Below are 57,671 nucleotides of genomic sequence, written 5' to 3'. Positions count from 1 at the left end.
AAGCGGTTGTTGAAGCATACGGTTTCACACCGGAAAATGTTGTAAAAACCTATCTATCTTTGAATAGTTAATATAAATAAAAACCAGTAAAAAAAATTTTTAAAACTCCCTTTCGATAAGTTTAGCCGAAAGGGAGTTTTCGTAATGTCAAAGAATGGACATTATTGATATATTCATGAAAATACGTTTATAGGTTTATTTTTTCTGATTAATTGTGTAAACTAGTGCAGTGAGCAGTTTTATGGAATCGTATAAAACGAGCGACAGATTTTTTTTAGAAGTTAAGTGAGGGAAGGAGTGAAAAGACATGGAGACATGGTTAGCAATAGTATTGATTATAGTGGCATTAGTTGGTGGTCTTGTTGGAGGCTTCTTTATTGCTAGAAAGTATATGATGGATTACTTTGAAAAAAATCCACCTATAGATGAGAATATGCTGCGCATGATGATGATGCAGATGGGACAAAAACCATCTGAGAGAAAAATCAATCAAATGATGAGCCAAATGAAAACTCAGCAAAAAACAAAAAGCGCGAAAAAGAAAAAGAAATAATAAAACTAGACGGACAGTATCGCTGTCCGTTTGATTTAAACGTAATATGACATATTGTCATATTTGAGAAAATGTTGAATGTGGGAGATTAGAACTATGGATATATTTAAACGCTTAGGATGGTTTTTCAAACAGGAAAAGAAATCCTATTTATTAGGAGTGGCAGGACTTTTGATTGTTGCCGTTCTCCAGTTGATTCCACCCCGCATTATTGGGATCGTCGTGGATGAAATCGAGACAGACGTATTAACCCGGCAGTCACTGTTCCAATGGATCATTATTTTAACTGCTACCGCTGTTTTACAATATATATTAAGGTACATCTGGCGTGTGAATATCTGGGGGAATGCTGCCAAACTTGAACAAATCGTTAGAAAACAGCTGTATGAGCATTTTACAAATATGGATAACACTTTTTTCCAAAAATATAGAGCGGGAGATTTGATGGCGCATGCAACGAACGATCTGCGCGGACTTAGAATGGTTGCTGGCGGAGGGGTCTTAACTATGGCTGATGCCATCAGTGTAGGTCTAACCACTCTTTTAGCCATGCTGTTTGTAGTAGACTGGCGTTTAACGCTGATTGCTGTTATCCCTCTGCCTTTTTTAGCCTTGACGTCAAGAGTATTGGGTCAGAAACTGCATGTACGCTTTAGAGATGCACAGGCTGCTTTCTCTCATTTGAATGATAAAGTACAAGAAAGTATTCAAGGTATAAAAGTAATGAAGACATTTGGACAGGAAAAAGAGGATGTTGAAAAGTTCGAGCAACAAACGGATAATGTTGTTTCAAAAAATAAAGCTGTTTATAAGATCGACTCTCTTTTTGACCCGGCAATCACTTTAATAATGGGAATTTCATACCTTCTTACTATTCTAGTAGGCGGTTTTCTTATTATGGGGGATGAGATCTCCATCGGTGACTTCGTGACGTTTATCAACTATATAGGCATGCTTGTCTGGCCCATGTTCGCTATTGGGCGTTTATTCAATATCATTGAACGCGGATCAGCAAGTTACGATCGTATTGAAAATCTATTGAGGGAAGATAGTGCTATAGAAGAACGTCAAGGAGCTTTTGATGAACCTATATCTGGGACGTTATCCTTTGATATTAAAACATTCCGTTATCCCGATGATGAAGCGGTCGCTCTCCATCACGTAGCATTCACTATGGAACAAGGAAAAACATTAGGTATCGTAGGAAAAACAGGTTCAGGCAAAACCACTATTATGAAGTTGTTACTTCGAGAGTATGACAATTATAAAGGAACGATTCGGTATGATGGGTACGATATCAAAGACTATACATTGGATGCTCTTTTAAAACAAATTGGCTATGTCCCGCAGGATAACTATCTTTTTTCAACAACCATAAGAGAAAATATACGTTTTGCGGATCCGTCACTTTCTCAAGAAGCTGTTGAAGCAGCTGCAAAACTGGCAAATATTCACGAAGATATCATGGAATTACCAGAAGGTTACGATACTGAAGTAGGGGAACGCGGTGTTTCACTTTCAGGTGGTCAGAAACAGCGTATTTCCATTGCCCGTGCCATTTTAATAAATCCTGAATTGATGATTTTAGACGATTCCCTGTCAGCAGTGGATGCTAAGACCGAAGAAACCATATTGACTGGTTTGAAAAATGTTCGTGAAGGTCAGACAACTATCATAGCGGCTCATAGAATCAGTTCAGTTATGCATGCAGAAGAAATCATTGTCATAGAAGAAGGTACGATCGTTGAGCGGGGCACACACAGCGAGCTCCTTGATCAAGACGGATGGTATAATGATATGTACGCGCAGCAGCAACTTGAACGTAAATTGGAAGGAGGGGGGCGTTCATGATGGAGCAGAAAGAATTATCGGTAAGAAGAGCCATCCCTTTCAAAGAACAAATGCATGTTTTGAAACGGATCATGTCATTTGGGAAGCCATACAGAAAACAATTTGCAGTGGCTATATTTTTCAGTATCGCTCTGGCTATGTCCACAGCGGCTTTACCAAGAATTATACAGCTGTTTATTGATGATCACTTGACGACAGGTGATTTATCTTTTGAAATCATTGTAACCTTTGCCGGCCTTCACTTTGGAGTCACGCTTATCAGAATGACAGTCTGGTATCTGGAACTTTATCTTTTTAATATGGCTTCAGAAAAAACGGTTAAAAATATACGTAATCGTTTGTTTGAAAAACTTCATACATTGGGGATGCGCTTTTTTGATCAAACGTCAACAGGCTGGCTTATTACACGTGTAACCAACGATACCGAAGCAATGAAAGATTTCTGGAACGTCTTTTTGAATATTATGCAAGGCGTTTTGGGAGTAATTATATCACTTGGAGCCATGTTCCTGCTGGATATCTCTGTAACGCTGTGGATTTTACTTTTTGCCCCGATACTATTGATTGTTATAAGAATATACCAAGTATACAGTTCAAAAACTTATAGTGAAATGAAATCCAAGTTGAGTTTGCTAAACACAAAATTGGCTGAAACGATTAACGGCATTTCAGTTATTCAGCAGTTCCGACAAGAGAAGCGTCTTCAAAAAGAGTTCGAAGAGACGAATCAATCTTATTTTGATTCCCGCTTTTCTATGACAAAAATCAATGCGTTACTGTTGAGTCCTGTCATCAATCTTTTATACACGCTGTCTGTAGTAGTTATTTTAATGATATTCGGTTTTGATGCTTTAAACGGTCCTGTAGAGGTCGGCATTATTTATGCATTTACAACTTATGCAAACAACTTTTTCAGACCACTGACCCGTTTGATGGACAGCATGAGTTTATTTCAAGACGGCATCGTCTCAAGCAGCCGTATATTAACTGTAATGGATAATGAAGAATATGCACCTGCCCAGCTGGACAACCAGGAAGCTCGTATAGAAGAAGGAAAAATCGAATTCAAGAATGTATCTTTTTCTTACGATGGGGAAAACAAAGTCTTGAAGAATATATCCTTTACAGTCAATCCAGGTGAAACGATCGCCTTAGTGGGTCATACTGGAAGTGGTAAGTCCTCGATCATTAATGTAATGATGCGTTTTTATGATTTTGATGAAGGTGAAGTTTTGATTGACGGGAAATCTATCAAGGAATTTCCTATGCGTGAGTTGAGACAGCGTATAGGACTTGTTCTACAGGACTCGTTTTTATTTTACGGGACAATCAAAGATAATATACGTTTGCTGAATGAGTCGATCACTGATAGAGAAATCATAGAAGCGGCACGCTTTGTACAAGCCGATAAATTCATTGAAGAACTTCCAGGTCGTTACGATGCAAAAGTAGTGGAACGTGGGGCCAGCTTTTCAAGCGGTCAGAAACAATTGATTTCATTTGCAAGCGCGATCGTAAGAGATCCTAAAATACTTATACTGGACGAAGCAACGGCTAATATCGATACAGAGACAGAAGCTCTGATTCAAGAAGGACTCAAGCGTATGCGTAAAGGTCGTACAACCGTTGCAATCGCACATCGGTTGTCTACGATCAGAGATGCTGACAAAATTTTAGTATTGGATAATGGCCATATCATTGAACGAGGAACCCATGATGAACTGATAGATCGTGGAGGACAGTATAAAGATATGTACGAACTGCAAAATCTCGGTCTTCAAACTGAATAGTATTTTTTCAAAATTAATTAACGGATGTTCTTCTACCAGAGGATATCCGTTATTTATTTGAACGGTCTGCAGCTGATTAAAACTGCTGGATAATAAAAATTGTAGAAAAACTGGAGCGATATCTGACAAATTAGAAGTAGAGTGCGCACTCACGAGCTATATTTTTGCGAGTTCGACATTTTAGAGTCGAAAGTGCATACTCATTATAGAGGTCAACTATGAGTTCGACATTTGCAACTCAAAAGTACACACTCAAAAGATAAGACAGTTGTGAGTTCGACACATCGGGGTGGAAAGTGCATACTCACAAGGTAAGCGAGCTTCGAGTTCGACATCGCTCCCAAAGAGTATTTCTATTTTAGTCTGTATAAATAGTAAAAAACAGACTGACGCAAAAACGCCAGTCTGTTTTGATATATGCCAGAACTACTGATTCAGTTATGGTCAAGTTCGTCAAATATCTTTTGTATTTTTTCAGAATAATAAGCTGTTGTATCTTTAACACCTTCAAGCTTGCGCTCAACGTAAAAAGGTTTGCCGAAACGCACGACCGTCTTCTTTCGCTTGATCAATTCACTGAAAGTTAAAGGGCCACTGTATACTGCTGGGACGATTGGTTTTTTACTTAATTTGGCTATTGTTACCGCACCACCTTTTAATTCGCTGGAATGGCGTGTGCCTGATGGAAAAATGATTAATCCAAGATCTGTTTCTTTTAACGATTTGACTGGCTTTTTAATCGCACTTGGACCCGGCTTGTCTCTGTCCACAGGAAAAGCATTTAAATTGGTAATCAACCAGCGCAGGATCGGATTTTTGAATAATTCTTTTTTTGCCATCACGCTGAACTGTTTGGGTGTCGTTGCAAGAACCAAATAAACTGGATCGATCCATGAACGATGGGGGGCAATCAAAATATAGTTCTCATCTTTCGGTAGATTTTCTTTGCCGATGTACGTAGGTTTACCATTCAATATCCATACGAGCAGTCGAACAATACTGCGAACGATTGAAAAAAACACAATAAACACTTCCTTCTTTTCTTCTTCTATCATTAGTATGCGACAGGTCCAGCTAATTAGCAAGAATTTTTTTAAGTGGTTTATTGCAATCCGGGCAATATTGTTGTATACTTATAGGCGGTGCATCATGCACTAATTTCACACCTTGATCGATGTCTTGAATGGTGCTCTGCAGCCACAGAGTGTTCAGACAGATGACGTCAGGGGAGGAAAATAAAAACCAATATGGAGGAATGACAAATGGCAGTAGTATCAATGAAACAATTATTAGAATCAGGGGTACATTTTGGTCACCAGACTAGACGCTGGAATCCAAAAATGAAGCCTTATATCTTTACAGAAAGAAATGGTATCTACATCATCGACTTGCAGAAAACAGTTAAGTTGATCGACAAAGCTTACAATTATGTAAGAGAAGTCACTGAAGATGGCGGAAATGTTCTTTTTGTAGGAACTAAAAAACAAGCGCAGGACGCAATTAAAGAAGAAGCAGTCAGAGCCGGCGCTTACTATATCAACCACCGTTGGTTAGGCGGAACTTTAACTAACTGGGATACCATTCAAAAACGTATTAAACGCTTGAAAGACTTGGAAAAAATGGAAGAAGACGGAACGTTTGACGTCTTGCCTAAAAAAGAAGTAGGAATCCTGATCAAAGAACGTGACCGCTTAGACAAATTCTTAGGCGGAATCAAAGACATGCCTGGAAAACCAGACGTCTTGTTCGTTGTGGACCCTCGTAAAGAACATATTGCAGTTAAAGAAGCACAGAAACTTAACATTCCTATCGTTGCTATGGTTGATACTAACTGTGATCCAGATGAGATCGATGTTATTATCCCTTCAAACGACGATGCTATTCGTGCAGTTAAATTATTAACTAAAACTATGGCAGACGCTGTTATCGAAGGTAACCAGGGAGAAGAAGGCTTTGAAGAAGAAGCTAAATCTGATTCTTTAGATGAAATCGTTGAAGTTGTAGAAGGCGACAACGAATAAATTAAACTTACAGGTTAGAATCATAATCTACTGAGGAGGAAGAAGAATAGTGGCAAATATTAAAGCAGCTCAAGTTAAAGAATTACGTGACAAAACAGGCGTAGGTATGATGGATGCGAAAAAAGCATTAGTAGAAACTGATGGCGATATGGATGCAGCAGTTGACTACCTTAGAGAAAAAGGTGTATCTAAAGCAGCTAAGAAAGCAGACCGTATTGCGGCTGAAGGCTTGGCTAATATTTACATTGACGGAAATACTGCAGCAATCGCTGAAATCAACTCTGAAACTGATTTTGTTTCTAAAAACGATAAATTCCAGAACTTGGTGAAAGGGATCACTAAAACAGTTGCAGAGAATAAACCGGCATCTGTTGAAGAAGCACATAAACTGGAAATGAATGGTGAAACAATCGAAGACACCATTACTGAAGCAACGACAACAATTGGTGAGAAAATCACTTTCCGTCGTTTCGCCGTTGTTGAAAAAACTGACAATGATGTCTTTGGTGACTATGAGCACATGGGTGGACGTATCACTGTCCTCACACTTTTAGAGGGATCTGATGAAGAAGTTGCCCGTAACGTAGCTATGCACGTTGCAGCAATCAATCCTAAGTATATCACTCGTGAAGATGTGCCTAAAGAAGACAGAGATCATGAATTAAGCGTCTTGACTGAGCAGGCTAAAAATGAAGGCAAACCAGAAAATATCGTTGAAAAAATGGTTCAAGGACGTTTGAATAAATGGTTGGCTGAAGTAAGCTTAGTAGACCAGCCATACGTTAAAAACCCTGACTTGACTGTTGGAGAATACTTGAAAGAAAACAACGCTTCAATCAAATCATTTGTTCGTTATGAAGTTGGCGAAGGTATTGAAAAGCGTTCTGAAGATTTCGCTGCAGAAGTACAGAGTCAATTAGAAAATAAATAAACCATTTAAAGCAGGGATAGCTTATTGACTATCTCCTGCTTTTTTTACAGTACTAAAAGAGACCTTGTTGGATTTTTAATGACGCTACTCTTAAATTATGGTAAAATTGGTTTGTATGAACGATGAAGGGAAAGATTTTATGAATGAACCGAAGTATAAACGTATTATATTGAAACTAAGCGGTGAAGCACTTGCCGGAGATTCTGGATTTGGTATACAGCCACCAACCATTCACGAAATTTGTCAGGAAATAAAAGATGTACATGATTTAGGCATTGAGATAGCTATAATCGTGGGGGGCGGCAATATCTGGCGGGGACATATCGGTGCAGAGATGGGTATGGAGCGTTCTCAGGCAGATTATATGGGCATGATCGCAACGATCATGAATGGTTTGGCTCTTCAGGATTCTCTTGAAAATATTGGAGTGCCTACACGCGTTCAAACCTCTATAGAGATGCGTCAGGTGGCTGAGCCTTATATAAGAAGAAAAGCGATCAGACATCTTGAAAAAGGCAGAGTTGTCATTTTTGCAGGAGGAACAGGTAACCCTTATTTCTCAACAGATACGACAGCTGCGCTCAGAGCTGCTGAAATGCAGGCAGATGTTATCATGATGGCAAAAAATAATGTTGATGGCGTTTATTCTTCTGATCCAAATGTTGATAGTGACGCTGTCAAATACGAAGAACTCACTTATTTGGATATAATAAATAAATCACTGCAAGTTATGGATACAACCGCTTCGTCGTTAAGTATGGACAATGATATCCCGCTCGTTGTATTCAATTTAAATAAAAAAGGAAATATCAAACGTGTTGTTCTAGGTGAAACCATTGGAACAACTGTCAGGAGGAAAAAGTAATGACACAGGAAATTTTAAAAGATACAAAAAATCGTATGAAGCAATCTGAACAGGCTTACCTTAGAGAGTTGGGTTCCATCCGGGCTGGCCGAGCCAATCCCAGTCTGCTGAACCGTATTGATGTGGAATACTATGGCGCACCAACGCCACTTAACCAGCTGGCACAAATCTCTGTACCAGAAGCTCGAGTGCTTCTGATCACACCTTATGACAAAAGTTCATTAGGGAATATTGAAAAAGCTATAAATCAGTCGGACATAGGTATCCCACCTTCTAATGATGGTAACGTTATTAGATTAGTCGTTCCGGCATTGACGGAAGAACGTCGTAAAGAGATCGCCAAGCAAGTAAGAAAAGAAGCAGAGAATGCAAAAATAGCGATTCGGAATATTCGTCGTGATGGAATGGATTCACTTAAAAAAGCTGAAAAAACAGGTGATTTAACAGAAGACGAATTACGTCAATATGAAGAAGAAGTACAAAAATTGACGGATGCAAGTGTCAAAGCTATCGATAAGCTTTCAACGGAAAAAGAAAAGGAAATCATCGAAGGTTAATAAAGCAAGGAGAGTAGCACAAGGAAACTTAACAGAATGTCCTTTCAAGATGACATTCACTAAGTTTATGAGCTTACTCTCCTTTTTTTCAAGTTTTTATAATCGGTCTATAATATACTTGTTAACAAGTTTAGTCACAACCGCAGTGATGACTAAGCCTAATACATATTTGCTTAAACGCTTCATGTTAATGATCCTCCTTTAGAAATCAGTATGTGTACAAGATAAAACCTATTTATATTGTATCAAATCGACTGATTTTGATAAACTATTAGGATCAAAACACATGTTATTTTGAAAAACTAATGGTAATTTATATGGTTTTTTACTACAATAGAAGAGATGTTTCAGACTATAGGAGGGTAAGGTGCAGTTAGTCTAAGCGCCGATGATTATGAACAACCAGAAAGAAAACATACCAAATCATGTAGCGATTATAATGGATGGCAATGGACGATGGGCACAAAAACAGGAAAAGCCTAGAAAAATGGGTCACGAGGAAGGTATGGAAGCGATAAGACGAGTGACGATGCAAGCCAGCAAACGAGGTGTCAAAGTACTTACCTTGTACGCTTTTTCTACAGAGAATTGGAAAAGACCCCCGCAGGAAGTTCACTTTCTTATGCAGCTGCCCATACGTTTTTTCGATCGTTTTGTCCCAGAACTGCAGAAGAACAACGTTAAAGTCAATATGATAGGTTTTGAAGAAAAAGTTCCCAAGTCCACTAAAAAAGCTATCAGTAAAGCGATGGATCAGACAAAAAATAATACAGGCATGACCTTGAACTTTGCGTTCAATTATGGCGGAAGAGCTGAAATCGTCAAAGCGACACAAGCCTTATGTGAAAAAGTTTTAAAGAATGAATTGACTTCTACTGATATTACACCAGAGCATATCGAAGAACATTTATTCACACATTCGTTAACCCCTTATCAGGACGTCGATCTGCTGATTAGAAGCAGTGGTGAAAAACGTTTAAGCAACTTTCTACTTTGGCAGAATGCTTACAGCGAGTTTTATTTTACTGATTTACTTTGGCCCGATTTCAATGCAAAAATCTTCGATGAAGCGTTATTTGAGTATCAAAAGAGGCAAAGACGTTATGGGGCATTATAAAATACAGAAAGCAGAGGGTTAAATATGTTTACTAGAGTTATTACAGCACTTATAGCTGTAGCGGTGTTTATACCGCTTATCTGGATAGGTTCCTGGCCTCTGGTTATTGGTATGGCGGTGTTAGCTGTGATCGGACTGTCAGAATTTCTCCATATGAAAAAAATAAAATTAATTTCTTTCCCTTCAGTTTTCTCTTTAACAAGTGTTTTTATAATGGTTTTATCAGTTTATTTTCCATTATTATCAGCTGTAGATGTATTCTCACGCATAATCGTACTGACTATGGTGCTGCTCTTTTTATATTCACTTGCTTTTTTGAAAATAAAAACAAAAGATATAGCAGAAATTATTTTAATGATGATTTATATTGGCATAGGATTCTATGCCCTTGTCGCTCTAAGAGTAACTAATTTTTCTCTCTTAGCACTTATACTCTTAGTTATTTGGGCGACAGATTCTGGAGCGTACCTGATCGGCAGAAAAATAGGCAAGACAAAATTAGCACCGATGATTTCACCTAATAAAACGGTGGAAGGAGCATTAGGAGGAACGGTATTAGCCTCTGTCCTGGCATTTATTTATCTTCTCTACTTCCCCCAGTCGCAGTCGCTGTTTTCTACTTTCTTTCTGATGGTAGTCATATCTGTAACTGGACAAATAGGCGATCTCCTTGAATCCAAGTTGAAAAGAGAGTACGATACAAAGGATTCAGGAAATATTTTACCGGGACATGGAGGCATTCTGGACCGTTTTGACAGTTTGCTTCTCGTGCTGAATGTTTTATTTATACTAGGTGTAGTATGATTGATAAAGGAGATTTTATATGATTGAAAATATTTTAGCCTTTCTACTGGTTTTCGGCATTATTGTCGTCGTGCACGAGTTCGGACATTTTTATTTTGCTAAACGAGCGGGTATTCTTGTTCGTGAATTTGCGATTGGGTTCGGCCCTAAACTTTTTCATCACCGAAAAGGAGAGACGACGTATACGATCCGTATGCTGCCTGTAGGTGGATATGTCAGAATGGCAGGTTATGAAGAAGAGGCTGATTTAAGACCGGGCATGGCTGTCAGGCTGACACTCGACGACAAGGAAAAAGTAGAAAAAATCGATATTCAAGGAACAGAAGAATCTGTTGATTCAGTTCCAGTGGAAGTTACCTCGTTCGACCTTGAAAATCAGATGTTTTTAACTGGCCGAGTAGGTACGGATACCGAAGAAAGAACTTTTGAAGTCAACCGGGATGCGTTGTTAGTTGAAAAGGATGGAACGATTTTACAGGTCGCTCCTAAAGACAGACAGTTTCAGAGTGCGTCACTTTTACAACGGATGATGACAAATTTTGCAGGGCCCTTGAACAACTTTATTCTAGCTATACTGGCCTTTACTTTATTAGCTTTTGTGCAGGGTGGTGTAAGATCAGACGAAGCAAAGTTCGGTGACATCGAAGAAAACACGCCAGCTGCTAGAGCTGATGTGGAAACCGGGGACAAGGTACTTGCAATCGACGGAGAAAATGTCGACTCCTGGAATGAAATGGTCATGGTTATCCAGGATAATCCTGGTCAGGAATTAACATTTAAAATCGAAGATGAAAAAGGAAATATTTACGAAGAAAACATGGTGCCCATGAGTGCCGAGCAGAATGGGAAAACACTGGGAAGGATCGGCATAACAGCTTTTATGGATGATAGTTTGAGTGCGAAACTGACTTATGGCTTTACAAATACATTCTTTATCATCAGTCGAATTTTTGCGCTCTTAGCCTCTTTCTTTACCGGCGGGTTTAGTGTGGATATGCTTGGCGGCCCTGTGGCTATATATGCCACGACAGAAGCAGTGGTTCAAGCAGGAACGATCGGTCTAATAAGCTGGCTTGGGTTTCTCAGTGTTAACCTGGGGATCATGAATCTCTTACCTATTCCAGCCTTGGATGGCGGCAAGCTGTTACTGAATATTATAGAAGGTGTTCGGGGAAAACCTATCAGTCAGGAGAAAGAGGGTTACATCACTCTGATTGGTGCTCTGTTCCTAGTTATTCTCATGCTGATCGTCACCTGGAACGACATACAGACATTTTTTTAAATTAAACTTTGAAGGAGTTATCAGTTCACAATGAAGCAGTCAAAATTATTTGCACCTACATTACGAGATGTACCCAATGATGCTGAGGTCCTTAGCCATCAATTATTATTGCGTGCAGGATATATACGCCAATTATCGTCGGGGATATACAGCTATTTACCTCTCGCAAACAAAGTACTAGAAAAGATAAAATCCATCATTCGCGAAGAGTTGGATGCCATCGAAGGCTCTGAAATGCTGCTTCCGGCCTTGTTACCCGCTGATTTATGGAAAGAATCAGGACGGTACGAAACTTACGGCGAAGATCTGATCAAACTAAAAGACAGACATGAGCGTGACTTTATTTTAGGGCCTACTCATGAAGAGACTTTCGCTAAACTGATCAGCGAAGAAATCAAATCCTATAAGAAATTACCGCTCCATTTATATCAGTTTCAGACCAAGTACCGTGATGAAAAACGTCCCCGTTTTGGTTTAATGCGAGGGAGAGAATTCATCATGAAAGATGCCTACACCTTTCATGATACGTATGAAAGTCTGACTCAATATTATGATATGATCGCTCAGGCTTATACCAATACATTTACTCGTCTCGGTCTGGACTTCCGTGCAATTATAGGAGATGCTGGTGCGATGGGTGGAAAAGATTCTATCGAATTCATGGCTCTGTCTGAAGCTGGGGAAGACACAGTCGTTTATTCAGATGCATCCGATTATGCTGCAAATCTGGAAATGGCTTCAAGTTTCTATAAAAAATCTCCGAAAACAGAGGTCCAGCTCGAACGCCAAGTCGTTGATACTCCTGATGTAAAAACAATCAAGGAACTTTCCGATTTTCTTGACATAGCTAAATCAAATATATATAAGAGTGTCTTGTATGTCGCTGATAAGGAGATACCTGTCTTAGCCATCGTGTCTGGAGATCAGGACGTCAACGAAGTTAAATTGAGGATGGCTATCGGTGCTGAAGAAATCGAACCCGCCACCGATGAAGAAATCGTGACGAAATTCAAAACATATCCTGGATTTGCAGGTCCAGTTGGCTTAGACAAAAATGTCAAGATCGTTGCAGACCTAAATGTACAGGATATGGTCAATGGTGTGACTGGAGCTAATCAAACAGATAAACATTATACGAACGTAAATACTGAGAGAGATTTCACTGTTGATACTTATGCAGATATACGAACGGTTAAAGAAGGCGATCCAGATCCGGATAATAAAGGAACGCTGCACTTTACAAAAGGAATCGAAATCGGTCATATTTTCAAACTGGGCACAAGATACAGTGAAGCGATGAATGCAACCGTTTTGGATAATAATGGAAGACAAATACCTGTTATTATGGGAAGTTATGGTATCGGTGTGAGCCGACTGTTATCTGCCATTGCTGAACAGTATGCTGATGATAAAGGGCTCGTATGGCCAGTTGCTGTTGCACCGTTTGATGTGCATCTCATTCCTGTGCAGGTCAAAAAGGAAGAACAGATGAACTTAACTGAAGACTTGTATCAGAAATTTGAAAACCTTGGTTATTCTGTTTTGATAGATGACAGAAAAGAGCGTGCCGGTGTTAAATTTACCGATGCGGAACTCATCGGTATTCCCATCCAGATCATCGTTGGTAAAAAAGCTTCTGAAAATATTGTGGAAGTGACCATAAGAAAAACTGGAGAAAAAGTGGAAACAAAAGTGGATGATATTGTTTCTACGGTTGAAATATTGAAGTCAAATCTTGAAGAAAAATAGAGATATTAAAACTGAGGCAGTCACTGCCTCAGTTTTAATATCCAACCTGTTATTTTAATAAGAATGAAGTTCGAGAAAGAAGGATTGAATGTGAGCTTAAGCAAAAAAGAATTATTTCAAACCCTCTTGAAACAAATTGAGTTTTCTCCTGATTTTGAGGAAGCAAAATGGCTCAAAGATGGAGAAATAGAAAAAGTGACTGTATTTAAGCAACAACAAAAATGGCAAATCATATTAAAGTTGACTAATATTTTACCATTTCAACTTTTTTTATCTTTAAAAAATGCCATGAAAACCTCTTTCAGTTCAGTAGCGGATATTGATCTGACCATTATTACGGATGATCCAGTCATCACTGAAGAAAAAGTGAAACAGTACTGGAATTATGCATGTGATCACAGTGGAGTCGATTCACCCATATGCAACCAGGCACTTGCTGAAAACTATCCAGTGAAAAAAGAGGCACAATGGGTTTTTCTGATCGATCAAGAATTAGTTGAAGAAAAATATGAAAAAGATTTTTTACCTAAAATATCAAAGACTTATCGTCAATTTGGTTTTCCCGAAAAATTTAAAATATCTCCTTTGCTTGATTCAAATGCCAATAAGAAAAAAGTTGAGGAATTTAAATTGCAAAAAGAAGAAGATGATCAACTTCTAGCAAAAGAATATACACGGCTAGTTGAAAAAGCTGAGAAGAAAAAAGAAAGGAAAAAAGACGATAAATCTGAAGGACCAGTCAAATTAGGGCGTCCGATTCCTGCAAGTGAAGAAGTCAAACAGATGATATCTATCGAAGAAGAAGAAAGACGGGTCACCCTCGAAGGTTACATCTTTGATTCAGAAATAAGGGAACTCCGTTCGGGAAGAAAACTGCTCATTTTTAAAATAACTGACTACTCTTCCTCATTTTCATGTAAACGGTTTTCGAACAATGAACAGGATGAAATGATGTTTGAACGGATAAAACCAGGAACTTGGGTCAAAGTCAGAGGGAGCATCCAGGAAGACACATTTATGCGGGATCTGGTCATGAACGTACAGGACATCACACAAACGTATCATGAGAGTCGAAAAGACAGTTACCCTGAGAATGAAAAAAGAGTGGAACTCCATGCGCATACCAATATGAGCCAGATGGACGCTACCCCAAGTGCAACGGATCTGGTAAAACAGGCAGCTGACTGGGGACATAAGGCCATAGCAATCACTGATCACGGCGTCGCCCAATCATACCCTGAAGCACATGCAGCCGGAAAAAAGCATAATGTGAAAATCATCTACGGAGTAGAAGCTAATCTTGTCGATGACGGCGTCCCTATTGCCTATAATGAATCGGATGACGATTTAAACGATGCGACGTATGTTGTTTTCGACGTTGAAACAACCGGACTGTCAGCTATCTACGATAGTATAATCGAACTTGCTGCTGTTAAGATGCATAAAGGAAACGTCATTGCTGAGTTTCAGGAATTTATTGATCCGGGGCACCGTTTATCCAATACAACGACAAACCTCACAGGTATCACAGATGAAATGGTACGTGGCTCAAAAACTGAAAGAGAAGTGCTGACACAATTTAAGGCTTTTTCAGAAGACAGTATTTTAGTAGCACACAATGCCAGTTTTGATATGGGTTTTTTGAATACCGCTTATAAAAAACATGACTTATCAATGTCAGACCTACCAGTGATAGATACATTGGAATTTTCGAGATTTATTAATCCTTCATTTAAAACACATCGTTTGAATACCTTAGCTAAACGATTTAAAGTGAATCTGGAACAGCATCACAGAGCTATCTATGACTCTCAGACAACTGGTCAGCTGCTTTGGATATTCATAAAAAAAGCAAAAGCAGAATATGATATCAAACGTCATAGCGACCTTAACAAATATATGGGTGGGGGAGATGCTTATAAAAAAGCCAGACCCAGTCATGTAACGATCTGGGCAAAAAACCAGGCAGGATTGAAGAACTTGTTCAAACTGATTTCGGGTTCACTTGTGGACTACTTTTACCGCGTTCCACGTATTCCCCGTTCGTTTCTGGACAAGTATAGAGAAGGTTTGATCATTGGTTCAGGTTGTGCTCAAGGCGAAGTATTTGATGCGATGATGCAGCGCGGTTATGAAGAAGCGAAAAAGAAAGCAGACTATTACGATTATTTAGAAATCATGCCTAAAGAAGCTTATTTGGATTTAATCAACCGTGAATTGGTCAGAAATAAAGATGATCTGAAAGATATCATTTTTAATATTGTCAAACTGGGACAAGAATTGAATAAAAAAGTCATAGCAACTGGAAATGTCCATTTCATCGACCCTGAAGATGGTATTTACAGAGATATATTACTGGAAACTCAAAATAAATCCCATGTCAGCCAGCATAAAAATCCTCCAGTGTATTTCCGTACAACAGATGAAATGATAAAAAGTCTGTCGTTTTTAGGTGAAAAAAGAGCGGAAGAAGTCGTCATTAAAAACCCCAATGCACTTGCTGATAGTGTTGCGGACGACATTTCCCCTGTAAAAGAAGAATTATACACACCTAAAATGGAAGGATCAGAAGAAGAAATCAGAAAGATGAGTTATGATAAAGCACATGAGTTATATGGCGAACCTTTACCAGAAATCATTAAAGCACGTATCGAAAAAGAGCTCGACAGTATCATTGGAAATGGTTTTTCTGTAATCTATTTGATCTCACAAAAACTGGTTCACAAAAGCGTCGCAGATGGGTATCTTGTTGGCTCCAGGGGTTCAGTCGGCTCCAGTTTAGTTGCCACTTTAACGGGAATTACTGAAGTCAATCCAATGCCGCCGCATTACCGCTGCATAGAATGCCGGTATTCTGAATTCTTTACTGATGGTGAATATGGTTCCGGCTTTGACCTGCCTGAAAAAAACTGTCCAAAATGTGCTTCTCCTCTTTATAGAGATGGACAGGATATTCCATTTGAAACCTTTTTAGGATTTAATGGGGATAAAGTACCGGATATCGATTTGAACTTTTCTGGTGAATACCAATCGAGAGCCCATCTGTACACAAAAGAACTCTTTGGTGAAGACTATGTTTACCGGGCTGGAACGATCGGGACCATAGCCGACCGCACTGCTTTTGGATTTGTGAAAGGTTATGAGCGCGACCATCAGCTCAATTACCGTTCAGCTGAGGTCGATCGTCTTTCCAAAGGACTGACGGGAGTTAAACGAACGACCGGACAGCATCCAGGGGGAATCATAGTCATACCTGATTATATGGATGTGTATGATTTTTCACCGATACAGTTCCCGGCGGACGATCAGGAATCGGAGTGGAAAACGACTCACTTTGACTTTCACTCTATCCATGACAATGTTTTGAAACTGGATATACTGGGTCATGATGATCCGAGTATGATCCGTATGCTGCAGGATTTATCAGGAATAGATCCTTTAGATATTCCTGTAAATGATCCGGATGTCATGAAATTATTCAGTGGAACAGAGGTCTTAGGTGTAACTGAAGAACAAATTTTTTCGAAAACTGGCACATTGGGTGTACCGGAATTTGGAACACGTTTTGTTCGTCAGATGCTTGAACAGACCAAGCCAACGACTTTTGCAGAATTGCTTCAGATATCCGGATTGTCACACGGCACAGATGTGTGGCTGGGCAATGCAGAAGAACTTATTAGAAAGAACAACATTCCCCTTTCGGAAGTGATCGGATGTCGTGACGATATTATGATTTACCTTCAACATAAGGGTCTGGATGACGGTTTGGCATTCCAGATCATGGAGTATGTCAGGAAAGGCCGTGGGATCCCGGATGACTGGCAAAAGGAAATGCGTGATAAAGACGTACCTGAATGGTATATAGCTTCCTGTCTTAAAATCAAATATATGTTCCCTAAAGCCCACGCTGCCGCTTATATCTTGATGGCTCTGCGTGTAGCTTACTTCAAAGTCCATCATCCTTTATATTATTATGCTGCTTATTTCTCTATAAGGGCTAGTGATTTTGATTTGGAAGTCATGGCCAAAGGTAAGGAAGCTATTAAAGCACGCATGAAAGAAATCACAGATAAAGGAATGGACGCTTCAACAAAAGAAAAAAATCTTTTGACTGTTCTTGAAATAGCTAATGAAATGACCGAACGCGGTTTTTCATTCAAGATGGTCGACATCGATAAATCAGATGCGAAAAACTTTTTGATCGAAGAAGACTCATTGATCGCACCCTTTAGAGCAGTTCCATCTCTTGGAGCCAGTGTGGCCAATGCTATCGTGGATGCTAGAAAAGACGGTCCTTTCTTGTCTAAAGAAGACTTGTCCAGAAGAGGCAAAGTTTCCAAAACAGTTATGGAATATCTGGAAACAAACCAGGCATTAGTAGAGATGCCGGATGAAAACCAGTTATCATTGTTTGATTTGTGACACTATACAAGTGTCCAAGTTGCGAAAACAAGGTATCTATGGTATAGTATTAACGAATCGAGCGGGATAGACTGAGTAAAGAGTGAGCGAAACCGCTCACTCTTTTTCACAGCCTTTTATAAAAAAAAGAAAAGAGCACGACATTAATTAATAGAGGAGTGAAAGTGTATTTGAATACTGTAGACAAAGTTAAAGAGTTATCACAGCCTGTTGCATCAGAGCTGGGTTATGATTTAGTTGATGTTGACTATGTAAAAGAAGGAAAAAACTGGTTTTTACGTTTATATATCGATAAGCCAGAAGGCGTAGATCTCGATGATTGCGCACTATTCAGTGAAAAAATAGGGGAAAAATTAGATGCTATAGAACCTGATCCCATTCCTCACCAATATTATCTGGAGGTATCTTCGCCTGGAGCTGAGCGTCCTCTGCCTACAGATGAAGACTTGAAAAATGCCATAGGTCAGTATATACATGTGAAATTGCATGGTGAAATAAATGGCCGTGGATCGTTTGACGGGACTTTGAAAGAGTGGCATGAGGGATATATCGTCATGACTGTCAAAGACAAAACAAGACGTAAAGATCTGGAAATCGAAAAGAAACATATAGCCAAAGCTCGATTAGCTATCGAATTTTAAACATCACTGTCTAACTAGAAATAAGTAAAGGGTGTAAAACTATGAGTAAAGAATTAGCATCTGCTCTTGAAACCTTGGAGAAAGAAAAAGGAATTTCAAAAGAGATCGTAATCGATGCATTGGAAGCAGCTTTAGTATCTGCATATAAACGTAACTATGGTACTTCGCAGAATGTTGAAGTGGATTTCAACGAGAAAAAAGGAACAATAACCGTTTATCAAGTGAAAGAAGTTGTAGAAGATGTCTATGACTCGCAACTGGAAATCAGTTTAGAAGAAGCACGCGAACGAAAGAAAGCCTATGAATTAGGAGATAAAATAAAGTTTGAAGTAACTCCGAAAAACTTCGGTCGTATCGCTGCGCAAACAGCTAAACAAGTTATTATGCAGCGTATGCGAGAGGCTGAACGTTCGATAATTTATAACGAATACATTGAATACGAGGATGACCTGATGACAGGGACTGTCGAAAGACAGGACAACAAATTTATCTATATCAATTTAGGTAAGGTCGAAGCCGTTTTATCAAAACGTGATCAGATTGAGAATGAAACCTATGAAACACATGATCGAATAAAAGTATATGTCAGCAAAGTTGAAAATTCGACTAAAGGGCCTCAAGTTTTTGTCAGTCGTACCCATCCTAATTTGATCAAACGACTGTTTGAACAGGAAGTTCCTGAAATTTATGATGGTATCGTGGAGATCGTTTCGATAGCCCGTGAAGCAGGTGACCGTTCTAAAATCGCCGTCTTTTCTCGCGATGAAAACGTCGATCCGGTGGGAACATGTGTAGGACCACGAGGAGCTCGCGTTCAAGCGATCGTCAATGAACTGCACGGTGAAAATATGGATATTGTTGAATGGGATAAGGATCCAGCAGTTTATATCAAGAATGCCTTGAATCCTGCCCAAGTCGTTGATGTTCAATTTGATGAAAACCAGCATTCGTGTATCATTGTTGTTCCGGATTATCAGCTCTCTCTAGCCATTGGAAAACGTGGACAAAACGTGCGCTTAGCCGCAAAACTGACAGGCTTCAAAATCGATATCAAGTCAGAATCTGATATGGAAGCTTTAAGTGAAGAGTCTGAAGAACTGAAAGATGACGCATTTTTAGAAGCGCTGAGTGAAAATGATCCTGATGCCATAAATGATTACGATTCGATCAGTGAAGCTCCTTCCTTATTCCAGGAAGATGAGTCTTTAGACGTAGAAAAATATGAAGACGATAATGTAACGGAAGATTCTGACTCAACTGTTTTAGCAGAAGACAGTGATTATATGGAGCGTCAGCCGGGGGAACCTGTGATGGAAACAGATTTCCAAGCCGGTCAGCTCAATCCTGACCAAGCAGAAGATTTAGTGGAATTCGCTGAAGAAAGAGACGGTATGGGCGAGGAAGAAAGCCATAAAGCTTCAATGGAAGAAATCGAAGAAGCCACTTTTTCTAAAGATGACGAAACAACACCGACAAGTGGTGGACAAGGAGAGCCGCCATTTACTGATAATGAAGACAAGAAATTCCCCGAGAATCAGGAAACGACTTTCTCTGATGACGAAAACATTGGAAAATAATATGACCTCAAGTAAGGTGTGATATGATGCAAAAGCGTAAAGTACCTATGAGAAAATGTGTTGTATCTGGACAGATGAAACCAAAAAAAGAAATGGTACGGATCGTCAGAAATAAAGAAGGCGAGGTTTCGATCGATCCAACAGGCAAAAAAAATGGACGCGGAGCTTATATTTCTCTTGATCCTGAAAGAGTTAAAAAAGCAAAAGAAAAGAAAATACTCGACCAGGCGTTGAATACCCAGATCGATGATTCATTTTATGATGAATTAGTCGAATATATCGAGTATAAACAGGCAAGAATGGAAATTGAAAATGAACAATAAAGAACGCGCTTTAAATCTACTCGGATTAGCCCAGCGTGCTGGAAAATTGATTTCTGGCGAAGCGCTGGTTCTGCAATCTGTCAGATCAAATCAGGCGAAGATTGTCTGTCTAGCTTCTGATGCCGGCAGCAATACGTCAAAACAATTTTTGAATAAGTGTGAGTATTATAAGATTCCTCTCGTAACACGTTTTACTCGAGAAGAACTCTCTCATGCTTTAGGGAAGGACCGGACAGTATGTGCCCTCATTGATGATGGTTTTATGCATTCCCTTCAAAAATTACTCTAATTAAGATTGGGAAGGTGATTATATGGGCAAGAAAAGAGTCTACGAATTCGCGAAAGAAAATAATGTAACAAGTAAAGAAGTTCTGGAAAAAGCAAAACAGGCAGGCATAAACTACAGCAGTCACATGTCGTCCATGGAAGACAGAGACGTTGTGCAGATGAAGAAATTAATGAGTCAATCAGACACTGCCAAAAGTAAAACTTCAGAAAACCGCAAAAAATCCAACGGAAACAGTAATGCGGAACAAAATAAAGCTGTTTCAGAAAAACAGAACGGTAAAAATAAGAATGTGACGAGCAAACAGAAAAACCGATCAAAAAAAGAACAGCAGAAGAGTCAGAAAAAAGCAGTTAAATCTAAAGCCGGCTCACAGGCTAAGCAAAACAACAAAAAAAATGAGAAGAATTCTCAGCAAAGTAAAGGACAAACGAATATAAATAATAAAAAGACATCGACACAAGCCAAAGCCAAGTCAAAAAAAGCAACAGCCAATACAGAAAAAACGAATGAATTACCTAAACGTACGACTGATGAAAAACAGAAACAGTCTTTTGAGAATAAAAGAAGACGCAACTCCAGACAGCATCGGGGAATTCATGGAGGCCCAGCTGGTGCCCGGAAACGTAAGGGGAGAAAAAATCAGAAACCTAAAGGACCAGTGACACCACGTAAATTCAAAGAGTTACCAGATGTGCTTGAATATACTGATGGTATGACTATTGCAGAATTGGCCAAAAAACTGCACAGAGAACCAGCTGAAATCGTAAAAAAATTATTTATGATGGGCGTCGTAGCTACACAAAATCAGTCGCTGGATAAAGAAACGATTGAATTGCTGGCTGCTGAATACGGTATTGAAACAGAAGAAAAGGTCCAAGTCGATCTAACTGATTTTGATACATTCTTCGACCAGGAACCGAACGAAGAAAACCTTGTCACGAGACCAGCAACCGTTACGATCATGGGGCACGTTGATCATGGTAAAACAACATTACTCGACAGCCTTCGCGAAACAAACGTGACTGAGGGAGAAGCTGGAGGGATCACGCAGCATATCGGTGCATACCAGGTTAAAGAAAACGGTAAAGTCATCACATTTTTAGATACACCTGGACATGCGGCTTTTACAACAATGAGAGCACGCGGTGCAGACGTTACGGATATTGCAATCATCGTTGTAGCAGCAGATGACGGGGTCATGCCACAAACAGTGGAAGCAATCAACCATGCTAAAGCTGCTGAGGTCCCGATCATCGTTGCCGTCAATAAAGTAGACAAGCCTGGTGCAAATCCTGATCGCGTCATGCAGGAATTAACTGAATACGGTCTGATTCCTGAAGATTGGGGCGGCGATACGATATTTGTTCAGATCTCAGCCTTGTTGAATCAGAATCTTGAAGATTTACTTGAGATGATTCTACTGGTTGCTGAGGTTGAGGAACTGAAAGCCGATCCAAAACGCAAAGCGTTGGGTACAGTTATCGAAGCGCGACTAGATAAATCGAAAGGCTCTATCGCAACTCTGCTTGTTCAAGAAGGGACGTTGCGTCATGGAGAGCCTATCGTTGTAGGTAACACCTTTGGACGAGTAAGAACAATGACAAACGACAAAGGGCGCCGTGTTCAAGAAGCTGGACCATCGACACCGGTGGAAATCACTGGTTTAAATGATACACCACAGGCTGGCGATCGCTTCGTTGTCTTTGAAGATGAGAAAACTGCTAGACAAGTAGGAGAAGCCAGAGCGGCAGAAGCTACAGAAGCCCAGCGTTCAGTTACTAATAAAGTGACGCTTGAAAACTTGTTTGATAGTCTGGAAGAAGGCGAATTGAAATCAGTCAATGTCATCATTAAAGCTGACGTACAAGGTTCTGCCGAGGCACTGGCTGCCAGTCTGAAAAAAATCGAGGTTGAAGGTGTCAAAATCGATATCATTCACACTGGTGTCGGAGCTATAAATGAGAGCGATGTAACACTGGCTTCTGCAAGTTCTGCTATAATCATTGGATTTAACGTACGTCCAACGGTTCAGGCTAAAGAGAGTGCCAGTCGCGAAGAGGTTGACATTAGAACCCATCAAGTAATTTATAACGCTATTGATGAAATCGAAGCAGCTATGACAGGGATGCTTGATCCAGAATATGAAGAACAAGTGACAGGTCAAGCAACTGTTCGTGAAACCTATACTGTTTCCAAGGTCGGAACCATTGCAGGATGTTTCGTTACCGATGGCGTCATCAAGCGCAGCAGTTCTATTCGCTTGATCCGAAACGGTGTAGTGAAACATGAAGGTGAACTTTCAAGTCTGAAACGATTTAAAGATGATGCGAAAGAAGTTAGAAATGGTTATGAATGTGGACTTACGATCGAGAAATACAACGATATCGAAGTAGACGATGTTATTGAAGCATTTGAAATGGTTGAAATTAAAAAATAAGAATAATTTCTTAAGGATAGGTGACTAATATGCCTAACTATAGAGTAGGTCGAGTTTCCCAGGAAATACAAAAGGAAGTTACTGATATTCTGCTTAAACGAGTCCGAGACCCTCGAGTGGAAGGTGTGACCGTAACTGGTGTTGATGTGACAGGAGATTTACAACAGGCAACTGTCTTTTACAGTACGCTATCTGATGATGAAGAAAGCATAAAAGAGACACAGACAGGACTTATAAAAGCTACTGGTCTGATCAAAAAAGAATTGGGCAGTAGACTGTCACTATATAAAACACCAGAGTTGATTTTTTCTCGTGATGAATCCGTTGCTTACGGTAGCAGAATCGATCAGTTATTAAATGAAATAAAAGAAGAGCAGGACGAATAAGTCTAACCGTAAGATTTGAAGTCGTTTTTCTTAATAATGAGAAAAGGGGAGAATCTTTGTTTGTTGAACATTGATTCTCTTTTCTTTTTGGAAATTTTCAGCATAAAAGAGAATGGAGGGAGTTCTATGGAAGGTCTGTTACCTGTGTGGAAAGAAAGAGGAATGACAAGTCACGATTGTGTTTTCAAATTAAGAAAGATACTTAAAACAAAAAAAATAGGTCATTCGGGAACTTTGGATCCTGATGTTGACGGACTATTACCAGTAGCTATTGGTAAAGCGACTAAAGTCATAGAGTACATGATGGATAGTGAAAAAATTTACACCGGAGAAATTACCATTGGTTATTCTACAACAACAGAAGATGCGTCAGGTGAAATCGTTGAACAAAAGGCAGTGGGTCATGATATTACTGAAAAGGATATCGATAAAGTCATCGCGCTGTTTACTGGTGTCATATCACAAACCCCACCAATGTATTCGGCAGTCAAAATTGATGGGAAAAAATTATATGAATACGCCAGAGAAGGCAAAGTCATCGATAGACCGTCTAGAAATGTAGAGATTCATTCCTTTCTACGGACAACAAAATTAAGGAAAAATGAAGAAAACGGAACCCTCTCTTTCAGGTTTAAAGTTGTATGCGGAAAAGGCACCTATGTAAGGACCTTGGCTGTAGACGTCGGCAAAAAGTTAGGTTTTCCTTCGCACATGTCTGACCTTACAAGAGAAGCAAGCAGTGGATTCAACAGAGAAGAAGCTTTTACTTTATCGGAAATACAAGCGCTTATGAAAGAAGACCGTATCCAGGAGGCACTTAAGCCTATGGAAAGAGCACTTGGGGATTTTAAACAGTATCATTTATCTAAAGACGAATACATTAAAGTTAAAAACGGCAGTCTGCTGTTACGAAAGAAATACATGCTGGATGAGGATGGAACCATCGTTTTTTATTATGATGATTTGGCAGTCGCCATTTATAAAATCCATCCATCCAAAACAGATTATATAAAACCGGTCAAAGTTTTAAGAAATGAATTGGTGGTATAAAAATGATTATTAAAAAAATTCATCACCCATATAAAAAAGCAGATATTGTCAATGAAAAGATAGTTTTAGTTTTAGGTTTTTTTGACGGAGTTCATAAAGGGCATCAAGCCGTCATTAGTAAAGGTGTTGAGATAGCTGAAGACAAAGGACTCAAATGTGCAGTCATGACATTTAACCGTCATCCTGCTTTTGTATATCGCCGTTTTGATCCTGATAAACATACTTATCTTACTCCCCTTGAACGTAAAGAAGAAATCATGGAAAAATTGAATGTCGATATTTTGTATGAAGTGGACTTCACTGCACGTTTTGGAAATCTTTCACCCCAGGAATTTGTGGATCAGTATATTGTAGAATGGCATGCTGATGTTGTTGTAGCTGGTTTCGATTATACTTATGGAAAAGCTGCAGAAGCGAACATGAATACAATGGATAAGTATGCAAAAAACCGTTTTGAAATAGTTAAAGTTGAAAAAAAAGTTGATGCCGAGGATAAAATAAGTTCAACACGCATACGTAATTATATAAATGAAGGAAAAATCAGGGAAGCAAATGAATTGCTCGGATATATATATGAAACGAGTGGCTTTGTTATACATGGAGATGCCAGGGGAAGAGAACTGGGTTATCCTACTGCTAATATCTATCCACATCCTTACATTGCCGTACCCAAAAAAGGGGTCTATGCAGTAAAGTTTTATGTAGACAGAAAGTGGCTGGATGGAATGGCTTCTATTGGATACAATCCGACATTCGGTGATCGACCAAGTTATTCTATTGAAGTGCATATTTTCGATTATAAAGCAGATATATATGGAGAAGACGTTAAAGTGAGATGGGTCGATTATCTGCGAGATGAAATAAAATTCAATTCTGTAGAAGAATTGATCAAACAATTAAAACAGGACGAAGATGATGTGAGAAAGATATTGTCAGAAGTCGAAATGAAACCAGATTTAATTTAACATTTACACGTGCCTATGATCGTTCTCTGCTTTTACAGCTCTAAAGATATGGGTTTTTAAGAAGTGGGGATCAGCAAAGTAAGAAACTTGCAAAAAAATGAGAAATTCACTAACATTTAATTGAATCGTACAGTTTTCATGACTTAAGTGTTCTTATTATTTAAGTCATGAAAACTAAAATCAAAATAAAGATAAAGATGTGCCGGCATGGGATTTTATCGACAAAATAAAGAAGAAATAACAACGCTTCATCTGTTATCGCAAATTATAGGAAAAGTCAGATTGGAACATGCAGCTCAGGAACCGCAATGGGCACATGTGATTCTTGGTATAACTTCTAGAGGTTTTAGTACTGGTTTACTTGAAAGTGGTTCCCAATTTTTTGAGATCGAAGTAGACCTGGTCAATGATCAGATCATTTTTAAAACCAGAGAAACCGAATCATCGATTGCGCTCAGTGATGGGAAAACAATCAGCGAATATTATCATGAAATAATAAATATGGCCGCTGCTAATAACCTTAATCTTTCTATCAATAAAAAACCGCAGGAAATGAAGTGGCAGACACCATTTGATGAGGACACGACTCATCATCATTATAATTCAGATGTAGCCAGTCAGATACTTGAGTGGTTTCAGTTTGCTTGGAATGCCCTGCAGCAGTTTATTACTCCCGTAAGACAACGAAAAATATATCCTGGACTGTTTTGGGGAACTTTTGATATAGCTTGTCTTCTTGTATACGATGAGCACACGCCATTCCCTGATGATAGTAAAGTGATCGAGCGTGCTGCTTTTGATGAGCCTATGATTGAATTTAGTTTCTGGCTCGGAGACGATAACATTGAAAACCCTGCGTTTTTCACTTTACCTTATGCATTTGTTGAAAAAGAAGCACTTGAAACAGGTGAGTCATTCCCACAAGGAAGTTATTTTAGTCAAGATATGGGCGAGTATGTATATGAAATGACAAGTGATTTAAAAAACACCGATACTCAGGACGTCATTCGGTTCATCGAGGCATCTTGTAGAAAATCGATTGCCTATTTTGAATGGCAGAATACACATCATGTCTTTAAAGAACTCAAGATGGAAGAAAATGAGAACAGCAAATAAGCCGGTACAGGTTGGGACAATTATTCCAGCCTTTTTCCTGCGTGTGAATGGTTTTAGAAGGGAATCCAGGAAAGAGTCATCCCTTTCTTCCGAAGAACCTCAGCAAGTTCAGCTTACACTAGGGATCTCTCTAAATTGCAAAAGACAGCTACGAGATGACAGATAGATAAATATTGTGCGTTTGAGTTGGATCAAGAATATTTAAGTGTTGACAGCGAAGGTCAGATTTGTTAAATTATAGATGTATTAGCACTCGACGTGTTTGAGTGCTAAAAAATATTGAAAGCTATAAGATCCATAATACAGCTTTTAAAACTTTGAACTGGTCTCTAACGATGCAATAGGCATCAGGGAGTGATGACACATGTTAACCAAGAGACAATTGATTATTCTAGACGCTCTCATTCGGTTAAATACATCCACAGGCAACCCGATCGGTTCCAAGACTATAATGAACAATACTGCTATCAAAGCCAGTTCAGCAACGATAAGAAATGAACTAAGTGAACTTGAGAAAGAAGGATTTATCCAGAAGACGCATTCATCATCTGGGAGAATACCTTCACTTAAAGGGTACCGGTTTTATATCGATCATCTTATGCGGCCCCAAGCGGTTGCACAGGATAAAATGAATATCATCAGTGATGTTTTAGGCACTCATGTAAAACAAATGGATGATATCATGCATCAATCGGCTCAGCTCTTATCTGAATTGACACAGTATACAGCCATTGTTTTAGGTCCGAGAGCGGAAACGAGTCGCTTAACAGGATTCAGGTTGCTATCCTTGAATGATAATCATATTATGGCGATCATTCAAACAGATAAAGGAACAATTGAAAATAAAGTGTTCCGCGTACCAAAGACGATCAGTGAATCGGATTTGGTCAAAGTCACCAACATTTTTAATCATCATTTAGTAGGGCAAACATTGATAGAGGTCGCTCAGAAATTACAGCGTGATATTCCATTGTTAATAAAAAAATATGCATCCAATGCGACAGAAATGTTTCTGTCTATTGAATCAGTTTTTAAAGAATCAACGGAATCAAGACATCATATCTCAGGAAAACTCAATATTCTTGATTTCTCTGAAAATATGGATACTAAAAAGCTGAAATCATTGTATACGATGCTGGATAACAGTGGTGATTTATATGCACTCGTAGATCAGATCAGTGATGACTTTGTTGTGAAAATAGGCGAAGAAATCGATCATGATCTTCTTAAAGAGTTCAGCCTTGTTACTACGACTTACAATGTCAGTAACTATGGCAAAGGCGTTATAGCTGTCCTGGGCCCTACAAGTATGGCTTACGATGAAACATTCGGTGTTCTTGATGTATTTAGAAAACAGTTGACACGAACGTTACTGGAGTATTATTTAGAATAATCAGGAAATGAGGAAGAGATTTGAAAGACAATAAAGAGAAACACCAGCAAGAAGAAACAAATCAGACTGTCGATGAAGAAATTGTCGATATAGAATCAGTGAACGCTACTGAAGAAACAGACGGTTCATCAAGCACTTCCGATACAGAAAAGTCAGAGCTTGAAAAAGTTCACGAAGAGTTAGATGAAGTAACAGACCGTTACTTGCGGTTACAGGCAGAGCTGGCGAACATACGAAAACGTAATGATCGTGAACGACAGGATTTGATACGCTATAGTTCACAGTCACTGGCGAAAGAACTGATTCCTGTACTTGACAACTTGGAAAGAGCGCTGACTATAGAAGCAGATACTGAAGCTTCGGAAAGTTTGAAAAAAGGAATCGAAATGGTCTATAACAGTTTCCTGGAAGCTTTCAAAAAAGAAGGAATCGAAGTGATCGATCCCTTAGGTGAACCATTCGATCCAAACTTCCATGAAGCATACACACAAGTGCCTGCCAATGAAGGTCAGGAAAGTAATGAAGTCGCACAAGTTTTTGAAAAAGGGTATAAATTGCATGAACGCGTCCTGCGTGCAGCAAAAGTATCCGTAACATTATAAAATATAAAAGTAAAGGTGAGATAAATTATGGCAAAGATTATTGGTATTGACTTAGGTACAACAAACTCAGCAGTTTCGGTTTTAGAAGGCGGAGAAGCTAAAATCATTCCTAATAAAGAAGGAAACCGTACAACGCCATCTGTTGTATCATTTAAAAATGATGAAATTCAAGTAGGAGAAGTTGCTAAGCGTCAAGCAATTACCAATCCTAATACTGTTGCTTCTATTAAACGCCACATGGGTGAAGACTATAGTGTTGATGTAGAAGGTAAAAGCTATTCACCACAGCAAATATCAGCATTTATTTTACAGCACTTAAAAGAGTACGCTGAAGATTATTTAGGTGATAAAGTAACGAATGCCGTTATTACGGTTCCTGCTTACTTTAATGACTCACAGCGTCAGGCAACAAAAGATGCTGGTAAAATTGCAGGTCTTGAAGTTGATCGTATCGTTAATGAGCCAACAGCAGCCTCTCTTGCATATGGTTTAGATAAAGTGGAAAAAGACGAGAAAATCCTTGTATTCGACTTAGGTGGCGGTACATTTGACGTTTCGATCCTTGAACTCGGCGATGGTGTTTTTGAAGTTATGGCTACTGCAGGAGATAACGATCTTGGTGGAGATGACTTTGACAATAAAATCATTGACTATCTTGTAGAAGAATTCAAAAAAGAAAACGGCGTGGATCTATCTAAAGATAAAATGGCTGTTCAAAGACTAAAAGACGCAGCTGAAAAAGCGAAAAAAGATTTATCTGGTGTGTCTCAAACACAAATCAGTCTTCCATTTATCAGTGCCGGAGAATCTGGACCGCTGCACTTGGAAATCACATTGACGCGTGCAAAATTTGATGAAATCACAGATAACTTAGTTGAACGTACTAAAAAACCTGTCCGTCAAGCTTTGAAAGATGCTGGTTTGTCACAGTCAGATATCGACGAAGTGATTTTAGTCGGTGGTTCTACACGTATACCGGCCGTAGTTGAAGCTGTTAAAAAAGAAACAGGGAAAGAGCCTAACCGTTCTGTAAACCCTGACGAAGTTGTAGCAATGGGTGCAGCCATCCAGGGTGGTGTCATCTCAGGTGACGTTAAAGATATCGTCCTGCTTGATGTTACACCATTATCACTAGGTATCGAAACAATGGGTGGTGTGTTTACGAAATTGATCGACCGTAACACCACGATCCCAACTAGCAAATCACAAGTGTTCTCTACTGCAGCAGATAACCAGCCGGCAGTTGACGTTCATGTCCTTCAAGGTGAACGCCCGATGGCTAAAGACAATAAAACACTTGGACGTTTCCAGTTAACGGACATTCCACCAGCACCACGTGGCGTGCCTCAAATCGAAGTATCATTCGATATCGACAAGAATGGTATCGTCAATGTATCTGCTAAAGACTTAGGTACAGGCAAAGAACAGAAAATCACGATCAAATCATCTTCTGGCTTGTCTGATGAAGATATCGAGCGTATGGTTAAAGAAGCTGAAGAAAATGCTGAAGCAGATAAAGCACGTAAAGAAGAAGTGGAACTGCGTAACGAAGCAGATCAGTTAGTCTTCCAAATCGACAAAACCTTGAAAGAATTAGAAGGTAAAGTTGACGAAGCAGATGTCAAAAAAGCTGAAGAAGCTCGTGATGAGTTGAAAGCGGCATTGGAAAATGATGACACTGAAGAAATCAAAACGAAACGTGATGCATTAAATGAAATCGTTCAGGAAATGTCAGTGAAGTTGTATGAACAGGCAGCAGCTCAGCAGGAAACTGAAGGTGGACAAGACGGAGAAGCAGCAGATTCCGGATCCTCAGATGATGTTGTAGATGCAGACTTTGAAGAAGTAGATGACGAAAAATAAAAGTTGAGTCACAAAAAGAAGAAAGCACTTTGCTTGTTTTTCAACAAGTGCTTTCTTTCTTTTTGATATTCTTCTGACAAGATATAATCTAAAGAGAGCAGAAGAAATAATGATAGAGAAGACAACGATGGAGGAATACTATGGCTGAGAAAGAAGATTTTTATAAGCTGCTTGGCGTATCTAAAGATGCTTCTCAAGCAGAAATAAAAAAAGCATACCGTAAGCTTTCAAAAAAATACCACCCGGATATCAATAAAGAAGCCGGCGCTGAGGATAAATTCAAGAAAATATCTGAAGCTTATGAAGTGTTAAGTGACGAACAAAAGCGAGCAGCCTATGACCAGTACGGCCATGCCTCTACTGATCCAAATTTTGGAGCCGGCGGCTTTGGCGGTGGCGGTTTCGGAGGCGGCGGCTTTGGCGGGGGTGGATTCGAAGATATATTCGACCAGTTCTTTGGCGGAGGCGGAAGACGCAGAAACCCTAACGCCCCTCGACAAGGTGAAGACCTGCAGTATGTTATGGATCTTGAATTTGAAGAAGCTATATTCGGTAAAGAAACGACGATTCGTTACAAACGTGAAGAAGAATGTGATAACTGTAACGGAAGTGGGGCAAAACCTGGAACAAGTCCTCAAACGTGTTCAACATGTCAAGGGTCTGGAACGATCAATGCAGAAAGAAATACCCCTTTTGGCCGCGTAATGACACAACAAGTCTGTCCTACGTGTAATGGAACGGGTAAAGAGATAAAAGAGAAATGTCCAGTTTGTCATGGCGAAGGTCATACAAAACAGCAGCATTCTGTGAAAGTCACTGTACCCGCTGGAGTAGAAGATGGAAATCAGATGCGTCTGCAGAATCAGGGAGATGCCGGAGAAAACGGAGGACCTTATGGCGATTTATATGTGATCTTTAGAGTGAAAGCTTCGAAGACATTCGAACGTCGAGGGGCCGAAATTTACTACGAACTTCCTATCAATATGGTTCAGGCAACGTTAGGTGATGAGCTGGAGGTTCCTACTGTTCATGGTAAAGTTAAGTTTAAAATACCTGCAGGAACTCAACCAGGTACGACATTCCGATTGAAAGGGAAAGGCTCACCAAGATTAAGAGGATCAGGCAATGGTGATCAGCATATTAAAGTGAAGGTCGTTATTCCAGATAGTCTGACAGAAAGCCAGGCAGAACACTTGAGAGAATTTGCTCAAGCAGGCGATTACAAAAAAGTCGTCGAACAGGGAGACAGTTCTTTCTTCTCGAAAGTCAAAGATGCTTTCAAAGATAAACGTTAGAAAAAAACATAATAAGAGAAGAGTGACACCATATTGATTGTGAGCGGTCCTCTTCTCTTTAATTTTACCTTTAACAGTTTTATAAACGATTAAGCATACCATTTTCAAATAGCATTTTTGGTCTGTAAAAAGCGGTCCAGGGGTTTATATTAATAGTAAAGTAATTGTACTATGGTTCAATCGTTGGTATAATAGGTAAGAATGTTTTAGAGGAATGAGGATATAAATAAATGGATAAAAAAAAAGCGAGAGAAAGACAAAAACAAATTCGAAACTTTTCTATCATCGCTCACATTGATCACGGTAAATCTACGCTTGCGGATCGTATACTCCAGCTGACTCACACCGTTGCTGATCGGGAGATGCAGGAGCAGTTACTTGACTCAATGGATCTTGAGCGCGAACGAGGCATTACAATAAAATTAAACACAGTAGAAGTTGTTTACAAATCTAAAAATGGAGAAACATATATTCTTCATCTCATTGATACACCAGGACACGTGGACTTTACGTATGAAGTTTCCAGAAGTCTGGCTGCCTGTGAAGGGGCTGTACTGGTCGTTGATGCCGCTCAGGGTGTAGAAGCCCAGACTTTAGCAAACGTTTATCTGGCTTTAGATAATGATTTGGAAATATTACCTGTCATCAACAAAATCGATTTACCTTCTGCTGATCCTGAACGTGTTCGCAATGAGGTTGAAGATGTCATTGGTTTAGATGCCAGCGAAGCGGTACTGACTAGTGCTAAAACAGGCATAGGGATAGAAGATATTTTAGAGCAGATCGTCGAAAAAGTCCCCGCTCCAGAAGGCGATATCGATAATCCTTTGAAAGCTATGATTTTTGATTCTGCCTACGACCCTTATAGAGGCGTGGTGTTGAGTGTTCGCTTGATGGATGGCGTACTGAAAAAGGGCGACACCATAAAATTAATGAGTAACGACAAAACATTTGAAGTAACTGAAATTGGGGTGTTTTCTCCTAAGCCGGTCGAACGTGACTATCTCATGGTAGGTGATGTTGGGTATGTTACAGCAAACATCAAAACCGTTCGGGATGCTCGAGTAGGAGATACCGTCACTCTGGCTGAAAATCCTACTGAAAAACCTTTGCCAGGTTACCGGAATATGAATCCCATGGTTTTTTGTGGAATGTATCCAACCGATTCGTCCAAGTATGTCGACTTGAGAGAAGCACTTGAACGCTTACAGTTAAATGATGCAGCTTTGCAGTATGAAGCAGAGACGTCTCAGGCATTAGGTTTCGGTTTCCGCTGCGGTTTCTTGGGCATGCTTCATATGGACGTTGTTCAGGAGCGACTTGAACGGGAATTTAATTTAGACCTGATCACTACTGCTCCTTCTGTTATTTACAAAATCAATAAAACAGACGGTGAAACACTGATGGTCTCCAATCCTTCTGAGATGCCTGAACCTCAGGAAGTGGAAACGATCGAAGAACCTTATGTCAAAGCGACGGTCACTGTACCCAATGATTACGTTGGGGCTGTGATGGAGATATCACAGCGTAAGCGCGGTGAATTTCTCACAATGGAATATCTGGATGATGTCAGAGTAAATGTTGTCTATAATATTCCGCTTTCTGAAATTGTTTACGACTTTTTTGACCGGTTAAAATCCAGTACCAAGGGGTATGCTTCCCTGGACTATAGTGAGGCTGGTTATCGCGAAAGTAATTTAGTGAAAATGGACATACTGATCCACGGCGAAAGAGTGGATGCACTGAGTTTCATCGTTCACAAAGATTTCTCATATGACCGCGGACGAGCAGTTGTAGAACAATTGAAAAAAACGATACCAAGACAGCAATTTGAGATTCCGATACAAGCCACGATCGGTCAGAGTATTGTGGCACGTTCAACGGTCAAAGCTTACCGCAAAGACGTAACAGCTAAATTATATGGTGGTGACGTCACACGTCGTCAGAAACTTTTGAAGAAACAAAAAGCCGGTAAAAAACGAATGAAAAATGTTGGAAACGTAGAAATTCCTCAGGAGGCTTTCATGGCCGTTTTGGACTTGGATGAAGAATAAATATTGATTGACAAATATCACTGACAAGTAATTGATTTTAAATATGAGAAACTTCCATCATTTTTTCAGCCTTAAAGCGGTAAGTGATGGAAGTTTTTTGCTTATGTGAAATCGCACGGGAAGATGTTAGAGGGATTTACAGACTTTTCTTGTGACTTTTTTCGCGTGATACTAAAGATTCAATATAATCTATGATATAATAAAAGGGAAAAACGATGAAAGTAGGAATGCGATTAAATGGATAGTGATAATATAAGGAGTATCATCATATTAGCAGCCCTTGTTTTGTTGTCTGCTTACTTTTCTTCTTCAGAAACTGCTTTTACCTCAGCTAATCGGATAAGGCTTAGAAACGAAGCTGAAAAAGGTGATAAACGCTCTCTAAAGACGCTCAAGTTAGCGGAAAATTTTGACTCTGTCCTATCAACTATACTGATCGGAAACAATATTGTTAATATCGCCATGTCTGCCATGGCCACATTGCTTTTTGTTAACTGGTTTCCAGTATATGGTCCAACGATTGCCACAGTAGTCATGACGATCATCATCCTTATTTTTGGAGAAATCACACCTAAATCAGTTGCCAAAGCTAAGAGTGAAACGTTTGCAAAGTCGTCGACTCCCTATATCTATTTTCTGATGAATGTATTTAAACCTGTTTTATGGATACTTAAAAAATGGAAACTCATGCTCGATAAAGTGTTTCATTTAGATCAAATAGAGATAATAAGTGAAGATGAACTGCTTTCAATCGTAGATGAAGCTGAAAGCGGTGGCAGTATTGAGGATCATGAAAGTCAGCTGGTTAAATCAGCTATAGAATTTGATGACATGGAGGTATCCACGATACTCACTCCTCGTGTGGATGTTGTAAGTTTCGAACTTGACTCCACAGATCAGGAGATCGAAGAATTGTTTATGAAACATAATTATTCACGCCTGATAGTATATGATGAGTCTATAGACAACGTCTTGGGTGTTCTGCACGAAAAAGACTTCAATAGATATTTAAGATCAAAGCAAAGTGAAAACAGCGCCAAATACTTACTTTCCGTTGTAAAAGACGTTATTTTTGTTCCTCCGGTGATGAATCTGTCGAGACTGCTTAGATATATGCAGCAGAGCAAAACTCATATGGCGATCGTAACAGATGAACATGGCGGGACAATTGGTATCGCAACAATGGAAGACGTACTGGAAGAACTGGTTGGAGAAATATGGGATGAGTCGGACATTATTGATGAAGAAATCGTTGAATTGAAAGCGGGAAAACGATATAAAATCAAAGGAACAGCCAGCTTGGAAAAAATATTTGAGCTGTTCGGAATACCTGGACATGAGAAGTATATATCAAACTCAGTCAGTGGCTTTGTTATTGAAGAGTTAGGTCAATTCCCACAAGTCGGTGATTCTTTTAAATATTATAATATGAAAGTGTCAGTGACTGCCTTAAGAAACAGGCGCGTGCTGGAAGTTCAAATTGATTACTTGCCTTCTGATGTCGATGAAGAATAATAACAAGAAGTAGAATGGATGATTTTTGAAATGTCTTTTTTGACAAATGGATCTTTAGAGACAGTGGATGTAGCTAAACAACTTTTAGGGTGTCTGTTGGTCAATGAAATTAAGGGAGCAGTCACGTCAGGTTATATAGTTGAAACTGAAGCCTATTTGGGTGTTGAAGATCAAGCCTGCCACAGTTACAATTATAAACGCACCCCCAGAATGGAAGCCATGTATGAACCGGCAGGAACCATATATATTTATAAAATGCATACCCATCATTTATTGAATGTGGTCACTAAAGAAGAAGGTAACCCCCAGGCGGTTCTTATTAGAGCAGTAGAACCGCTGGAAGGATCAAGTGTTATGGCAGAAAGACGGGGCAAACGGGGGACAGAACTTACTAACGGTCCTGGAAAACTCACAAAAGCAATGGGAATAACTATGGAAGAACATGGAACGTCTATTCTAGAACCTGCCCTTCGTATCGATGCAAGTGAGAAAAGAGTCCCTCTGATAATCGAAGAATCAGAACGTATCGGCATACCGAATAAAGGCATATGGACACACACACCACTACGTTTCACTGTAAAAGGAAATCCTTATGTGTCAAGGAGAAAAGGAACGTCTCGAGTGGATAACGGCTGGGATGCTGTGTTACACTGAAAGGGGAATTATAATGTCCAATGATTTATCAGAATATATTGATGATCAATTAAAGACGATGTTACCTAATTTTAAATGGAAGATCATCAAAGACAGTAAAAAAAATTTAGTTGAGCTATATTTGACTTTTTATGTCGAAACAGACGAATCGATCCAAGTGCAGGATATGCTTGGTAAGAACAATCAACCCGGACTTGTCCAGTTTGAAGATGTCATTTGCTTTTATGATCCCGCGTTGAGCCATGTCAAGCCTCAAAACTATTTAGCGTCATTTTCAATGGATAGTTACACTGGAATCGATAAAGGCTATGTTGATGCTATTCTTAGAAAGTTGAATTACACAACTAAAAAAGGTGAAGTGGATTTGAATGAATTTCTAGAGGATGATTTCGCTGATTCATTTGTTCTGACATGGGAAAATAAAAATCTTCAAAACATGATCGATACGATGAAAAAAACAGGACGGTACAGCGAAGAAAAGCTGTTATTTGATCCTGAAGATGAACGGTCGTTTTTTGAGAAGCTGAAAAAGGATGAGAAGGATGACGGAGTGGAAAGAATTTAGTGTTGCAGTAAATAATGAGGCCAAAGAAGCTGTATCCTCTATCCTAATGGAACTCGGTTCATCTGGCGTGTCCATCAGTGATCGTCATGATTTTCTGCAGTTACCAGAATATTGTGAGGATACGTTATGGGATCTGGACGAAAAAGATTTTCCGGAAGACGGAGTGATTATTAAAGGCTACTTTACTGAATATGATGAGCTGGATAGAATTGAAAAAGATCTCACTCATCAAATAAAAGAGTTAAATAATTATGGCATTGCAATCGATCACTTGTCTATTACAATTAATGATGTTAAAGTAGAAGAGTGGTCCAGTGCCTGGAAAAAACATTATCATCCAGTAAATGTCACGCGGTTTTTAACTATTGTTCCACAGTGGGAAACCTATGAGAAAAGTTTTAGTGATGAGCGGGTAGCTTATCTGGATCCCGGACTCGCTTTTGGGACCGGCACACATCCAACGACTCAATTATGCCTGCAGGCACTGGAAACCTGCGTTTTTCCTGAAGCAAAACTCTTTGACGTAGGGACAGGGTCTGGGATATTGTCTATCGCTGCCCATCTGTTTGGTGCAAAAGAAGTGCATGCGTATGACCTGGATGAAGTTGCAGTGAAATCCGCCAGAGATAATATCAAATTGAATAAGCTTGAAGAAATCATTCAAGTCAGAGCCAATGACCTGCTCAAAGGTATCAATGCAAAAGCAGATATTATCGCAGCAAATATTTTGACAGAAGTTATTCTGCCTTTTATTCCTGACGCGTATGAACGTCTAGAGGATAATGGGTACTTTATTGCTTCTGGTATTATTATGGATAAAAAAGATAAAGTTATTGAATCTTTACTTGAGCATGATTTTGAAATATTGCAGATCAATCAGATGAAAGATTGGGTAGCTATTATCTCCAAAAAAATAAAAAAGGAAGAGTGAAAAAAATGGAAAATATAGAAAATATTGAAAGATATATCGACCACACCTTATTGAAACCTGAGTCAACAGACATGGATGTTCAGAAGGTTTGTCTGGATGCCAAAAAATACAACTTCAAATCTGTTTGTATCAATCCTGGCTGGGTTAAATATACAGCGGATTTATTAAAAGATTCAAATGTTGAAACATGTACGGTCATCGGTTTCCCGTTAGGAGCCAACACTTCTAAAGTCAAAGCCTTTGAAGCTGAACAGGCCGTCAAAGAAGGCGCCACAGAAGTCGATATGGTCATTAATATCGGTGCACTGAAAAGTGAAGATTATGGCCTGGTTTATGATGATATCAAAGCAGTTGTCAGTGCTGTAGATAATAAAGCATTAGTAAAAGTAATCATTGAAACAAGTCTTTTAAATGAACATGAAAAAGTAAGAGCCTGCGAAGCTGCTAAAAGAGCCGGAGCTGACTTTGTTAAAACTTCGACTGGTTTTTCAACAGGCGGGGCAACAATCGAGGATGTAAAATTAATGCGCAAAACAGTTGGTGAAGAGATGGGTGTCAAAGCTTCTGGTGGCGTCCGATCTATTGAAGATGCTAAAGCAATGATTGAAGCAGGAGCCACACGCATCGGCACGTCAAATGGCGTTGCGATTGTTGAAGGCAATGAAGCTACAGGAGACTATTAAATAGATTTTAAACGCACTGTCTTGAAGTGAAGAAGCAAAAGTTTTATAATAAAGTAACCAGCACTCCAAAGGGTGCTGGTTTTCTTGTAAAAAAGATACAGTAAACGTGACAAGCCCAAAGAATGAAGGTGATACCTATGCCACAAAATAAAGATTATACGCCTCAGGAAGTCATTGCTCTATGCCTGACTTATATGACAAGTGAACATGTCAGTTTTGTGAAAAAGGCATATGACATGGCGAATGAAGCTCATGAAGGTCAAATGAGAAAATCAGGAGAAGAATATATCATGCATCCAGTACAGGTTGCAGGTATTCTTGCTGAACTTAAAATGGATCCTGTTACTGTTGCGACGGGGTTTTTACATGATGTCGTTGAAGATACAGAGTATACGTATAGTGATTTAGCTGAGATATTTACTCCAGAAGTTGCAGATCTTGTCGATGGTGTAACAAAATTAGGTAAGATCAAGTTCAAGTCCAAACAGGAACATCAAGCAGAAAACCATAGAAAAATGCTTTTAGCTATGGCGCAGGATGTTCGTGTCATCCTTGTAAAACTGGCAGATAGAGTGCATAACATGCGCACGCTTAAACATCATCGTCCTGAAAAACAACGTGAAATAGCGAAAGAAACCTTGGATATTTATGCGCCTTTAGCAGATCGTCTGGGGATCAATCGCATAAAGTGGGAACTGGAAGATACATCGCTGAGATATTTGAATCCTCAGCAGTATTACCGCATTGTCCATCTTATGAACGCTAGGCGTGAAGACAGAGAACGTTACATTGATGACGCTAAAACTGCAATCAATCAATCGGTAAAAGAGCTGGATATCGAAGCTCAAATTACCGGCAGACCCAAACATATTTACTCGATCTATAAAAAGATGAAAAGTCAGAAAAAACAGTTTAATGAGATTTATGATTTACTGGCTATCCGTATCATCGTAGACTCGATAAAAGATTGTTATGCAGTGCTGGGTGCCATTCATACCCGGTGGAAACCGATGCCAGGCCGTTTCAAAGATTATATTGCGATGCCAAAATCAAATATGTATCAGTCTCTCCATACAACTGTTCTAGGACCTAATGCCACGCCACTGGAAGTACAGATCAGAACGATGAAAATGCATGAAATCGCTGAGTATGGCGTTGCTGCACATTGGGCCTATAAAGAAGGAATCACCCAAAAAATCGATAATGATGAATTGAGTGAACACATCTCCTGGTTTCGGGATATATTGGAACTTCAAAGTGAATCGCGTGATGCCAGTGATTTCATGGATTCAATCAAACAGGATATTTTCAAAGATAAAGTCTATGTATTCAGTCCCAAAGGAGATGTGATGGAACTGCCAAGCGGTTCCAGTACGCTGGATTTTGCCTACCATGTTCATACTGAGGTAGGAAACAAGTCTATGGGAGCCAAAGTGAACGGAAAAATCGTGCCGCTGAATTATAAATTAAAGACGGGCGATATTGTGGAAATGCTGACATCAGCTAATTCTTTTGGGCCAAGTAGAGACTGGTTGAATTATGTTAATACGTCAAAAGCCAGAAATAAAATCAAGCGTTTTTTCAAGACGCAGGAAAAAGAACAGAATATCGAGCGTGGGAAAGAAATACTTGAAAAATTACTGCTTGAAATGGAATTCAGTCCAAAAGATATCTTGAAAAAAGATAAATTGAAAAAAACAGCTGAACGGTTTAATTTTCAGACCATAGATGATTTGTATGCCGGTATTGGATATGGTGAAGTGAAAAGCGTAACCGTCGCTAATCGGCTCACAGAAAAAGAACGGCGGGAACGTGAAAAAGAGACATATGAACTGGATGAGAAATCAAGTAATATTGAGTTGAAAAACAAAACTGAACCTGAACGAATGAAGATACGGCATGAGGGCGGTGTCGTGATTCAGGGTGCTGATAATCTACTGGTTCGTTTGAGTAAATGCTGTAATCCTGTCCCAGGAGATGAAATCGTTGGATACATCACACGAGGACGCGGGGTATCGATCCATAGAAAAGATTGTCCCAACCTGTATTCTTCTAATGAAACCCAGGAACGACTGATCGATGTTGAATGGGAATCGACCGAGTCCAATGCAAACAAGGATTATAATGCAGAAGTACAAGTGGAAGGATTTGACCGTAGTGGGTTCTTAAATGAGATCCTTCAAGTTATTAATTCTCAGACGAACAAATTGAGTAATATCAATGGTCGTGTCGACAAGAATGGGACGGCAATTATAAAATTTACAATTGCTATACAGAACCTTAAAGAGCTTGAACAGATCGTTGATAAAGTTAAATCTGTTCCTGATGTCTATTCTGTCAAACGGATAACAACATAAATTTCCAAGTTAATTAGGAGGACAAGTTGTGAGAGCAGTGATCCAGCGGGCGAAAAATGCAAAAGTCAGAGTCGACAAAAAGGTTGTCGGAGAGATCTCTGGTGGTCTGGTTGTTTTTGTTGGAATAGAAGATGATGACACAGAAGATGATGTGGCTTATCTTGTTAAAAAAATAAGTAAGCTGCGTATTTTTGAAGATGATGAAAATAAAATGAATTTGTCTGTACAGGATATAGGTGGTGAGATTCTATCTATCTCCCAGTTTACCTTACATGCGGATACAAGGAAAGGTAATCGGCCGAGTTTTACTGGGGCCGCCAAACCTGACTACGCTAGAAATATATATCAGGAATTCAATAAGCGTTTGACTTCCAAAGGTATTAATGTAGAGACTGGACAATTTGGAGAACATATGGAAATTGACTTCATTAACGACGGGCCTGTGACTATCCTGATCGATTCTAAAAATAAATAGAGGTTTTTAAAATAACGCAATCTTTAATTAAAAAGAACTAAAATAAGAGACCGGATCTAAAAGTCCGGTCTCTAATTTATGTGCTGAAAAATTTTGAAGTTAGTTATCGTTGTGAAAAATAGTGATCCAGAGCATTGTATATAGAGTCAGCAACACGCGATTGATAGGCTTTTGTATTAACGATTTCTATATCGTGATCATTATTTAAATAGCCTAATTCCAAGAGTACGGATGGTTGTCCGTTTTGCCGCAGCACTTGATAATTACCATGTCTGACCCCATTATTATTGAGGCTGATATCTTTTTTCAGTTGCTGATTGATGATGTTTGCTAATGGTTTCTCACTCTCTGAATAATAATAAGTCGTCGTCCCGGACATCGTGTTCGCTTCTTTTACAGAGTCGTAGTGGAGACTGATAAACGCATCGGCTTTATTTTTATGAGCGTAATAAACACGATCGTCAAGCGATATATATTTGTCTGTACCGCGGGTAAGTATAACGTTGGCACCGGCTTGTTCCAATCGGTCGGCAAGCATGAGTGATGTGTTCAATGTGACTTCCTTTTCGGTTATTTCATTGGAAGAAACAGCACCGGGATCACGACCGCCATGCCCGGGATCAACTATGATTGTCGCTTCCGCTAAGGAAGTGGCATAATGAGACGTTAGAGTATCAGGTAAACTATCCTTTGCATCGGATGTCGTGTCCGGCACTATTTCTGATACCCAGCTGGCTACAAAACCGCGAGAACCGTCACTTAGTTCAATTTCGTACCAATCATTCTTTTCAGATAAAACATAAAATTTTTCAGGACTCTTAACCGTCATGAGAATGTTTGAATCAGTGGATGGCGCTTTTCTAATATTTGTAGGGGTGTCGCCTATTTTGATTTCCAGCTTTGTGGATACACTTTCTGTTTCAGCTTTTTGTTCTGACAGTTCGGTAACAGCAATCAGATTTGAATGAATCCAGGCTACCCTGTGATCGAAAAGGATCTGCACCCAGTTTCCTTCCCTATACAAAATAGGGAATTCTTCGCCTTGCTTTACTTTACCAAGGATTTCTGAATCTGTGGTGGCAAACTGTCTTACGTTCACTTCCGCCGATGTGATCCGGCCGTATAGTTCATTGTCTAAAGAAACTTCTTCATTTTGAACTAACCAGCTGGCCACCCATCCCACCTGGTCAGAATCCAGCTTCACTTTGTACCATTCATTTTCTTCATCCAAAACTTGCAGAACATCTTTTTCATGAACTTGAGTCAATATTTCATGTGACAGACCAGGACCATATCTGACATTTAAAGTGGAAGTCGTGACGGTTACTTTGTTACTATTGGCAAATGCCACGATCGAGCTGAATAAAAGTATAAAAAAAGCAGTAATAAGGAGTATAAATAAAGAGCGGTAATTTTTATTATGTATATCAATCTTTTCCATAACGCAGCCTCCTTTTTGCATTGTATGTCCATTATACCGATAGTAACGGTTTCATAGCAATAGTTAAGAAGAAATTCACTTGAATTTCGATGATTTTTATTTAAAAGGTATCGAAGAACTGGAAAGATATTGTCTAAAAGTGGTGGCAAAGTGTATTGACTTCATGCTTTTCTTTTAGTAAGCTTAAAGTACAATCAATATAATTATCCATTAAAGATGAAGTAATTTATGGCTGACTATCAAAGAGAGAACCTTCCGGGCTGAAAAAGGTTTATATCAGCATGAATGAAAGACGATCTAATTAGGAATGATAAGGAAACTTATCACGTGTGAACGTTATATCTCAGAGAGAAAGTGTACACTTTCTGAATAAAGGTGGTACCACGTAGTAAATGCGTCCTTTTTCTATTTTTGACATAGAGAAGGGCTTTTTTTTATGGAAACTACAGTTTAAACAATTGACACGGGAGGCTTTTTTCAGTGAAATATAAAAAATTAAAAGGGACAGTTGATATTCTGCCTGAAGAATCAGCGAAATGGCAGGCTATTGAGGAACAAGCACGATATATTCTGCACAATTATCAGTTCAGTGAAATACGTTCACCTTTATTTGAACAGTTTGACTTATATGCTAGAGGTGTAGGGGAAACGAGTGACATTGTTTCCAAAGAAATGTATGATTTCACAGATAAAGGAAATCGTCACCTTGCTTTAAGGCCAGAAGGCACTGCAGGGATCGTTCGTGCGTTTGTGGAAAACAAATTGTATGCACCTGAATATCACAAACCGATGAAACTTTACTATATGGGGGCCATGTTCCGATATGAACGTCCTCAAAGCGGGCGCCAGCGACAGTTCAATCAGTTGGGTGTTGAAGTGTTTGGAAGTAAAAATCCCGCTGTAGACGTTGAAACGATGGCACTAGCAATGGATATATTCAAATCTTTCAATATCAAGGATCTGAAACTGGTCATCAATTCACTGGGGGACTCGGCTTCAAGGGTCAAATACAGAGAAGCTTTAATAAGTTATCTTGAACCGCACTTTGAAGAGTTAAGCAAAGATTCCAAGGAAAGATTATATAAAAATCCTTTACGCGTTTTAGACAGCAAGAATGAAAAAGATAAAGCCATCGTAAAAGATGCACCGTCTATACTGGATTTTTTGGATGATGAATCAAAAAACCATTTTGAAACAGTGAAATATATGCTTGAAATGTTATCGATACCTTATGAAATCGACAAAAATATGGTCAGAGGACTGGACTATTATAATGATACGATCTTCGAAATAATGACGACTCATAAAAAATTTGGATCCAACGCAACGATCTGTGCAGGGGGTCGTTATGATAGCCTGGTCGAGGAAGTGGGGGGACCTTCTACTCCAGCTTTTGGATTTGGTGTCGGACTGGAACGGTTGATCCTGCTACTTGATCTTATGGGTTACACCTATTCGAACAAACTAGCTCTTGATGCTTATGTCGTTACTATTGGAGAGCAAGTCAATGCGGCAGCAACAAAACTGACGCAATATCTCCGTCAGAATCATTTATCCGTTGAACGCGAATTTATGAATAGAAAACCAGGGAAACAGTTTAAAACAGCTGATAAGTGGAATGCAAGATACGTCTTCACAATGGGTGAAGAAGAACTGGTTCAAAATAAAGTGATGATCAAAAATCTAAAGAATGGACTGCAGCAGGATATCTCCTTGAATGACTTATATAACGATTTTGAAAAGACATTCAGCGAATTGGAAATAAAATTAGAAAGTAAGGATGAATAGCATGGAACGAACAGCATATTGTGGACAGATCACCAGTAAATACAAAGATGAAACAGTCAAGGTCGCAGGATGGGTACAAAAACGTCGCGATCTAGGAGGTATGATCTTTGTAGATTTAAGAGATCGCGAAGGATTGGTACAAGTTGTCTTTAATACTGATCAAAATAAAGAAGCTTTAGAAACAGCTGAAAAAATCCGATCAGAATTTATTATTGCAGTGGAAGGAAAAGTTGTCTTAAGAGAAGATGGGCAGATAAATACAAACTTGAATACTGGTGAAATTGAGATTCTAGCTGAGAAAGTAGACATTTTAAGCGAAGCTAAAACGCCGGCGTTTGAAATAGCAGATGCTGCGGAAGTGTCTGATGATTTGAGATTAAAGTACCGTTATCTTGATTTAAGAAGACCGAAAATGCAGGATAATATGAAGCTCCGCCATCAGGTCAAAAAAGTATTTAGAGATTTTTTAGATGATGAAGGCTTTTTGGACATAGAAACGCCTTATTTAACAAAGTCCACTCCTGAAGGTGCCAGAGACTACCTTGTTCCTTCTCGTGTCAATCAGGGTAAATTCTTTGCATTGCCTCAATCACCTCAACTTTTCAAGCAACTGCTGATGAGTTCAGGATATGATCGTTACTATCAAATCGTTCGTTGTTTTAGAGATGAAGACCTAAGAGGAGACCGTCAACCCGAGTTTACTCAAGTGGATATAGAAACCAGCTTCATGAAAAAAGAAGATATTCAGAGTATGATAGAAAAATTACTTGTCCTACTGGTTAAAGAAGTAAAAGGCATTACTTTGAAAGCGCCTTTCAAACGTTTGACTTACAGAGAAGCCATGGAACGTTTTGGTAGTGATAAACCAGATTTAAGATTTGATATGGAATTGGTCGATTTAAATGAAATAGCCAAAAATTCCACTTTCAAAGTATTTTCCTCTGCTGTAAAAAATGGTGGCATGGTCAAAGGACTGACAGTCAAAGGAGCAGCCAAAAAGTTTTCCCGTAAAAATATCGATGCTTTAGAAACTATTGCTAAAATTTACGGGGCCAAAGGGCTTGCGTGGATGAAAATGACTGAAGAAGGTTTGACAGGCTCGATCGCCAAGTTTTTTAATGATGAAGAAATAAGTCGTGCATTAATAGAAAAAATGGATGCAGATGCCGGAGACTTATTATTGTTTGTAGCGGACAATAAAAGTGTCGTCTATGATGCCTTAGGTGCCTTAAGACTTCATTTAGGTAAAGAATTGAACCTGATCGATGAATCAGAGCTCAAGTTTGCCTGGATTGTTGAGTGGCCACTACTTGAATATGATGAAGAAGAAGAACGCTACAATGCCGCCCATCATCCTTTCACAAAACCTGTTGAGGCAGATATAGAAAAGCTGGCTGCTGAACCTGAGAATGTAATGGCAGATGCTTATGACATTGTTTTAAATGGTTATGAAATTGGTGGCGGGTCCATTCGTATTCACAAAAGAGAACTGCAGGAAGAGATGCTTTCTGCGCTGGGCTTTTCCAAAGAAGAGGCGTATAATCAATTCGGATTCTTATTGGATGCTATGGATTATGGGTTCCCTCCACACGGCGGCATTGCTTTTGGATTGGATCGCCTGGTCATGATTCTTGCGGGTGAAAACAACATACGTGAAGTCATTGCCTTTCCTAAAAATGGTAAAGCAGTGGATCCATTAACTGATGCCCCATCATTTGTATCAAGTGAACAGCTGGCAGAACTTGGATTACGTCTAAAAATTGATGAAGAACAAACGGGAGGAGAATAATGGTTCTGCTTGGTTCTCATGTGTCTATGAAGGGAAAAAAGATGCTTTTGGGCGCAGCTGAGGATGCTGTTGCTTATGGTGCTAATACTTTCATGATTTATACAGGTGCACCTCAAAACACCCGTAGAAAAGATAAAGAAGATATGAATATCGAAGCGGGACAGACCTACATGAAAAAAAACAATATCGATGTCTCTGATATTGTTGTTCATGCCCCTTATATCATCAACCTTGGAAATACAATAAAAAAACAGAACTACGGTTTTGCTGTTCAGTTCATGAGAGAAGAAATCAGGCGTGCGGAAGCACTTGGTGTCACACAAATGACGATGCATCCCGGAGCTCATGTCGGTGCTGGCAGTGAACGAGCGATCGAGCAGATCGCAAAAGGATTGAATGAAATAATTCATGAAGAACAGACCCTGCAGATCGCTTTAGAGACGATGGCAGGGAAAGGGACTGAAATCGGACGTTCATTTGAAGAGCTGGCAATGATCATTGATAAAATAGAGTTGAAAGATAAAGTTTCTATTACTCTGGATACCTGCCATGCGCATGATGCCGGGTATGATATCAAAAATGATTTTGATGGTGTCTTAAAAGATTTTGACCAAGTAATTGGGCTGGATAAGTTGAAAGTCATTCATGTCAATGACTCAAAAAATAAACGAGGCGCAGGTAAAGATAGACATGCTAATATAGGGTTTGGTGAGATTGGATTCGAAGCCTTGAATTATGTCGTTCATCATGAGAAGCTAGCCCGTCTTCCTAAAATACTTGAAACACCTTTCGTAGGAGAAGACAAGAAAAACAAAAGACCGCCGTACAAACATGAAATAAAGATGCTGAAAGCCAAGACATTCAACCCTGATTTGCTTTTAGATATTTTAAATAGTTAAGATAAAAAGGAAATCTGTTCTGATACAGGTTTCTTTTTGTTATAATTGATGTAAATATATTTTGAAAGGGGAAAGGTAATGGCTGATCGTTTTGATTTCAAAGGTACCAAAGCTAAGTCACCTTATTTTGAAGGATGGTACGTTAAAGCATCAGATCCAAAAAAAGAGTTTACTCTAGCACTAATTCCGGGAGTAGCTTTATTTGATGCAGAGGAATGTTTTGTACAATACAATTTAGTATATAAAGGGAAGACCTTAAGCGGCAAAATCACTTTTCCTATAGAAGAATTTACCGTTGTCAAGGATCCGTATTCTATATTGATGCCCTCATTCGTATTGAGTAAGAACAGTGTCAAAGCTCATCTTAAAGATGATAAAATAGATTTAATGCTGGATTTAAGCTTTGGAGAGTTTCTTCCATTGGATAAAAGTCTCTATTCTCCGAGCATTATGGGTCCATTTGAATATCTAAAAATGCCTTGTGCTCATGATGTCATAAGCATGCGTCACAAAGTTTCAGGAACTATCGTGCTGAATGGGGAAAGCATTACTATAGCAAGCGGCATGGGGTATCTTGAAAAAGATCGCGGATCAACATTCCCAAATAAATATGTCTGGGGCCAATCCAATATTTTTAAAGAGAAAGAACAGTGTTCTGTATTTTTGTCAGTGGCCGAAATCGACTTGAGTATTATTAATTTCATGGGAACGATTGCCGTTTTTCACGATGGAGAAAAAGAACACCGATTTGCTACATATTTAGGAGCTAATGCTGAAGTTAAAGTAGCTGCTGATCAGCAGAGTTATGTAGTGAAAATCAAAGATGCCAAAAAGTCTTTGACCGCAGAAGTCAGTTTAAAAAATGGTGATAAGCTTATCGCGCCAATGAAAAATAATATGGATTATGCGATCAAAGAAACGGTAAAAGCGACTATTTCTCTGGTATTTGAACAAAAAAACAAAGAACCATTGCATTTAAATTCTGAAGATGGTGCGGCTGAATGTGTTAATTGGAATAAAGATGCTTAACCCAAAAATGACGTTGTTGAGGAAATCCCAAGCAACGTCATTTGTTTTAAATATAAGTTCAATCACTTTTTATGTATAAAGTACTGGATTATTTAAACAGTGAAACGGAAAGTCAAACTTTTTCATTAACAGGGATATCTTTGAGGTACTTTGTAGGTGTTTTTCCTGTTATTTTTTTAAACACTTTTGTAAAGTAAGAATGGCTGTTAAAGCCTGCCAGATTAGCTACTTCACTCAGTTGATGTTCACCAAGATGGAAATAATATTTTGCCAGATAAATACGCTGCTGATTGACATACCCGATAAAAGTACTACCTGTTTCCTGCTTGAATTTTCGTGCCAAATGAACAGGGTGCATACCATAGATTGAAGCAATATTAGTCAAAGTCAGTTCGCTGGTCAGATGATCAGTAATGTATGTAACGATTTCTTTCATAATTGAGGAGTAATCTGAAGTAGAAAAATGGACAACAGAATGACAATACTCTCTGAAAATTTCAAAATAAATATGATCGATCAGATAGTCAATAGAATAGGTATCCTTTATAATCATTGAAAAACGCTCGAATATTAAATGAAGGTATAAAGGGAGGACGCCACCGTTTTTAGCTGCAATACGGGAATAAGTATTAACAGTTTTCAAATGGTTCTTAAAAGCTTCAAGACGGTCACTCTCATTATCTTTGTCTATATACTTGAATACGCGCTCTATATCTATCAACTGCAGTATTTCTTCCAGTTTTTCCTGTTTGCCAGCACTGATTGCTTCCACTAGCTGATCCTGCATAAGATATCGATAATCCATTGAATCAATAGTCAACTGTTCCAATTTACTCAATCGTTCTTCTTTTAATCGTTCTTTATCCTTATTATTAGACATTTGCATAGTCCTTCCCGACAACCTGAATTCTATAATAGCTATTATGTTAAATATACCATAAAGTGTAATATAAAAAACACTTTATTTAGAAAACAAAGTATTTGAAACTTTATTTTATAACACTTTTATGAAGTATTCAACAAACAATGTATAATAGTTTATACATTCATATGAATTTTATAAATTATTGTCAAATTTCAAAAAAATATGGTAGCTATAATCTTCATATCAATGTTTATGAGATAGAGTAAGAGCATTATCTTTTACTTAAAGAACAGCTAGTGATACCATTATAAGTAGAAGATTGAACAAAATATGACAATATACAGGAAGGTGAAGATATGGACCGCCATATTTTAGGGACATTTCAAAATGAGGAGGCGGCAGTCTCCCAGGTAGAAAAATTGATTGAAGAAGAAGGATATACTTCAAGCGAATTGATGCTTGTAATGGAAAAAAATGGAGAAAATGACAAAAAAATCGAATCTATAAAAAATGTTAAAGTAAATAAGGTAGAAGTCGAAGAAGAAACGATCTGGGATAAAGTGAAAGAAGCTTTTTCATTTGGCACCTATGACAGTGAAAAGGATAATGACACACTTATAGAATATGGGGTACCGCATAATCGTCTAGATCAGTACACCGAGGCTTTAAAAGCAGGAGAAATCGTTCTGCTTGCTGATACGGATGCACCTAAGCAAAGTGAATTATCAGAAGTGAATGAGGAAGTGCTGGAAAACGATGGTATAAATCCTGAAAATGAAAAATTACTCACTGATAAAAGCGCAGAAGAGACTAAAGCACTTGATCACACACATGTGAGCAATACTGAAACAACAGAGAGCAAACATTTAGATGACTCAGTAACTCCCACCCAGGCTAATGATATGCGAAAAGAAAATTACAGTGATAACAATAAACGAACATTGGATGTGTCAAAAGAACATACTGATCTTGAAAAACCTGAATTGACTGGAGAAGAAGCAACAGTCGAAAGAGAAGAATCAGAACATGCTTACAAAAATAAAGCTCAAGGAGTAGTAAAACCTAAATCAGAAAATCCGTTAAATACTGAAAACCAAGATAAAAAATGATACTTTAATAAGGTTATATTTTGAAATCGGACTCTTCAATAAAAAAATGAGTATAAAAGGAGGAGAAGTAATGATTGACAAAGATAAAAAAGAAAGACCCACACGTATACACAAAAAAGATTCGGCATTCGATCCCTCTTACGATGACGTCGCTGCACCAGATACAAAGTCAGCTTTAGGTTATATCGATCATGAATATCAGAGAAATGAATTGGATGAATCTAAAGTAGTCCGGAAACCAAAAGAACAAACGCCTGGAAATGAAGTGGAAGCTTCACTTAATCCAGATGATGAAAACGATGAAGATGAAGTAAATAAAAAATGATTTAAGAGTGCCTGAAACTTTTTTGGGCACTTTTTTGTGTCCTGACCATTAAAACGTCATAAAATAAATGATATACTGAAGTATAATCCGACTAGGGGTGTCAATAAATGAGTAGAAAAAAAGAATCGGAAAATGGGTATAAATCGCTCCCGAACTTGATAGAATTAGGATCCAGCAGAAAAGAAGAGATACAGGATCAAAAAAAGTCCTCTGCTGCTGAAGATACAGAAAAAACAGAAACGTTAGATAAGAAAAGAAGAAGATCAGAATTTGTCATAACCAGGGTGCAGGCTCAAAAAGCAAAAAACCGCTTCAATATATATGTTAACGATGTCTACTCTTTTGCTGTTGATGATTCGATGCTTGTGAAGTATCGCTTGATCAAAGGAAAAGAACTAGATAAAGACATGATAGAAGAACTGAAAGAAAAAGAGGAAATGAGCAAAGCTTATCAAGCTGCACTTCATTATCTCAATTTCAAAATGCGGACTGAAAAAGAGATCCGAGAATATTTGATCAAAAAAGAATATACTGCTATCGAACCTGTTATAGAACGTTTGAAAGAACATAGACTGATCAATGATAGAGAATATGCGAAAAGCTATGTAAGAACTACCTGGCAGCTTAAAGCAGAAGGACCAAAAAAAATAGAGCGTTCGCTTTATGAAAAAGGCCTGACAGCAAGTGAAATTGCTTACGGATTAGAAGAGTATGCAGTTGAAAATCAGTTGGAGAATGCAGAGAAATTAATAGAGAAAACCTTTAAAAAACAAAGAAATAAATCCAATAGGGAAATCGAACAGAAAATCAGGCAGCAATTAATAGTTAAAGGTTTTGAGAGAGAGATCATTACCCAAGTAATGGAGGAAATCTCACTTGAGCAGACCGAAGAAGATGAATACGATGCATTAGTCAAACAAGGAGAGAAAGCTTACAGACGTTATGCGCGAAAACATGATAACTACAATACGCGACACAAGACCAAGACATTTCTATATCAGAAAGGTTACCCATTAGATTTAATCGAAGAATTTTTATCAGAAAAAGAGGAAAAGTCGTGAAACAAAAGAATGTACTGCAAAAGAATAATATCACCATGTGGTCTGAAGAGAAAATCGACCGTTTTAGACAAACATTACTGAATTGGTATGATGAAAGCAAAAGAGACCTTCCCTGGCGGGAAACAACTAACCCTTATTATATTTGGGTTTCTGAGATAATGCTACAGCAAACACAGGTCGATACAGTGATCCCTTATTACAACCGGTTCATAAAAACATTACCTAAGATCTCAGATTTAGCCGAAGCACCGGAAGAAACCCTCCTCAAACTCTGGGAAGGATTAGGGTATTATTCACGTGTAAGAAATATGAAAGTGGCAGCCATACAGATACAGAAAGATTTTGAGGGTAAATTTCCAGAGAATCATAAAGATGTTTTGACATTGAAAGGAATCGGGCCGTATACAGCTGGAGCTGTAACCAGTATTGCTTTCAATCAGACACAGCCTGCGGTCGATGGGAATGTCATGCGTGTATTGAGCCGGTTATTTGAAATCGACCTTGATATCAGTAAAGTTTCTACGAGAAAAGTATTTGAAGAAATCATACGCCATCTGATCGATCCAGAAAGACCAGGAGATTTCAATCAGGCTTTAATGGATCTTGGCGCAACAATTTGTACGCCAAAAAACTATTTTCCTGAAACAAGTCCTGTAAAAGAGTTCAATGCTTCTTATCTTAATGAGACCTGGGAAAAATACCCAGTAAAAAAGAAAAAAACTAAAGTAACAGAAAAAACTTTTTACACCTTGATGATAAAGAATGAAAAAGATGAATACTTGTATGAAAAAAGACCCAGTAAAGGTGTACTGGCAGGTATGTTTACTCCAATTATGATCAATCAAGAGACATTTAAAGAACAAGGCTGGAAATTATTTAATGAGGAAGATGATTATAATAGTATTGTAAGAGAACTCGAACAGTATATCGCAGAGGTTTATAAACTGAAGATCAAGATGAACAGTCAGCCTAAAGGTATCCTAAAGCATGTCTTTTCTCATATTAAATGGGAAATGATCGTTTTTGAAGCGTTAGCCCTCGAAGACAATGCTCGCTTTGAAAATCTGAAGTGGATCCATATGAGTCAGTTCGATAAAGAAATGTTCCCTGTCCCAACACAAAAAGTAAATAACCTGGTGGAGACATTAACTCTTTTTTAGCAAAACCCACCCTAATATAGCTATTCATTATAATATTGCCTTCTGTTTATGATATAATAACTCATGAGATTGCAGAAAAGTAATATACTGTAAAACCACTAGAAAGTTGGTAAAAAGATGACATTTCCAAAAGAAGGGGAATTCATCACAATCAAAAGTTATAAACATGACGGAAGCCTGCACCGCACATGGCGGGATACAATGGTCCTGAAGACAACTGAAAATGCACTGATCGGTTGCAATGACCACACCTTAGTCATAGAATCAGACGGTAGAAGATGGAAAACACGTGAACCGGCATTGGTTTATTTCCACAAGCATTACTGGTTCAATATCGTAACTATGATACGTCAAAAAGGCACATCTTATTACTGTAATATGGCCTCACCTTTTTTAATAGATGAAGAAGGTGCTAAGTATATAGATTATGATTTAGATGTAAAAGTCTTTCCAGATGGTGAAAAACGGCTGCTAGATGTCGATGAATATGAAGAACATGGTAAAAAATGGGATTATCCCGATGAGATCGATCTCATTTTGAAAGAACACATCAAAATCCTCGTTGACTGGATCAATGAGGAGAAAGGCCCCTTTACAGAGGGATATGTTGATTTATGGTACAACCGGTATAAACAGTTAACAGGAAAAAAATGATTGTGATGTGAACAGTAGCTGGACTTAACTGTCTGCTGCTGTTTTCCTTGTGCAGAATTATAGAAATAAAAAAGAAAGGATCTAATATTATGAAAAAAAGTGTTATGATGATACCTTTACTAATCATTGCAGTATCGGGAACGATAACATTCGGACGACGCTACTCTGCTGCAAAAAGTGAAAACTTACGTGAAAACCAGGTAAGTTTATCTGAATCTAATAAAGAAGAACCAGCGGATGCCCTTGATATTAATGATGAAGTAAAAAAAAGTGAAGCCACGCTGGAAGATTATGAATCGAAACGAGATAAGCTGACAACGTATGAATACTTAGACTATAAATCTCTGAAAAATGGACAGGTAAAGCTTGCTTACTACGGTGATATCCGCACTGATGAACGTTGGCTGAAAAAAATCACAGAAGAGATGAAAGAATCAGTCAGCGGCAAGTTTGAGTGGACTGACCAAAGTCAACCTGACTCAAATTCGTACGACTTATACATAGAACAGACAGCAGAGAAAGTGATTGACGAATCCCCTGACCTTGTAATATATGGATTGCCTGCCTTGCCGGACAAGCTTAGAGATATAGGACTCACAGAAACAGAAGAGTATATGAGTAAAGTGATGCAGCGGCTTTTGACGATGAAGGAAACAAAAGTATTACTTCTCGAACCGTACCCGATGCCTCAGGAGATCGGTCAGGTGAATTCACGTTCTCTGGATTATAGAAGCTATTTGAAACGTATGAAAGAAGTGGCTGAAGATTTCGACTTGACTATCGTTCCTTTACACGATGCGGTAGAAGACGAGGAATCCTATGGTGATAACTATAATGAAGCTGGTAGATTAAACGATTTGGGAAATCAAGAGGTATTTAAGATACTGAATACTGTATTCAGTGAAGAAATATAACAAAATAGAAATAAAAACAAGATGCCTTATATTTACTGGCATCTTGTTTTTTAGTGCAAAGAACGAATATCAGAATGATTTTCCGGATGATTCGTTTTAAAACTGCTGATCAGTTTATTTAAGTGCTGGAGCTGTTCTTCATATTCTAAAACAGATGACATCAAATGAATTACCGCATTACTCTGTCCATAATCATTTTCAAGATAAGACTCTAAACTGGCTTCATTGAAAAAAGAGTGCATGAACTTTTTCCTAAGATCTGATTTATATGCGATGAAGTTAACATCTTTAGGCAGGACACGACCATTCCATTTCAGAATGATCTGTTCATGAGCCGACATCAATGTTTCCAATCTTTCTCTCAGAAGAATGCGTAAGTCCTCAGGGAAATGATTGTAAACATTCTCGGATTCATGCAGTGTTCGAACAAGAAAGTAAGCAGCTTCAGTTGTTCGAATGAACTGGCGATAAACAACGAGCGTACGTTTGAATGAATGATCTCGTTTCCTGACAAAAGGCTGCCATTCGCTGTCTTTTAAAAAACTGAGCAGGCGTTTCATTTCTTTTATAGACTGTTCGATAGATTTTAAATCTGTACGCATCAGAGAATGCTGGCTGTTTTTTCTTAAATTTACGCGTATGAATCGTGTAAGGTCATCGGTCACCTGATTGGTTGTATGAAAAAGTTTCTCTTCATAATTAGGTGGTAGAACGAGCTGGTTGATAATAAATGCGACAACGACTCCGGCAAATGTAGCCAGAACGCGATAGACTGCATTTGAAAGCACATCGCCGTCAGTCGAAAGCATTATTATGATTAGAGTCATTGCCGATAAACCGATAACGTTATTCAACTTTAATTGATGTAAGAGGGAAATAAGAATAGCAGTGGATAAACTAACGACAATAAAAGATGAGCCAAATCCTAAGGTCATTATGACTGCAACAATACCTCCGATTGTATTTGCCACCAGCCTGTTCTTGAAAGTAGAAAACGATCTTTTAACTGAAGGCTGCATAGAGGCCACAACAGAAATACCTGCAAGCGAAAGAGAATCATCCATACCAAATAAAGATGCGATCGCTAAGGCACAAAAGACGGCAAAACTTGTTTTGAAGGTTCTAGCTCCTATTTTCATAAGTATAAGTCACAACTTTCTTCATTCATTCTTATACCATGTATTATACTACAAATCACTTGTATTTAATAAATTAATGATCAATATATAATGATCAAAAATAAAAAGATAAGTAGTGATGATTATGTTCGCATTCTTGCAAACAATATGTTTAAAAGGTATTATTTGGATAGACAAGCAAAGAAGGATTGATAAAAATGAGTTATTTAGTAGAACAATCCATAGAAAGATTAAAATATAACAATATACGCATTACACCACAGCGTCATGCGATCTTAGAATATTTGATCGATATGGACACCCATCCGACAGCTGATGAGATTTATAAGGCACTGGAAAAAGACTTCCCCAAAATGAGTGTCGCAACTGTTTATAATAACTTACGTTTATTCACTCAAATGAACTTAGTGAAGGAAATGAATTTTGGGGATCATTCGAGTCGTTTTGATTTTGCATCGAATGAACATTATCATGCCATTTGTACGCAATGCGGCAAAATAGAAGATATCTATTACCCGGGACTGGATGATCTAGAAGAAGTCACCAGCAGTTTAACCGGTTACGATGTCCAGTCACATCGGCTTGAAATATTTGGACTATGTCCTGACTGTCAGGTAAACAACAGGCAATAACTGATAACAAAGGGGCATGATTATGCCTGAAGTATTTTTAAATACTAACAATATACTGATATGAGCTTTTGGATGAGGGGATAATTCAGGATTCAAAAGCTTTTGCGGGTTTAGAATGAACGCATCTTTTCATAGTACACTTGGAACATGTGGCAAATCTGACTGCATGCATAGATCGATATTTACGGATCAAAGAAGGATTTTAAATGTTATGGTGGACGTATGCTGTTATCAAAGAAAATACAGTGATTTAAAGAGTACGAAAGGTTTTATGTCCATTTGTACAGGAAAGTTTTTTGTGCAGTTTAAATTCGAATGAGTTGTTAATATTTTTTTCCCGAAGATAACTGTAGTACAATAGAGATGGACGAACGAGTAGGAGGGGAACACTCAATGAAAGATGTGATGATTATTGCAAATCCTTCATCGGGTAAAAAAAAGGCAGAAGAGTATGCTGAAACTACGAAACAGACTTTTTCAGAGAATAATCGGAAAGTTGATATAAAAGTAACTGAAAGTATAAAAGACATTCCTCGATTTGCTTTGCAGGCGAGTGAAGAAGCATATGATATACTGATAATAATTGGTGGCGATGGAACGGTTTCTGAGGCTGTCAATGAGTTAAACAAACAGAAATATCGCCCAGTTATTGGTATAATTCCTGCAGGTACAGTGAATAATATTGCGAATGGATTGAGTATTCCGTCTGATCCTAAAAAAGTGATTGCGCAGGTAATGGACTACAAAGAAAAAAAAGCAGACGCGGGTAAAGTTAATGATCGAGTATTTTTAAGTTCTGTCTCAGCAGGACCAGTGCCAGAAACAGTCTGGGAAGTCAGTGAAGAGCAGAAAGAAAAATTTGGCCAGGCTGCTTACTTCATGGAAGGCATTAAATCGCTGAGAGATGAAAAATCATACGATATAGAATTAAATATTGATGAAAAGAAATTTGATATAGACTTGAACTTGATTCTGATCGGCATAAACAGTTCTATTGTAGGAATTCCCAACTTTTTTGATGGGGCTGAGGCTGACGATGGTCAACTTCATTTGTTTGGAATGAAACGCTCCACTATCGGACAAAAATTGACTGTACTGCAGGCCTTGCTTTTTAGTAACAAAGAATTTAATGAGACACAAGATATTGCTTTTACTGCTCCTTTCAAAAAAGCGGTATTGAAAATTAAAAATGAAAAAACATTCACAACAGTTGACGGTGATCAGGGACCAGCATTTCCTATTATTATAGAAGTCCTGCCTCAGCGATTTACTTTTCTTGTCCCGAAGGATGAATAAAAGTAAATAGGCTTATTCATCTCTAATTTTTCTTTATCAGTCACGTCTCAGTCATTAAGGTAGAAAAATGGAAGACGGGTTTATTTCAAGATGAAAATACATGATATATTACAAAAAATGTCATAAACTATTGACACAATTTTATTACCGTGTTACGATATAAGAGTTGTTAATAAGATAAATTTTCCGCAATAGCTCAGTTGGTAGAGCGCATGACTGTTAATCATGATGTCGCAGGTTCGAGCCCTGCTTGCGGAGTTTAAAATGGAGAATTGTCCGAGTGGCTTAAGGAGCACGCTTGGAAAGCGTGTATACGGTTTTCCGTATCGAGGGTTCGAATCCCTCATTCTCCTTTTTATTTTTTTGCTTTTATGGCCCCTTGGTCAAGCGGTTAAGACACCGCCCTTTCACGGCGGTAACACGGGTTCGAATCCCGTAGGGGTCATTTTTGGTAAAA

The 57,671-nt window shown here is 38.6% G+C and carries 49 protein-coding genes, 3 tRNA genes, 1 pseudogene and 1 other annotated feature (1 of these 54 running past the window's edge); of the genes and pseudogenes, 49 read left to right on the top strand and 4 right to left on the bottom strand.

The window, feature by feature from the left end:
• The 4 genes from tkt to AKA01nite_RS02605 form a co-directional block, all read left to right on the top strand.
• Window positions 1-71, top strand: partial view of a transketolase gene (gene tkt, locus AKA01nite_RS02620; RefSeq protein ID WP_146923531.1) — the 3' portion only. The gene continues 1,930 nt to the left of window position 1, outside the view; the window shows 71 of its 2,001 coding nt (coding positions 1,931-2,001); its start codon lies beyond the left edge, outside the window; the stop codon is at window positions 69-71.
• A gap of 236 nt (window positions 72-307) precedes the next feature.
• A complete protein-coding gene (locus AKA01nite_RS02615; protein WP_146923529.1) occupies window positions 308-553 on the top strand; it encodes a YneF family protein in 246 nt (81 codons plus the stop codon).
• A 96-nt stretch (window positions 554-649) separates the two neighbouring features.
• Entirely contained in the window at window positions 650-2,404 is a 1,755-nt protein-coding gene (locus tag AKA01nite_RS02610) for an ABC transporter ATP-binding protein (protein WP_146923528.1), read from the top strand.
• Entirely contained in the window at window positions 2,401-4,194 is a 1,794-nt protein-coding gene (locus AKA01nite_RS02605) for an ABC transporter ATP-binding protein (protein WP_186805063.1), read from the top strand. The genes AKA01nite_RS02610 and AKA01nite_RS02605 overlap by 4 nt, the downstream gene beginning before the upstream one ends.
• 434 nt (window positions 4,195-4,628) lie before the next feature.
• On the opposite strand, the gene AKA01nite_RS02600 is transcribed toward AKA01nite_RS02605, so the two are convergent.
• The gene (locus AKA01nite_RS02600) at window positions 4,629-5,216 is read right to left on the bottom strand and encodes a lysophospholipid acyltransferase family protein (RefSeq protein ID WP_146923526.1); all 588 of its coding nucleotides are present in this window, start codon (window positions 5,214-5,216) and stop codon (window positions 4,629-4,631) included.
• Between the two features lie 240 nt (window positions 5,217-5,456).
• Between AKA01nite_RS02600 and rpsB the strand changes: the two genes are divergently transcribed.
• The 30 genes and pseudogenes from rpsB to dtd all read left to right on the top strand — a co-directional run bounded on the left by rpsB (window position 5,457) and on the right by dtd (window position 41,113).
• Window positions 5,457-6,215 carry a 30S ribosomal protein S2 gene (rpsB, locus tag AKA01nite_RS02595; RefSeq protein WP_146923524.1) on the top strand — a complete coding sequence of 253 codons (759 nt, stop codon included), beginning with the start codon at window positions 5,457-5,459 and terminating at the stop codon, window positions 6,213-6,215.
• 49 nt (window positions 6,216-6,264) lie between these two features.
• Window positions 6,265-7,146, top strand: a complete 882-nt coding sequence (gene tsf / locus AKA01nite_RS02590) for a translation elongation factor Ts (protein ID WP_146923522.1) — start codon at window positions 6,265-6,267, stop codon at window positions 7,144-7,146.
• A gap of 139 nt (window positions 7,147-7,285) precedes the next feature.
• The gene (gene pyrH / locus AKA01nite_RS02585; protein WP_146923519.1) at window positions 7,286-8,011 is read left to right on the top strand and encodes a UMP kinase; all 726 of its coding nucleotides are present in this window, start codon (window positions 7,286-7,288) and stop codon (window positions 8,009-8,011) included.
• The gene (gene frr, locus AKA01nite_RS02580) at window positions 8,011-8,568 is read left to right on the top strand and encodes a ribosome recycling factor (protein WP_146923517.1); all 558 of its coding nucleotides are present in this window, start codon (window positions 8,011-8,013) and stop codon (window positions 8,566-8,568) included. The genes pyrH and frr overlap by 1 nt, the downstream gene beginning before the upstream one ends.
• A gap of 394 nt (window positions 8,569-8,962) precedes the next feature.
• Entirely contained in the window at window positions 8,963-9,685 is a 723-nt protein-coding gene (gene uppS, locus AKA01nite_RS02575; RefSeq protein WP_146923515.1) for an undecaprenyl pyrophosphate synthase, read from the top strand.
• 24 nt (window positions 9,686-9,709) lie between these two features.
• Window positions 9,710-10,489, top strand: coding sequence for a phosphatidate cytidylyltransferase (locus tag AKA01nite_RS02570; RefSeq protein WP_146923513.1), 780 nt, complete (start codon window positions 9,710-9,712; stop codon window positions 10,487-10,489).
• 22 nt (window positions 10,490-10,511) lie between these two features.
• The gene (gene rseP, locus AKA01nite_RS02565) at window positions 10,512-11,771 is read left to right on the top strand and encodes an RIP metalloprotease RseP (RefSeq protein ID WP_186805066.1); all 1,260 of its coding nucleotides are present in this window, start codon (window positions 10,512-10,514) and stop codon (window positions 11,769-11,771) included.
• A 30-nt stretch (window positions 11,772-11,801) separates the two neighbouring features.
• Window positions 11,802-13,520: a proline--tRNA ligase gene (locus AKA01nite_RS02560; RefSeq protein ID WP_146923509.1), complete on the top strand. Its 1,719-nt coding sequence runs from the start codon at window positions 11,802-11,804 to the stop codon at window positions 13,518-13,520.
• A gap of 90 nt (window positions 13,521-13,610) precedes the next feature.
• On the top strand, window positions 13,611-17,942 hold the full coding sequence (locus AKA01nite_RS02555; RefSeq protein WP_146923507.1) for a PolC-type DNA polymerase III: 4,332 nt from the start codon (window positions 13,611-13,613) through the stop codon (window positions 17,940-17,942).
• Window positions 17,943-18,112: 170 nt separating this feature from the next.
• Window positions 18,113-18,583, top strand: a complete 471-nt coding sequence (rimP, locus tag AKA01nite_RS02550; protein ID WP_146923505.1) for a ribosome maturation factor RimP — start codon at window positions 18,113-18,115, stop codon at window positions 18,581-18,583.
• A gap of 41 nt (window positions 18,584-18,624) precedes the next feature.
• A pseudogene (gene nusA / locus AKA01nite_RS02545) lies at window positions 18,625-19,680 on the top strand (transcription termination factor NusA); the annotation flags it as partial.
• Window positions 19,681-20,186: 506 nt separating this feature from the next.
• A complete protein-coding gene (gene rnpM, locus AKA01nite_RS02540; RefSeq protein WP_146923502.1) occupies window positions 20,187-20,483 on the top strand; it encodes an RNase P modulator RnpM in 297 nt (98 codons plus the stop codon).
• On the top strand, window positions 20,473-20,772 hold the full coding sequence (locus AKA01nite_RS02535) for a YlxQ-related RNA-binding protein (protein WP_146923500.1): 300 nt from the start codon (window positions 20,473-20,475) through the stop codon (window positions 20,770-20,772). Before rnpM ends, AKA01nite_RS02535 begins: the two co-directional genes overlap by 11 nt.
• A 22-nt stretch (window positions 20,773-20,794) precedes the next feature.
• Entirely contained in the window at window positions 20,795-23,209 is a 2,415-nt protein-coding gene (gene infB, locus AKA01nite_RS02530; RefSeq protein ID WP_146923498.1) for a translation initiation factor IF-2, read from the top strand.
• A gap of 29 nt (window positions 23,210-23,238) precedes the next feature.
• Window positions 23,239-23,595 (top strand): 30S ribosome-binding factor RbfA, encoded by a 357-nt coding sequence (rbfA, locus tag AKA01nite_RS02525; protein ID WP_146923496.1) that lies wholly within the window; start codon window positions 23,239-23,241, stop codon window positions 23,593-23,595.
• Between the two features lie 126 nt (window positions 23,596-23,721).
• Window positions 23,722-24,645: a tRNA pseudouridine(55) synthase TruB gene (truB, locus tag AKA01nite_RS02520; protein WP_146923494.1), complete on the top strand. Its 924-nt coding sequence runs from the start codon at window positions 23,722-23,724 to the stop codon at window positions 24,643-24,645.
• A gap of 2 nt (window positions 24,646-24,647) precedes the next feature.
• The gene (locus AKA01nite_RS02515; RefSeq protein WP_146923492.1) at window positions 24,648-25,610 is read left to right on the top strand and encodes a bifunctional riboflavin kinase/FAD synthetase; all 963 of its coding nucleotides are present in this window, start codon (window positions 24,648-24,650) and stop codon (window positions 25,608-25,610) included.
• A 207-nt stretch (window positions 25,611-25,817) separates the two neighbouring features.
• Window positions 25,818-26,726 carry a DUF5996 family protein gene (locus AKA01nite_RS02510; protein WP_146923490.1) on the top strand — a complete coding sequence of 303 codons (909 nt, stop codon included), beginning with the start codon at window positions 25,818-25,820 and terminating at the stop codon, window positions 26,724-26,726.
• A gap of 364 nt (window positions 26,727-27,090) precedes the next feature.
• On the top strand, window positions 27,091-28,119 hold the full coding sequence (hrcA, locus tag AKA01nite_RS02505; RefSeq protein ID WP_146923488.1) for a heat-inducible transcriptional repressor HrcA: 1,029 nt from the start codon (window positions 27,091-27,093) through the stop codon (window positions 28,117-28,119).
• 20 nt (window positions 28,120-28,139) lie between these two features.
• Entirely contained in the window at window positions 28,140-28,721 is a 582-nt protein-coding gene (grpE, locus tag AKA01nite_RS02500; RefSeq protein WP_146923486.1) for a nucleotide exchange factor GrpE, read from the top strand.
• 27 nt (window positions 28,722-28,748) lie between these two features.
• Window positions 28,749-30,584 (top strand): molecular chaperone DnaK, encoded by a 1,836-nt coding sequence (gene dnaK / locus AKA01nite_RS02495; protein WP_146923484.1) that lies wholly within the window; start codon window positions 28,749-28,751, stop codon window positions 30,582-30,584.
• 140 nt (window positions 30,585-30,724) lie between these two features.
• A complete protein-coding gene (gene dnaJ / locus AKA01nite_RS02490; protein ID WP_146923482.1) occupies window positions 30,725-31,879 on the top strand; it encodes a molecular chaperone DnaJ in 1,155 nt (384 codons plus the stop codon).
• Between the two features lie 230 nt (window positions 31,880-32,109).
• The gene (gene lepA, locus AKA01nite_RS02485) at window positions 32,110-33,933 is read left to right on the top strand and encodes a translation elongation factor 4 (RefSeq protein WP_146923480.1); all 1,824 of its coding nucleotides are present in this window, start codon (window positions 32,110-32,112) and stop codon (window positions 33,931-33,933) included.
• 237 nt (window positions 33,934-34,170) lie between these two features.
• Entirely contained in the window at window positions 34,171-35,448 is a 1,278-nt protein-coding gene (locus AKA01nite_RS02480; protein ID WP_146923478.1) for an HlyC/CorC family transporter, read from the top strand.
• Between the two features lie 18 nt (window positions 35,449-35,466).
• Window positions 35,467-36,102 (top strand): DNA-3-methyladenine glycosylase, encoded by a 636-nt coding sequence (locus AKA01nite_RS02475; protein ID WP_246116968.1) that lies wholly within the window; start codon window positions 35,467-35,469, stop codon window positions 36,100-36,102.
• Between the two features lie 13 nt (window positions 36,103-36,115).
• Window positions 36,116-36,667 carry a DUF3013 family protein gene (locus AKA01nite_RS02470; protein WP_186805062.1) on the top strand — a complete coding sequence of 184 codons (552 nt, stop codon included), beginning with the start codon at window positions 36,116-36,118 and terminating at the stop codon, window positions 36,665-36,667.
• Window positions 36,645-37,598, top strand: a complete 954-nt coding sequence (gene prmA, locus AKA01nite_RS02465) for a 50S ribosomal protein L11 methyltransferase (protein ID WP_146923473.1) — start codon at window positions 36,645-36,647, stop codon at window positions 37,596-37,598. The genes AKA01nite_RS02470 and prmA overlap by 23 nt, the downstream gene beginning before the upstream one ends.
• A 5-nt stretch (window positions 37,599-37,603) precedes the next feature.
• Complete coding sequence (deoC, locus tag AKA01nite_RS02460) at window positions 37,604-38,281, top strand: deoxyribose-phosphate aldolase (protein ID WP_146923471.1); 678 nt, start codon at window positions 37,604-37,606, stop codon at window positions 38,279-38,281.
• A 137-nt stretch (window positions 38,282-38,418) separates the two neighbouring features.
• Entirely contained in the window at window positions 38,419-40,638 is a 2,220-nt protein-coding gene (locus AKA01nite_RS02455; RefSeq protein WP_146923469.1) for a RelA/SpoT family protein, read from the top strand.
• A 28-nt stretch (window positions 40,639-40,666) separates the two neighbouring features.
• Entirely contained in the window at window positions 40,667-41,113 is a 447-nt protein-coding gene (dtd, locus tag AKA01nite_RS02450; RefSeq protein ID WP_146923467.1) for a D-aminoacyl-tRNA deacylase, read from the top strand.
• A 103-nt stretch (window positions 41,114-41,216) separates the two neighbouring features.
• On the opposite strand, the gene AKA01nite_RS02445 is transcribed toward dtd, so the two are convergent.
• Window positions 41,217-42,554, bottom strand: coding sequence for an N-acetylmuramoyl-L-alanine amidase family protein (locus AKA01nite_RS02445; RefSeq protein ID WP_186805061.1), 1,338 nt, complete (start codon window positions 42,552-42,554; stop codon window positions 41,217-41,219).
• A 201-nt stretch (window positions 42,555-42,755) separates the two neighbouring features.
• Window positions 42,756-42,959 (top strand) — a binding site (T-box leader).
• Between the two features lie 75 nt (window positions 42,960-43,034).
• Between AKA01nite_RS02445 and hisS the strand changes: the two genes are divergently transcribed.
• The 4 genes from hisS (at window position 43,035) to AKA01nite_RS02425 (ending at window position 48,059) form a co-directional block, all read left to right on the top strand.
• Window positions 43,035-44,342, top strand: coding sequence for a histidine--tRNA ligase (gene hisS, locus AKA01nite_RS02440; protein ID WP_146923463.1), 1,308 nt, complete (start codon window positions 43,035-43,037; stop codon window positions 44,340-44,342).
• Window position 44,343: 1 nt separating this feature from the next.
• Window positions 44,344-46,131, top strand: coding sequence for an aspartate--tRNA ligase (gene aspS / locus AKA01nite_RS02435; protein ID WP_146923461.1), 1,788 nt, complete (start codon window positions 44,344-44,346; stop codon window positions 46,129-46,131).
• A complete protein-coding gene (locus AKA01nite_RS02430) occupies window positions 46,131-47,030 on the top strand; it encodes a deoxyribonuclease IV (protein ID WP_146923459.1) in 900 nt (299 codons plus the stop codon). Before aspS ends, AKA01nite_RS02430 begins: the two co-directional genes overlap by 1 nt.
• Window positions 47,031-47,108: 78 nt before the next feature.
• The gene (locus AKA01nite_RS02425; protein WP_146923457.1) at window positions 47,109-48,059 is read left to right on the top strand and encodes a tocopherol cyclase family protein; all 951 of its coding nucleotides are present in this window, start codon (window positions 47,109-47,111) and stop codon (window positions 48,057-48,059) included.
• Window positions 48,060-48,171: 112 nt separating this feature from the next.
• Here AKA01nite_RS02425 and AKA01nite_RS02420 read toward each other — a convergent pair whose 3' ends face one another.
• Window positions 48,172-48,939, bottom strand: a complete 768-nt coding sequence (locus AKA01nite_RS02420) for a helix-turn-helix transcriptional regulator (protein ID WP_246116967.1) — start codon at window positions 48,937-48,939, stop codon at window positions 48,172-48,174.
• Window positions 48,940-49,280: 341 nt separating this feature from the next.
• Here AKA01nite_RS02420 and AKA01nite_RS02415 point away from each other — a divergent pair, with 341 nt between their 5' ends.
• The 6 genes from AKA01nite_RS02415 (at window position 49,281) to AKA01nite_RS02390 (ending at window position 54,147) form a co-directional block, all read left to right on the top strand.
• A complete protein-coding gene (locus AKA01nite_RS02415; protein ID WP_146923453.1) occupies window positions 49,281-50,033 on the top strand; it encodes a general stress protein in 753 nt (250 codons plus the stop codon).
• Window positions 50,034-50,103: 70 nt separating this feature from the next.
• The gene (locus tag AKA01nite_RS02410) at window positions 50,104-50,358 is read left to right on the top strand and encodes a hypothetical protein (protein ID WP_146923451.1); all 255 of its coding nucleotides are present in this window, start codon (window positions 50,104-50,106) and stop codon (window positions 50,356-50,358) included.
• A gap of 107 nt (window positions 50,359-50,465) precedes the next feature.
• On the top strand, window positions 50,466-51,419 hold the full coding sequence (gene recX / locus AKA01nite_RS02405; RefSeq protein WP_146923449.1) for a recombination regulator RecX: 954 nt from the start codon (window positions 50,466-50,468) through the stop codon (window positions 51,417-51,419).
• Between the two features lie 35 nt (window positions 51,420-51,454).
• A complete protein-coding gene (gene mutY / locus AKA01nite_RS02400; RefSeq protein WP_146923640.1) occupies window positions 51,455-52,579 on the top strand; it encodes an A/G-specific adenine glycosylase in 1,125 nt (374 codons plus the stop codon).
• Window positions 52,580-52,696: 117 nt separating this feature from the next.
• Window positions 52,697-53,233, top strand: coding sequence for a nucleoside tri-diphosphate phosphatase (gene ntdP, locus AKA01nite_RS02395; RefSeq protein WP_146923447.1), 537 nt, complete (start codon window positions 52,697-52,699; stop codon window positions 53,231-53,233).
• An 89-nt stretch (window positions 53,234-53,322) separates the two neighbouring features.
• Window positions 53,323-54,147, top strand: a complete 825-nt coding sequence (locus AKA01nite_RS02390; protein ID WP_146923445.1) for an SGNH/GDSL hydrolase family protein — start codon at window positions 53,323-53,325, stop codon at window positions 54,145-54,147.
• 50 nt (window positions 54,148-54,197) lie between these two features.
• Here AKA01nite_RS02390 and AKA01nite_RS02385 read toward each other — a convergent pair whose 3' ends face one another.
• Entirely contained in the window at window positions 54,198-55,286 is a 1,089-nt protein-coding gene (locus tag AKA01nite_RS02385; protein ID WP_146923443.1) for an FUSC family protein, read from the bottom strand.
• A 197-nt stretch (window positions 55,287-55,483) separates the two neighbouring features.
• Between AKA01nite_RS02385 and AKA01nite_RS02380 the strand changes: the two genes are divergently transcribed.
• The 5 genes from AKA01nite_RS02380 to AKA01nite_RS02360 all read left to right on the top strand — a co-directional run bounded on the left by AKA01nite_RS02380 (window position 55,484) and on the right by AKA01nite_RS02360 (window position 57,659).
• On the top strand, window positions 55,484-55,918 hold the full coding sequence (locus AKA01nite_RS02380) for a Fur family transcriptional regulator (protein ID WP_146923441.1): 435 nt from the start codon (window positions 55,484-55,486) through the stop codon (window positions 55,916-55,918).
• Between the two features lie 393 nt (window positions 55,919-56,311).
• Window positions 56,312-57,214 (top strand): diacylglycerol/lipid kinase family protein, encoded by a 903-nt coding sequence (locus tag AKA01nite_RS02375; RefSeq protein ID WP_186805060.1) that lies wholly within the window; start codon window positions 56,312-56,314, stop codon window positions 57,212-57,214.
• 185 nt (window positions 57,215-57,399) lie between these two features.
• Window positions 57,400-57,472: transfer RNA gene (locus tag AKA01nite_RS02370), tRNA-Asn, on the top strand.
• A gap of 8 nt (window positions 57,473-57,480) precedes the next feature.
• Window positions 57,481-57,567, top strand: a tRNA-Ser gene (locus AKA01nite_RS02365).
• A gap of 20 nt (window positions 57,568-57,587) precedes the next feature.
• Window positions 57,588-57,659, top strand: a tRNA-Glu gene (locus AKA01nite_RS02360).
• The last annotated feature ends 12 nt before the right edge of the window (window positions 57,660-57,671 follow it).

The sequence above is a fragment of the Alkalibacterium kapii genome (assembly GCF_007988865.1).
GTDB classification, from domain to species: domain Bacteria; phylum Bacillota; class Bacilli; order Lactobacillales; family Carnobacteriaceae_A; genus Alkalibacterium; species Alkalibacterium kapii.
Note: the sequence above shows the minus strand (reverse complement) of the source record. Positions and strands in the feature narration are given on the sequence as shown.

What these genes read in the sequence shown, in the direction of transcription:
- AKA01nite_RS02455 (WP_146923469.1), top strand. Translation starts at nt 38,419, where the DNA reads ATGCCACAAAATAAAGATTATACGCCTCAGGAAGTCATTGCTCTATGC.
- AKA01nite_RS02425 (WP_146923457.1), top strand. Translation starts at nt 47,109, where the DNA reads ATGGCTGATCGTTTTGATTTCAAAGGTACCAAAGCTAAGTCACCTTAT.
- deoC (WP_146923471.1), top strand. Translation starts at nt 37,604, where the DNA reads ATGGAAAATATAGAAAATATTGAAAGATATATCGACCACACCTTATTG.
- AKA01nite_RS02390 (WP_146923445.1), top strand. Translation starts at nt 53,323, where the DNA reads ATGAAAAAAAGTGTTATGATGATACCTTTACTAATCATTGCAGTATCG.
- AKA01nite_RS02560 (WP_146923509.1), top strand. Translation starts at nt 11,802, where the DNA reads ATGAAGCAGTCAAAATTATTTGCACCTACATTACGAGATGTACCCAAT.
- AKA01nite_RS02610 (WP_146923528.1), top strand. Translation starts at nt 650, where the DNA reads ATGGATATATTTAAACGCTTAGGATGGTTTTTCAAACAGGAAAAGAAA.
- AKA01nite_RS02385 (WP_146923443.1), bottom strand. Translation starts at nt 55,286, where the DNA reads ATGAAAATAGGAGCTAGAACCTTCAAAACAAGTTTTGCCGTCTTTTGT.
- lepA (WP_146923480.1), top strand. Translation starts at nt 32,110, where the DNA reads ATGGATAAAAAAAAAGCGAGAGAAAGACAAAAACAAATTCGAAACTTT.
- rpsB (WP_146923524.1), top strand. Translation starts at nt 5,457, where the DNA reads ATGGCAGTAGTATCAATGAAACAATTATTAGAATCAGGGGTACATTTT.
- prmA (WP_146923473.1), top strand. Translation starts at nt 36,645, where the DNA reads ATGACGGAGTGGAAAGAATTTAGTGTTGCAGTAAATAATGAGGCCAAA.
- AKA01nite_RS02445 (WP_186805061.1), bottom strand. Translation starts at nt 42,554, where the DNA reads ATGGAAAAGATTGATATACATAATAAAAATTACCGCTCTTTATTTATA.
- AKA01nite_RS02415 (WP_146923453.1), top strand. Translation starts at nt 49,281, where the DNA reads ATGGACCGCCATATTTTAGGGACATTTCAAAATGAGGAGGCGGCAGTC.
- pyrH (WP_146923519.1), top strand. Translation starts at nt 7,286, where the DNA reads ATGAATGAACCGAAGTATAAACGTATTATATTGAAACTAAGCGGTGAA.
- rnpM (WP_146923502.1), top strand. Translation starts at nt 20,187, where the DNA reads ATGCAAAAGCGTAAAGTACCTATGAGAAAATGTGTTGTATCTGGACAG.
- rbfA (WP_146923496.1), top strand. Translation starts at nt 23,239, where the DNA reads ATGCCTAACTATAGAGTAGGTCGAGTTTCCCAGGAAATACAAAAGGAA.
- hrcA (WP_146923488.1), top strand. Translation starts at nt 27,091, where the DNA reads ATGTTAACCAAGAGACAATTGATTATTCTAGACGCTCTCATTCGGTTA.
- infB (WP_146923498.1), top strand. Translation starts at nt 20,795, where the DNA reads ATGGGCAAGAAAAGAGTCTACGAATTCGCGAAAGAAAATAATGTAACA.
- dnaJ (WP_146923482.1), top strand. Translation starts at nt 30,725, where the DNA reads ATGGCTGAGAAAGAAGATTTTTATAAGCTGCTTGGCGTATCTAAAGAT.
- AKA01nite_RS02515 (WP_146923492.1), top strand. Translation starts at nt 24,648, where the DNA reads ATGATTATTAAAAAAATTCATCACCCATATAAAAAAGCAGATATTGTC.
- AKA01nite_RS02605 (WP_186805063.1), top strand. Translation starts at nt 2,401, where the DNA reads ATGATGGAGCAGAAAGAATTATCGGTAAGAAGAGCCATCCCTTTCAAA.
- AKA01nite_RS02375 (WP_186805060.1), top strand. Translation starts at nt 56,312, where the DNA reads ATGAAAGATGTGATGATTATTGCAAATCCTTCATCGGGTAAAAAAAAG.
- AKA01nite_RS02480 (WP_146923478.1), top strand. Translation starts at nt 34,171, where the DNA reads ATGGATAGTGATAATATAAGGAGTATCATCATATTAGCAGCCCTTGTT.
- ntdP (WP_146923447.1), top strand. Translation starts at nt 52,697, where the DNA reads ATGACATTTCCAAAAGAAGGGGAATTCATCACAATCAAAAGTTATAAA.
- AKA01nite_RS02510 (WP_146923490.1), top strand. Translation starts at nt 25,818, where the DNA reads ATGGGATTTTATCGACAAAATAAAGAAGAAATAACAACGCTTCATCTG.
- dnaK (WP_146923484.1), top strand. Translation starts at nt 28,749, where the DNA reads ATGGCAAAGATTATTGGTATTGACTTAGGTACAACAAACTCAGCAGTT.
- AKA01nite_RS02430 (WP_146923459.1), top strand. Translation starts at nt 46,131, where the DNA reads ATGGTTCTGCTTGGTTCTCATGTGTCTATGAAGGGAAAAAAGATGCTT.
- mutY (WP_146923640.1), top strand. Translation starts at nt 51,455, where the DNA reads ATGTGGTCTGAAGAGAAAATCGACCGTTTTAGACAAACATTACTGAAT.
- AKA01nite_RS02615 (WP_146923529.1), top strand. Translation starts at nt 308, where the DNA reads ATGGAGACATGGTTAGCAATAGTATTGATTATAGTGGCATTAGTTGGT.
- AKA01nite_RS02470 (WP_186805062.1), top strand. Translation starts at nt 36,116, where the DNA reads ATGTCCAATGATTTATCAGAATATATTGATGATCAATTAAAGACGATG.
- AKA01nite_RS02410 (WP_146923451.1), top strand. Translation starts at nt 50,104, where the DNA reads ATGATTGACAAAGATAAAAAAGAAAGACCCACACGTATACACAAAAAA.
- aspS (WP_146923461.1), top strand. Translation starts at nt 44,344, where the DNA reads ATGGAACGAACAGCATATTGTGGACAGATCACCAGTAAATACAAAGAT.
- AKA01nite_RS02380 (WP_146923441.1), top strand. Translation starts at nt 55,484, where the DNA reads ATGAGTTATTTAGTAGAACAATCCATAGAAAGATTAAAATATAACAAT.
- AKA01nite_RS02475 (WP_246116968.1), top strand. Translation starts at nt 35,467, where the DNA reads ATGATTTTTGAAATGTCTTTTTTGACAAATGGATCTTTAGAGACAGTG.
- recX (WP_146923449.1), top strand. Translation starts at nt 50,466, where the DNA reads ATGAGTAGAAAAAAAGAATCGGAAAATGGGTATAAATCGCTCCCGAAC.
- AKA01nite_RS02570 (WP_146923513.1), top strand. Translation starts at nt 9,710, where the DNA reads ATGTTTACTAGAGTTATTACAGCACTTATAGCTGTAGCGGTGTTTATA.
- uppS (WP_146923515.1), top strand. Translation starts at nt 8,963, where the DNA reads ATGAACAACCAGAAAGAAAACATACCAAATCATGTAGCGATTATAATG.
- AKA01nite_RS02420 (WP_246116967.1), bottom strand. Translation starts at nt 48,939, where the DNA reads ATGTCTAATAATAAGGATAAAGAACGATTAAAAGAAGAACGATTGAGT.
- AKA01nite_RS02535 (WP_146923500.1), top strand. Translation starts at nt 20,473, where the DNA reads ATGAACAATAAAGAACGCGCTTTAAATCTACTCGGATTAGCCCAGCGT.
- frr (WP_146923517.1), top strand. Translation starts at nt 8,011, where the DNA reads ATGACACAGGAAATTTTAAAAGATACAAAAAATCGTATGAAGCAATCT.
- truB (WP_146923494.1), top strand. Translation starts at nt 23,722, where the DNA reads ATGGAAGGTCTGTTACCTGTGTGGAAAGAAAGAGGAATGACAAGTCAC.